The sequence below is a fragment of the Escherichia sp. HH41S genome, from assembly GCF_009820115.1.
Lineage (GTDB): Bacteria > Pseudomonadota > Gammaproteobacteria > Enterobacterales > Enterobacteriaceae > Escherichia > Escherichia coli_F.
Genome location: NZ_VNXE01000003.1, coordinates 56,060 through 113,730, shown reverse-complemented (window position 1 = coordinate 113,730; position 57,671 = coordinate 56,060). Strand labels below are relative to the sequence as shown.

Here is a 57,671-nt window from a genome sequence, read left to right as displayed (position 1 = left end):
AGCCGGAAATTGCAGGCGAGCTGCTGAAAATCAGCGGAGCGCGTCTGGAAAACAAAGGCCAATTTGATGGTAAATGGCTGGATGAAAAAGATCCGCTGCAAAACGCCTACGTGCAGGCGAACGGTCAAGTGATCAATCAGGATCCGTATCATTTTTACACCATTACCGAGAGTGCCGAACAGGAGCTGATTAAAGCCACCAACGAGCTGCACTTGATGTATCTTCACGCTACCGACAAGGTGCTAAAAGATGACAATCTGCTGGCGCTGTTCGACATTCCGAAAATCCTCTGGCCGCGTTTGCGCCTCTCCTGGCAGCGTCGCCGTCACCATATGATCACCGGTCGTATGGATTTCTGCATGGACGAACGTGGCCTGAAGGTCTACGAATACAACGCCGATTCCGCCTCCTGTCATACCGAAGCGGGCTTGATCCTCGAACGTTGGGCGGAGCAGGGCTATAAAGGCAACGGCTTCAATCCTGCGGAAGGGCTGATTAACGAACTGGCTGGTGCCTGGAAACACAGTCGTGCACGTCCGTTTGTCCATATCATGCAGGACAAAGATATCGAGGAAAACTATCACGCGCAGTTTATGGAGCAGGCGCTGCACCAGGCGGGCTTTGAAACGCGTATCTTGCGTGGGTTGGATGAACTGGGCTGGGATGCTGCCGGGCAACTGATTGATGGGGAAGGGCGACTGGTTAACTGCGTGTGGAAAACCTGGGCGTGGGAAACCGCGTTTGATCAGATTCGTGAAGTTAGCGACCGTGAGTTTGCTGCGGTGCCGATCCGTACCGGTCATCCGCAAAATGAAGTGCGTTTAATTGACGTATTGCTGCGCCCGGAAGTGCTGGTCTTTGAGCCGCTGTGGACGGTGATCCCCGGCAACAAAGCGATTCTGCCGATCCTCTGGTCGCTGTTCCCGCACCATCGTTACCTACTGGATACCGATTTCACTGTTAATGATGAACTGGTAAAAACAGGTTACGCAGTGAAACCGATCGCCGGTCGCTGTGGCAGTAACATCGACCTCGTCAGCCATCATGAAGAGGTGCTGGACAAAACCAGCGGTAAATTTGCCGAGCAGAAAAACATTTACCAGCAACTGTGGTGCTTGCCGAAAGTGGACGGTAAATACATCCAGGTATGTACTTTCACCGTTGGCGGCAACTACGGTGGGACGTGTTTGCGCGGTGATGAATCACTGGTCATCAAAAAAGAGAGTGATATTGAACCGTTAATTGTCGTGAAAGAGTAATAGATGTTGTAGCAACCCCGTACTGATTATGAAGAATAATCAGTGCGGGGATTAATCAAAATATTCAATATTTATATATTTCAATGTCTATTCATTTTATATGTGAATATATTAACCAGCAGAATACCTGTGTTCTAATTATTTTTAAATATTTTGAATGAATGCTTATTGTTTGATACCCAAGAAATAACTCTCTTTTTATCGTTAAAAGATGATATTTCACTTTGCCCGCGCCGTGAAAGTCACTGATAATGCGTTCGTTCGTAAATTCAAAATGGCGTAATCTAATATATGCTAAATTTATTTGTTGGCCTTGATATATACACAGGGCTTTTGTTATTACTTGCTCTGGCATTTGTGTTGTTCTACGAAGCAATCAATGGTTTTCATGACACGGCGAATGCGGTGGCAACCGTTATTTATACTCGTGCCATGCAGCCACAGCTTGCCGTGGTGATGGCGGCATTTTTTAACTTTTTTGGCGTATTGCTAGGCGGACTTAGCGTTGCCTATGCCATTGTCCATATGTTGCCAACCGATTTGTTGCTGAATATGGGGTCAACTCACGGCCTGGCGATGGTCTTTTCCATGCTGCTGGCGGCGATTATCTGGAACCTGGGAACGTGGTTCTTTGGTTTACCGGCCTCCAGTTCGCATACCTTGATTGGTGCGATTATCGGCATCGGTTTAACCAACGCGCTTTTAACCGGCTCATCGGTGATGGATGCGTTAAACCTGCGTGAAGTGACCAAAATTTTCTCCTCGCTGATTGTTTCCCCTATCGTCGGCCTGGTCATTGCGGGAGGCCTGATATTCCTGCTGCGCCGCTACTGGAGCGGGACGAAAAAGCGTGACCGTATTCACCGCATTCCGGAAGATCGCAAAAAGAAAAAAGGCAAACGTAAGCCACCATTCTGGACGCGTATTGCGCTGATTGTTTCCGCTGCGGGCGTGGCGTTTTCGCACGGCGCGAACGACGGACAGAAAGGGATCGGCTTGGTGATGCTGGTACTGGTGGGGATTGCTCCTGCTGGTTTCGTCGTCAATATGAATGCGTCCGGCTATGAAATTACCCGTACCCGCGATGCCGTCACCAACTTTGAACACTATCTGCAACAGCATCCTGAACTGCCGCAGAAGTTGATTGCGATGGAACCTCCATTGCCTGCGGCATCGACTGATGGCACGCAAGTAACGGAGTTTCATTGTCATCCGGCAAATACCTTTGATGCGATTGCGCGCGTTAAAACGATGTTGCCAGGTAATATGGAAAGCTACGAACCGTTAAGCGTGAGTCAGCGCAGCCAGCTGCGCCGCATTATGCTGTGCATCTCTGATACCTCTGCGAAGCTGGCGAAACTGCCAGGCGTCAGTAAAGAAGATCAGAACCTGTTGAAAAAACTGCGCAGTGATATGTTAAGCACCATTGAGTACGCTCCGGTGTGGATCATCATGGCGGTAGCACTGGCGCTCGGCATTGGCACCATGATTGGCTGGCGTCGTGTAGCGATGACCATCGGTGAGAAGATTGGTAAGCGCGGCATGACGTATGCGCAAGGCATGGCGGCACAAATGACGGCGGCAGTGTCTATCGGCCTTGCCAGTTATATTGGGATGCCCGTCTCCACAACGCACGTACTCTCATCTGCGGTAGCAGGGACGATGGTGGTGGACGGCGGTGGGTTACAGCGTAAAACGGTAACCAGCATCCTGATGGCGTGGGTGTTTACTTTACCGGCGGCGATTTTTCTGTCCGGTGGGTTGTACTGGATAGCATTGCAGTTGATTTAACCTTCCTGAAAATGCCCGGTCCTGACGATCGGGCATTTCCATTTTTGACTAGTGATAACCACACGCGGTCATAAAATCCGTAATCGCTTTTTCTGCATCAACCAGCACCTTTTCCAGTGGCTGATTGGCGTCGATATCAACCAGTTGTGCACCACCAAAGGTTAACTGTGGCGTTATGGCAATCTTTCTCGCCAGCGATTCCCGTTTATGGTCGGGTTTACGCGCGCAGGCAACTTCAAGGTCAACATTGAGTTTGATAACCAGATCAGGCTTATGGCTCGCCATCCAGTGAAATGCTTTACGTTCCTGGCTTGCCAGCCATGAGACAAACCGGCCGCCTTCAACGTTAGGTGGGAACACCGTACCATCGTAAGCGCCAGGAATTTGGTCCTGAGGATAACGATCGGTTAAGACAATCAGCCCGCGACGACGGCAGGCGAGCATATGACGAAAGCGTAACAGTCGGCGGGCGACGAAAGCGGTGATCACCAGGGCCGGAACCGGACCCGGCAATTTTTTTGCCGTTTTCACTTCATTTTTTTCAATAGTCTTGTGCAGAGACTTTCCCATCAACGGTAATTTTGTCACTGCACGACCGACATTTCCGGCCTGTTTTCCTAAATGAACTCTTTCGGCAGCACCATATTTTTCGACAACGGTAATAAGATGTTCACACACCGTTGACTTGCCTGAACCATCGCTACCAATAACGGCAATTAATGGAGGTGTTATTGACTGCATGAATATATCCTTAAATTTAAATATCCATCCAAAATATTTATTTGGTTAATATGTTTTTATGAAAGCGTAATTCAGGTCAATGTCACAATTAACCATTGTCACAATAAGGTTGAACGGATATTCTGAGCACGGACCACGTAATATTCAATACATTATTTGCTGCCGGGTTTTTCGTGAATCAACGTAATATGTCAATAATTAATTCCACGCCAGTGCGTGTTATTGCCATTGTAGGATGTGATGGTTCAGGTAAATCGACCCTCACGGCAAGCCTGGTAAATGAACTGGCAGCAACAATGCCAACAGAACACATTTATCTCGGGCAATCGTCCGGGCGAATTGGCGAATGGATTTCACAGCTCCCTGTTATTGGCGCACCTTTTGGGCGTTATCTGCGAAGTAAAGCGGCACATGTGCACGAAAAGCCCTCCACACCGCCTGGCAATATTACTGCGCTGGTTATTTATCTGCTTTCCTGCTGGCGGGCGTATAAGTTTCGCAAAATGTTGTGTAAAAGCCAGCAAGGCTATCTGCTCATCACCGACCGCTACCCACAGGTTGAAGTGCCGGGTTTTCGCTTTGATGGCCCGCAACTGGCAAAAAACACGGGCGGTAACGGCTGGATAAAAATGTTAAGACAGCGCGAGCTCAAACTTTACCAATGGATGGCGTCTTATTTGCCCGTATTGTTGATTCGTCTTGGCATTGATGAACAAACCGCGTTTGCGCGTAAACCTGACCACCAACTGGCGGCGTTACAGGAAAAAATCGCTGTTACGCCGCAACTGACATTCAATGGCGCAAAGATCCTTGAACTGGATGGTCGGCAACCAGCCGATGAAATTCTGCAAGCGTCACTACGCGCAATTCACGCCGCGCTTTCCTGATCACCAAATGGATAGGGGATGATTTAACGAATGGATGCACTACAAACACAAACTGTTAATAGTACAACCGCGCCGCAGCCCAACTACATTCCGGGGCTGATTGCGGTGGTCGGGTGTGATGGCACCGGTAAATCCACACTGACCACTGACCTGGTGAAATCGCTGCAACAACACTGGCAAACCGAGCGCCGCTATCTGGGGCTGCTCTCCGGCGAAGACGGCGACAAAATCAAACGGTTGCCGCTCGTTGGCGTCTGGCTGGAACGGCGACTGGCGGCCAAATCCTCGAAAACCCAAAGCATGAAAACCAAATCTCCGGCGCTATGGGCGGCGGTGATTATGTACTGCTTCTCGCTGCGAAGAATGGCGAATCTACGCAAGGTTCAGCGACTGGCGCAAAGTGGCGTTCTGGTGGTCAGCGATCGCTTCCCGCAGGCTGAAATTTCGGGCTTTTATTATGACGGACCGGGGATTGGCGTCGAGCGTGCGACCGGGAAAATCAGCATGTTTCTGGCACAGCGCGAACGGCGTTTATACCAAAAAATGGCGCAATACCGTCCTGAATTAATTATTCGTTTGGGGATTGATATTGATACTGCCATCTCCCGCAAGCCTGACCATGACTATGCCGAGCTGCAGGACAAAATCGGTGTCATGTCGACGATTGGCTATAACGGCACAAAAATTCTTGAGATTGATTCCAGAGCGCCCTACAGCGAAGTGCTGGAACAGGCACAGAAGGCGGTTTCTCTGGTTGCAATCGTTTCTGACCGCCGAAGTTTAACTTAAGGTTGGCGGGATACTTTTTACTATCAACGATAAGGTCAGGCTGAATTGGCGGGGTTTAACATCAAACATTGGTTTGCAGATGGCGCGTTTCGCACCATTATTCGCAATAGCGCCTGGTTAGGCTCCAGTAATGTCGTGAGCGCTTTGCTGGGTCTGTTGGCGCTCTCGTGTGCCGGTAAAGGGATGACGCCCGCCATGTTTGGCGTACTGGTGATTGTGCAATCGTACGCCAAGTCGATCAGCGATTTTATTAAGTTTCAGACATGGCAGCTGGTGGTTCAGTACGGAACGCCAGCCTTGACCAATAATAATCCGCAGCAATTTCGCAATGTCGTCTCATTTTCCTTCTCGTTGGATATCGTCAGCGGCGCGGTGGCGATTGTCGGCGGCATTGCCTTACTCCCTTTTCTTTCCCATTCATTAGGTCTGGATGACCAAAGCTTTTGGCTGGCAGCGCTGTATTGCACGCTCATTCCTTCAATGGCTTCCTCCACACCGACCGGCATTCTGCGTGCGGTAGATCGCTTCGATTTGATTGCTGTACAGCAGGCGACGAAACCTTTTCTGCGCGCAGCGGGGAGCGTCGTAGCCTGGTATTTTGATTTTGGTTTTGCGGGTTTTGTTATTGCCTGGTACGCATCGAATCTGGTTGGCGGCACCATGTACTGGTGGTTTGCCGCGCGCGAATTACGCCGCAGAAATATCCATAACGCCTTCAAATTGAATTTGTTTGAGTCTGCCCGACACATTAAAGGCGCGTGGAGTTTTGTCTGGTCAACCAACATTGCCCACTCCATCTGGTCGGCACGTAACTCGTGCAGCACAGTGTTGGTGGGGATCGTGTTAGGACCCGCTGCCGCCGGGTTATTTAAAATCGCCATGACATTCTTCGATGCCGCCGGAACGCCAGCGGGTTTACTGGGCAAAAGTTTTTACCCAGAGGTGATGCGTTTAGATCCGCGCACCACCAGACCGTGGTTGTTAGGCGTGAAGTCCGGTTTACTGGCGGGCGGAATCGGTATTCTGGTGGCGCTCGCGGTGTTGATCGTCGGCAAGCCGCTCATTTCGCTGGTGTTTGGCGTTAAGTATCTCGAAGCGTATGACCTGATTCAGGTGATGCTTGGCGCAATTGTGATTTCGATGCTGGGCTTCCCACAGGAGTCATTGCTATTGATGGCGGGAAAACAGCGCGCTTTTCTCGTGGCGCAAACCATCGCCTCAATCGGCTACATCGTATTGCTGTTCATGTTCTGTCATCTGTTTGGCGTGCTGGGGGCTGCATTTGCTTACTTCGGTGGGCAATGTCTGGATGTGGTGCTCTCGTTAATTCCAACCTTAAAGGCATTTTTTCAGCGCCATTCCTTGCTTTATAACGCAGCCGGAGAGAAATCCTGATGATGAGAAAATATTTCCCGCTTGAGGCGAGCGAGCGTCTATTTATTGCAGTTGAAGAAGATGATGTCGTTGATGCGCAGGTCAGTTTACCGCCGACTATCGCAACAGGTTGTACCACCGAAATCATTCATGATAATTACGCGTTATGCCTGCAATTCTGGCTGAATGGCGTTGATCGTCAGGAATTACTGCGTTTAATCCACAAACAAGCCAAAGGCGAGGGGCTTACGGCTGACGAGCGTAAACAGTTTAAATATATGCGGGCGCGTTATAAGCATCTACGTTTTGCCCAACGGTTGTATTTAAAAAAGCATCAGGCCGGATTTTTATTTGGCAAAACGACCGTTTTTCTTGGACGTTTTCAGGACGGCTTTCGTAACGGTAAGAAAAATATTGTGTCGTTTTACGGCAACCTTTTACGGATTTATTTAAGCTCTCCGGTCTGGTTGTTGGTGAACTATTCATTACGCCATAGCCAGTTAGAAAGCGTAAGCGGTTTTATTGCCTATCGGCAAAAGCAAATGCACCTCCTGAAAGAGATTATTGCCAAACCACGGCTAACTGGCAGGGAATTTCATGATGTACGAAAAATAATCAGCCAGCAGGTTTCTTATTACGACACCCTAAGATCGCTTGATCCTGAAAATAAAGAAGCGTTACAGATTTCCCGCTTCCTCGCCGCCATTAATGGCCTGATGGGGGATAAACACGACGACATGGTGGCGGATGATATGGAAAACCGCCAGTCGTATGATGCACCGATGGCGCTGGATAGCGATATTCGTCAGCGTTTAGAACTGCTGATTTCGCGTTTTCCGCTATAACCGGAGCAATGATGTCATCTCGTTTGATTATTGCGCTGATTATCATGCTCTTAGCCCCGGGTGTGCAGGCGCACAATTTCGTCACTGGTAAAACGGTTACCCCTGTTTATATCCAGGAAGGCGGCGAGCTGCTTCTGAATAGCGACGACGAAATTCACTACCAAAAGTGGAACAGCACACAGCTGGCGGGAAAAGTCCGCATTATTCAGTATATCGCCGGGCGTAAGTCGGCGAAGAAAAAGAACTCACTGTTAATTAAAGCGGTTGAAGCGGCAAACTTTCCGCAGGATCGTTTTCAGCCCACCACCATTGTGAACACCGATGATGCCATCTTTGGTACTGGCTATTTTGTCGTTGGCAAAATCGAAAAAAATAAACGCCGCTATCCGTGGGCGCAATTCGTTATTGACGGCAATGGACAGGGACGCGTTGTCTGGCGGTTGCCGGAGCAGAGTTCAACCATTCTGGTGCTGAATAAAGCCGGGCAAATTCAGTGGGCAAAGGACGGCAGCCTGACGCCGGAAGAGGTAGATCATGTCATTGCGCTGGCGCAGAAGCTGATCAATGAATAAAAATTCAAAGGATTGAGGGCGTTAGTGAGATGAAGCTGGTTGAACACTACATCATGCGTGGTACGCGCCGTCTGGTGCTGATTATCGTCGGTTTTCTGATCTTTATTTTCGCCAGCTACTCCGCACAGCGTTATCTGACCGAAGCGGCAAATGGGACATTAGCTCTTGATGTTGTGCTGGATATTGTTTTCTACAAGGTGCTGATTGCACTGGAGATGTTGTTACCTGTTGGACTGTATGTGTCAGTTGGCGTGACGCTAGGGCAGATGTATACCGACTCGGAAATTACCGCTATTTCTGCGGCGGGGGGGAGTCCGGGACGCTTGTACAAAGCCGTTCTTTATCTGGCGATACCGCTAAGTATTTTTGTCACCCTTCTGTCGATGTATGGTCGTCCGTGGGCTTATGCGCAGATTTATCAACTGGAGCAACAGTCGCAGTCGGAGCTGGATGTTCGCCAGTTGCGGGCAAAGAAATTTAACACTAACGATAACGGACGAATGATCCTTTCGCAGACGGTTGATCAGGATAATAATCGCCTGACTGACGTGCTGATTTATACTTCTACTGCCAATCGAACCCGTATTTTCCGCGCCCGTTCGGTTGATGTAGTTGACCCATCACCCGAGAAACCGACCGTTATGTTGCATAACGGGACCGCCTATCTTCTCGATCATCAGGGGCGTGACGACAACGAACAGATCTACCGTAATCTGCAATTGCATCTGAATCCGCTGGATCAAAGCCCTAACGTCAAACGCAAAGCAAAATCGGTCACGGAGCTGGCGCGCTCCGCCTTTCCTGCCGATCATGCCGAACTGCAATGGCGACAAAGCCGTGGCCTGACAGCATTGTTGATGGCGCTGCTGGCCATTTCATTAAGTCGGGTAAAACCGCGGCAAGGGCGATTTTCAACGTTATTGCCACTGACGTTGCTGTTTGTTGCCATTTTTTATGGCGGCGACGTCTGCCGTACGCTGGTGGCTAACGGCGCGATTCCCCTCATTCCTGGTTTGTGGTTAGTACCCGGACTCATGCTAATGGGCCTGCTGATGCTGGTAGCACGCGACTTCTCTTTGCTGCAGAAATTTTCCCGATGAATGTTTTCAGTCGCTATTTAATCCGTCATCTCTTTCTCGGTTTTGCCGCCGCCGCAGGGCTATTGCTGCCGCTCTTTACCACCTTCAACCTGATTAACGAACTGGATGATGTCAGCCCGGGTGGTTATCGCTGGACTCAGGCGGTGCTGGTGGTGCTGATGACCTTACCGCGCACACTGGTCGAACTTTCGCCGTTTATCGCCTTATTGGGAGGGATTGTCGGCCTGGGGCAGTTATCGAAAAACAGTGAGCTTACCGCCATTCGCAGCACGGGGTTTTCTATCTTCCGTATTGCACTGGTGGCGCTGGTTGCCGGGATATTGTGGACTGTTTCATTAGGCACGATAGATGAGTGGGTGGCGTCGCCATTGCAGCAACAGGCGCTGCAAATCAAATCGACTGCCACTGCGTTGGGGGAGGACGATGACATTACCGGCAATATGCTGTGGGCCAGGCGTGGTAATGAATTTGTGACGGTGAAATCGCTGAACGAGCAGGGCCAGCCGGTGGGCGTGGAGATATTTCATTACCGCGACGATCTCTCGCTCGAATCCTACATTTATGCACGCAGTGCCACCATTGAAGACGACAAAACGTGGATCCTGCATGGTGTGAATCATAAAAAATGGCTGAATGGCAAAGAAACGCTGGAAACATCTGATAATCTTGCCTGGCAATCGGCCTTCACCAGTATGAATCTTGAAGAGTTATCGATGCCGGGAAATACTTTTTCTGTCCGTCAACTTAATCATTACATCCATTATTTGCAGGAAACCGGGCAACCCAGCAGCGAATACCGCCTTGCACTGTGGGAAAAACTGGGACAACCCATCTTGACCCTGGCGATGATTTTGCTGGCTGTGCCGTTTACCTTTAGTGCCCCGCGTTCGCCTGGGATGGGTAGCCGTCTCGCTGTAGGCGTCATCGTGGGCTTACTCACCTGGATCAGCTATCAAATCATGGTCAATCTGGGATTGCTATTTGCGTTGAGCGCACCTGTTACCGCGCTCGGTTTACCGATAGCGTTTATGCTGGTGGCGTTGAGCCTGGTGTATTGGTATGACAGTCAACATTAAACCCGCCGTGGCGCAGCACCACAGCGGGCTCACATTACTGCTTCAGAGTAGCAAATGCCTGAATGATGGCATCGATTTGCTCACGAGTGTGGGCAGCGTTTACGCTACAGCGCAGCAGCGTGATGCCTGCAGGCGCGGCAGGTGGCAGGATAAGATTCACATAAACGCCCAGCGAAATAAGCTCGCGCCAGATGCGTAAACCTTCCTCTTTCGAACCGATTATTACTGGCACTACCGGGCTAATATGTGAACTTAACTCGTAACCCAGTTTTTGCAGACCGTCATACAGATGGTTGGCGTTATCCATCAGCTTTTGCCGCAACTCTGGTTGTGAGGCAATGGTTCTTAACGACGAGCGCACGGTCGCAATGCAGGACGGAGAAGGAGAGGCGGTAAAAATATACGGGCGGCTGCCGTAGCGCAGCACTTCCATCGCTTCCGAACCGACAGCAAAACCGCCAATCGAGGCCAGACTTTTACTGAAAGTACCAACGATAATATCCACATCATCTTCAACGCCAACGGCTTCAACCAGTCCGCGCCCCGTTGCGCCTAACACGCCAAACGAATGTGCTTCATCGACAATCAAATAACCACCAAGACGACGTTTGATATCAACAATTTCTGCCAGCGGCGCAACGTCACCGAGCATACTGTAGATGCCTTCAACGATGATAATCGCCTCTTTTGCCCGTTCACCGAGGCGAACCATGCGCCGTTCCAGATCTTTAGCATCGTTATGGCGGAAACGAATAATTTCCGCTCCACCGAGAGAACAGGCGTCATAAATACTGGCGTGGCTGTCGGCATCCAGTAACACTACGGCGTTATGGTCGGCAAGCGCGCTGATGACGCCTAAATTCGCGGTATAACCGGTTGAAAAAACGATAGCGGAAGGGCGCTTGAAAAACTCGGCAATCTCTTTCTCTAACGCCAGATGCGGCGCATAACTGCCGTTTGCCATACGAGAACCGGTGGTGCCGGTGCCTTGGGCCGCTAACGCTGCCTGACCTTCGGCGATGGCATCATGATTGAAGGTTAAACCGAGATAATTATTGGTCCCGGCCAGGATCACGTTTTTATCGCCGATCCGGCCTTCGGTGGCGGAATACACTTCATCAATACAGGTACCAAACGGCGTTAACCCGTTGTCACTAAATTGCAGTCGCTCGCCAGCAAGGCGAGCATATTTATCGTATAGCCCCATTATTTATTCTCCAGCCATGGAAGTAGAGTTTCCATTAATTGCGCAGGGGTTTTGACATCCAGCAGAATATTAATAGGAATGGAAATATCGAATCTGTCTTCCAGCATCATTAAGAGATCCATCACTTTGATCGACTCCAGGCCAAGATCGTTGACGAGATCGCTGTCGGGCTTAATTTCCACACCGTTTTCGACCAAATCCTGTAAACAGGAAAGGATGTAATCCATTACTATTTCACGATTTACCATAGAAACGTTAACACACCTTTAAACAAGACAATCAAAATAGCCCGTTGCGTAATGCGTGTTCCAGGCTAATCCCGGGAAACCAATTAATATCTTCAGAAATACGGTTATTACTTGCCGACCAGTCGGCGTGGGTTAATTCACGGATTTTCGAGCGGGTCAGCATAGGTTCTTTACCTGCCAGGCGACTCAACGCGGTACTGATATCCGCAAGGCAGGTGAGTACCGACAGAGGAATACCAACCATTCGAACGGAACCGCAACGGGCGTCGGCGGCAAGTTGCTGTACGCGTTGCCAGTCATAGCCGCCGGCGACGCCATCGCATAATTCATAGGTTTGCGTCTGTACAGTTTCGGCGCTTAACCACTGCCCCACGGCTTGCGCGAAATCGGTGACGTGCAGGAAAGAGAGCTGTGTATCTGGCGCACCAAGTCGTGGCAGCAGGCCGCGCAGCATCCAGTCAAACAGCGGTTTTAACTCTTTATCGCCGGGACCATACACGGCTGTCGGGCGAAAAATGCCCAGCGTAATTTCGTCAGCCATTGCGGTCAGTCGTTGTTCGGCGACGTGTTTGGAATTTGCGTACCAGGAGAGTTCGGGATGGCGCGCCGCCAGCGAAGAGATAAACAGAAAACGTTGGCAAAAGCCGCTCTCTTTTGCCGCTTGCATCAGGCGCAGGCTGCCGTCAACGTTACATCGGGTAAAAATCTCTTCTTTGTGTCCGCGCACTTGCCCGGCGCAATGGACCACCGCGCTGGCTCCGGCAACCAGTTCCCTAAGTGAATGTGTATCTTCCAGCGAACCGCGCACCCAGATGAGATTATCATTGACGTGAGCGCGGGCAGTACGCGTCAATGCGCGAACGTGAAAGCCGCGGGCGAGCAGGTTATCGATAATATATTTACCGATAAACCCGGTAGCGCCCGTCACCGCGACAGTTTGATTCATGCCATGGATTCCTGCACATGAAGGCTTGCAGCATAACGTTTTTTCGCTTCCGCACGGGCAGGCTTGCCGGAGGACGTTCGGGGAATACTGTGGGGCGGCAACAGATCGATAGCCGCTGTTACGCCAAATTCGCTTTGGATCCGTGCTGCCAGTGCGTGGATAAGCTGCCCACGACGTTCTTCGTCGCTGATCCTACACTGGATCTGCAAAATGATTTTTTCCTGGGCGGTAACAAAAGCAATCGCATCGCCAGAATGAATTTCCGGTTCCTGTTCCGCAATATATTCAATATCCTGCGGCCAGATATTACGGCCACGAATAATAATCAGATCTTTAATGCGCCCGGTGACATACAGATAACCGTCCAGCAGATAACCGAGGTCGCCGGTATCTAACCAGCCCGTCGCGGCAATCTCGTCTTGCGAAACCTGGTCGCCAAAGTAACCGCTCATCAGGCTGGGGCCGGAGATGCAAATATGGCCTACCACACGTTCCGCGACCGGCATACCTGCTTCATTGCGGATTTCAATGCCATGTTCCGGCAACGCTTTACCGCAGTTGACGAAAGTCGATACGGCGCGTGTTTCAGCACCCGGCGCGACGGCTTTGCCCTGATATTCAAGGATGTCGCGATCCACTTCGTTAACCACAACCCCGGAGGCTTCATCAGAGAAGCTGACAGCCAGCGCATTTTCTGCCAGTCCGTAGCACGGCATGAAAGTTTTATCGTCAAAGTTAACCTGACGGAAACATTCAGCGAATTGATGGAGTTGTTCTGCGGAGATCGGCTCAGCACCAATACCAGCAACGCGCCAGCAGGAAAGATCCAGTTCAGCGAGATCTTTTTCATTCACGCGGCGCTGGCACAATTCATAGCCAAACGGCGGCGCAACAGAAACGGTGCCGCGATTTTTACTGATCAATTTAAGCCATTGCAGAGGACGCATGGCAAAATCCTGAGTGCGCAAATAATCTACTGAGAGCTGCGTGGCGACGGGGGTCAGGAGAAAGCCGACCAGTCCCATATCATGGTAGAAAGGCAGCCAGGAGACGCAGCGGTCGCCAGGGCGTAATTTAATGCCATCGTGGCTTATAGCACGTAGATTAGCCATCACTTCGCGATGGGTGATAATGACGCCACGGGGAAAACGGGTGCTGCCGGAGGTGTACTGGAGGTAGGCGATATCGTTCGGAACTGGACGCTGGAGTACAACATCGGCTTCCGGTAATGCCTTAAACCAGGCGTGGCTTAAAACATGTAATTCGGGGTTGTTATGCGTAGCAGCATTGACCAGTGGCAACCACTCATCACCAGTGATAATGGCTGCGGGCTGGCAACTTGCCAGTAAACCCTGCAGTTTGGCGCTCCAGGAATCCCGCTGACCGACGCCCATTGGAATTGCCAACGGGACGGCGACTAAGCCGGCATACTGGCAGGCAAAAAAAGCCTCTACAAACCCGCTACTCGTTTCGGCAATCAGCGCCACGCGATCGCCTTTTTTCAGATTCAGTGATAACAACCGCTTCGCACCAGCTTCGGCACGCGCTTTTAACGTCTGATATTCCAGTTGATCTTCAAGTTGGCAACGTCTGTCATAAAAATTCATTCCGGCGCTACTCAGAGCGGCGTAGTCCAAAGCATCAACCAGCGTTGGAAAATCGGCATAGCGCATAGGTAGGGAATGCGTAAAGATGTTATTAGACATATACACCACGAAAAAAATTGGATATCAGAAATAAAATGACAATAATGCGGTGGATTATATAGGCATAAAAGATAAATGAGATAGTATTTTCATCGGTGCGATATTGAACATTGATTTAAATAATAGGTTTGGCTTTGTTGTTTTTATTGTGAATGATATTTAATTTATGAATATATTAAGAAGAAGCCTTGTTTGGTTGCCTTAAATCGACAAAAGGCATTGAGGCGCTTCTGTGTAGTCTCTGACCTTATCTTAATTATTAATAAATACTATTTATTCTTTGTTTGTATTCATTGGGTTGATTATTAAGATGCCGTTCGTTGCTGTTGCAATCTGTTTGTCACCGTTAATTATTTGTTATCCACAGAGATATGGAATGCGATCTGCTGATGATTAAAATTGAAAAAGTAATTAATAAAAATGACCTTAAGGCATTTATCGCTTTTCCGTCATCACTTTATCCCGATGATCCAAACTGGATACCCCCTTTGTTCATTGAACGCAGCGAGCATTTGTCGGCGAAGAATCCGGGGACGGACCATATTATCTGGCAGGCGTGGGTAGCAAAAAAAGCGGGGCAGATAGTCGGGCGGATTACCGCGCAAATCGATACCTTGCACCGCGAGCGTTACGGTGACGATACCGGTCATTTTGGCATGATTGACGCCATTGATGATCCGCAGGTTTTTGCCGCGTTGTTTGGCGCAGCGGAAGCATGGTTGAAGTTACAAGGCGCAAGTAAGATCAGCGGGCCTTTCAGCCTGAATATCAATCAGGAAAGCGGATTACTGATTGAAGGTTTCGACACTCCGCCCTGTGCGATGATGCCGCACGGTAAACCGTGGTATGCCGCGCATATTGAACAATTGGGTTATCACAAAGGTATTGATTTACTGGCGTGGTGGATGCAACGAACCGATCTCACGTTCTCTCCGGCGCTAAAAAAACTGATGGATCAGGTGCGCAAAAAGGTGACCATTCGCTGCATCAAGCGCCAGCGGTTTGCCGAAGAGATGCTGATCCTGCGTGAGATTTTCAACTCTGGCTGGCAGCACAACTGGGGATTTGTGCCGTTTACCGAACATGAATTTGCGACCATGGGCGATCAACTTAAATATCTGGTGCCGGACGATATGATCTACATCGCTGAGATTGGTTCTGCACCCTGCGCGTTTATAGTCGGCTTGCCGAACATCAACGAGGCGATTGCCGATCTGAACGGATCGCTCTTTCCCTTCGGCTGGGCAAAATTGCTGTGGCGCTTAAAAGTCAGCGGTGTGCGAACTGCGCGAGTGCCGCTGATGGGCGTGCGTGACGAGTATCAGTTCAGCCGCATCGGCCCGGTGATTGCGCTGTTATTGATTGAAGCCTTACGCGATCCGTTTGCTCGCCGGAAGATCGATGCGCTGGAGATGTCATGGATCCTCGAAACCAATACAGGCATGAATAACATGCTGGAACGCATTGGAGCGGAGCCGTACAAGCGTTACCGATTGTATGAAAAGCAGATTTGATGGCAGTCACCCCTGCTTCATCTCCAGCGGCACCGCCGAGCGAATCAAATGGTGGCCTTCCAGTTCGATATCGTGGAGATTCTTTTTCACGGTCCGCACATGATCACGTGCGGCGCGCTGGGCGACGTGCGGCAGTCGCTGCAACACCGCGTTGTAGATCCGCGCATGTTGGCGATCGATCTGCTTTTTTTGCTGTGGTCGATGGTAGAGATTATTTACGCTGGCAAACACTGAATTAAACATCAGATCGGTCAATGATTGCAGCGTAAAAACTAGCACCTGATTGTGGGAAGCCTGACAAATGGCAAGATGGAAAGCATGATCCAGCTGCGCGTGTTCGATCAGCGAAATTTCTTTGTTGTTTTCACTGGCGGCGAGCATTTTTTCATAACAGCGGGTTATCAAAACAAAATCCGCCTGGGTTCCCAGCGTAGCTGCCAACCTTGCCGATTCGCCTTCCAGCAATGCGCGAACGTCGAGTAGATCGTATAGCGTTCGCGGCTGTGTACTGAACAGATGGATCAGCGGGCTGGTGTCCTGCACGCGATTAAGGCGTGCTACACGAGAATCGCGCCCCTGTGCTGTTTCAATAATCCCGCGTCCGCGCAGCACGGTCAGCCCTTCACGCAGTGCGGAACGCGAGAAGCCGAGCTTTTCACACAGTCGACGTTCCGAGGGAAGCGGCTGACCGACCTTCAGCACGCCGTCGATAATTAACCGTTCGATACTCTCTGCAACCACTTCGCAAATAGGGCGACGTTCATCTTTCATTCCCGGACCTCGTGCACAGGTAGGACCAATTTTTCTGTTCTTGATTCGCAAAACACGCACATCACGTAAGTGATTATGTTACATCAATTTAACATTAAGTTAACCAAGGCAAGGTCACAGAGCTGGAAAAAAAATGGTCTGACCGGTAGCTAAAGAGATAGACGAAAACGAAAAGCCCGCTTAATAACTGTTCACAGAAGCAGCGCGCAAAAATCAGCTGCCACACAACACAACAAAGCGAACCCTACTCATGAGCATCTTGTACGAAGAGCGTCTTGATGGCGCTTTACCCGATGTCGACCGTACATCGGTACTGATGGCACTGCGTGAGCATGTCCCTGGACTGGAGATCCTGCATACCGATGAGGAGATCATTCCTTACGAGTGTGACGGGTTGAGCGCGTATCGTACGCGTCCATTACTGGTTGTTCTGCCTAAGCAGATGGAACAGGTGACGGCGATTCTCGCTGTCTGCCACCGTTTGCATGTACCGGTAGTGACCCGTGGCGCAGGCACCGGACTTTCTGGCGGTGCGCTGCCGCTGGAAAAAGGTGTGTTGTTGGTGATGGCGCGCTTTAAAGAAATCCTCGACATTAACCCCGTTGGTCGCCGTGCGCGTGTGCAGCCGGGCGTGCGTAACCTGGCGATCTCCCAGGCTGTTGCGTCGCATAATCTCTATTACGCGCCGGATCCTTCCTCACAAATCGCCTGTTCCATTGGCGGCAACGTGGCGGAAAACGCCGGGGGCGTCCACTGTCTGAAATATGGTCTGACCGTACATAACCTGCTGAAAATTGAAGTGCAAACGCTGGATGGCGAGACACTAACGCTGGGATCGGACGCGCTGGATTCGCCCGGTTTTGACCTGCTGGCGCTGTTCACCGGATCGGAAGGCATGCTCGGCGTGACCACCGAAGTGACGGTAAAACTGCTGCCGAAGCCCCCTGTGGCACGAGTTCTGTTAGCCAGCTTTGACTCGGTAGAAAAAGCCGGACTTGCGGTTGGCGACATCATCGCTAATGGCATTATCCCCGGCGGGCTGGAGATGATGGATAACCTGTCGATCCGCGCGGCGGAAGATTTTATTCATGCCGGTTATCCCGTCGACGCCGAAGCGATTTTGTTATGCGAGCTGGACGGCGTGGAGTCTGACGTACAGGAAGACTGCGAGCGGGTTAACGACATCTTGTTGAAAGCGGGCGCGACTGACGTCCGTCTGGCGCAGGATGAAGCGGAGCGCGTGCGTTTCTGGGCCGGTCGCAAAAATGCTTTTCCGGCGGTAGGACGTATCTCCCCGGATTACTACTGCATGGACGGCACCATCCCGCGCCGCGCGTTGCCTGGCGTACTGGAAGGCATTGCCCGTTTATCGCAGCAATATGATTTACGCGTTGCCAACGTCTTTCATGCCGGAGACGGCAATATGCACCCGTTAATCCTTTTCGATGCCAACGAACCCGGTGAATTCGCCCGTGCGGAAGAATTGGGTGGGAAGATCCTTGAACTCTGTGTTGAAGTAGGCGGCAGTATCAGTGGGGAACATGGCATCGGGCGCGAAAAAATCAATCAGATGTGCGCCCAGTTCAACAGTGATGAAATTACTACCTTTCATGCAGTCAAGGCGGCGTTTGATCCTGATGGTTTGCTGAACCCTGGGAAAAACATCCCCACACTGCACCGCTGCGCTGAATTTGGTGCCATGCACGTGCATCACGGTCATTTACCTTTCCCTGAACTGGAGCGTTTCTGATGCTACGCGAGTGTGATTACAGCCAGGTACTGCTGGAGCAGGTGAATCAGGCGATTAGCGATAAAACGCCGCTAGTGATTCAGGGCAGCAATAGCAAAGCCTTTTTAGGTCGTCCTGTCATCGGGCAAACGCTGGATGTGCGTTGCCATCGCGGCATTGTTAATTACGACCCGACCGAGCTGGTGATTACCGCGCGTGCCGGAACACCGCTGGTGGCGATTGAAGCGGCGCTGGAGAGCGCGGGGCAAATGCTCCCCTGCGAGCCGCCGCATTATGGTGAAGAAGCCACCTGGGGCGGGATGGTCGCCTGCGGGCTGGCGGGGCCGCGTCGCCCGTGGAGCGGTTCGGTCCGCGATTTTGTCCTCGGTACGCGCATTATTACCGGCACTGGAAAACATCTGCGCTTTGGTGGCGAAGTGATGAAAAACGTTGCCGGATACGATCTCTCGCGGTTAATGGCCGGAAGCTACGGCTGTCTTGGCGTGCTCACTGAAATCTCGATGAAAGTGTTGCCGCGACCGCGCGCCACACTGAGCTTGCGTCGGGAAATAAGCCTGCAAGAAGCCATGAGTGAAATCGCCCAGTGGCAACTCCAGCCATTACCCATTAGTGGCTTATGTTACTTCGACAATGCGTTGTGGATCCGCCTTGAAGGCGGTGAAGGATCGGTAAAAGCAGCACGTGAACTGCTGGGTGGCGAAGAGGTTGCGGGTCAGTTCTGGCAGCAATTGCGTGAACAACAACTGCCGTTCTTCTCATTACCGGGCACTTTATGGCGTATTTCCTTACCCACCGATGCGCCGATGATGGATTTACCCGGCGAGCAACTGATCGACTGGGGCGGCGCGTTACGTTGGCTGAAATCGACAGCCGATGACAATCAAATCCATCGCATTGCCCGCAACGCAGGCGGTCATGCGACCCGCTTTAGTGCCGGAGATGGTGGCTTTGCCCCGCTACCGGCTCCTTTATTCCGCTATCACCAGCAGCTTAAACAGCAGCTCGACCCTTGCGGCGTGTTTAACCCCGGTCGCATGTACGCGGAACTTTAAGGAGCAGGCTATGCAAACCCGGTTAACTGAAGAGATGCTTCAGAACGCGCGTGCGCTGGAAGCCGACAGCATCCTGCGCGCCTGTGTTCACTGTGGATTTTGTACCGCAACCTGCCCAACTTATCAGCTTTTAGGCGATGAACTGGACGGGCCGCGCGGGCGCATCTATCTGATTAAACAGGTGCTGGAGGGCAACGAAGTCACGCTTAAAACGCAGGAGCATCTCGATCGCTGTCTCACTTGTCGCAATTGTGAAACCACCTGTCCTTCTGGTGTGCGCTATCACAATTTGCTGGACATCGGGCGTGATATCGTCGAGCAGAAAGTGAAACGCCCACTGCCGGAGCGAATACTGCGCGAAGGGCTGCGTCAGGTGGTGCCGCGTCCGGCGGTTTTTCGCGCATTGACGCAGGTAGGGCTGGTGCTGCGCCCACTGCTGCCGGAACAGATAAAAGCAAAACTGCCCGCCGAAACGGTGAAAGCTAAACCGCGTCCACCGCTGCGACATAAGCGTCGGGTTTTAATGCTGGAAGGCTGCGCCCAGCCTACGCTTTCGCCCAATACCAACGCGGCAACTGCGCGAGTGCTGGATCGTCTGGGGATCAGCGTGACGCCAGCTAATGAAGCAGGCTGTTGTGGCGCGGTGGACTATCATCTTAATGCGCAAGAGAAAGGGCTGGCGCGGGCGCGCAATAATATTGATGCCTGGTGGCCCGCGATTGAAGCAGGTGCCGAGGCAATTTTACAAACCGCCAGCGGTTGCGGCGCGTTCGTGAAAGAGTATGGGCAGATGCTGAAAAGTGATGCGTTGTACGCCGATAAAGCGCGTCGGGTCAGTGAACTGGCGGTCGATTTAGTCGAACTTCTGCGCAAGGAACCGCTGGAAAAACTGGCAATTCGCGGCGATAAAAAACTGGCCTTCCACTGCCCGTGTACCCTACAACATGCGCAAAAGCTGAACGGCGAAGTGGAAAAAGTGTTACTTCGTCTTGGGTTTACCTTAACCGACGTTCCCGACAGCCATCTGTGCTGCGGGTCGGCGGGAACGTATGCGTTAACGCATCCCGATCTGGCGCGCCAGCTGCGGGATAACAAAATGAATGCGCTGGAAAGCGGCAAACCGGAAATGATCGTCACCGCCAACATTGGTTGCCAGACGCATCTGGCGAGTGCCGGTCGTACCTCTGTGCGTCACTGGATTGAAATTGTAGAACAAGCCCTTGAAAAGGAATAACAAAATGAAAACTAAAGTCATTCTTAGCCAGCAAATGGCGAGTGCAATTATTGCCGCAGGTCAGGAAGAGGCGCAGAAAAATAACTGGTCTGTTTCCATTGCTGTTGCCGATGACGGCGGTCATCTGCTGGCGTTAAGTCGCATGGACGATTGCGCGCCGATTGCGGCTTACATCTCCCAGGAGAAAGCGCGTACCGCCGCGCTGGGGCGTCGTGAAACTAAGGGCTATGAAGAGATGGTGAACAACGGACGTACCGCGTTCGTGACTGCGCCGTTACTGACGTCGCTGGAAGGTGGCGTACCGGTTGTTGTGGATGGGCAAATTATTGGTGCCGTGGGCGTTTCTGGTTTAACCGGAGCACAGGATGCGCAGGTCGCGAAAGCGGCAGCAGCGGTGTTGGCGAAATAAGCGAAAACGAGGAGAGAAACAATGAGTCAAACCATAACCCAGGGCCGTTTACGCATTGACGCCGACTTTAAACGTTTTGTGGATGAAGAAGTTTTGCCTGGCGTGGAACTGGATGCTGCCGCGTTCTGGCGCAATGTTGATGAGATTGTTCACGATCTGGCACCAGAAAATCGTCAGTTGCTGGCAGACCGCGATCGCATTCAGGCGGCGCTTGATGAGTGGCATCGCAGCAATCCGGGGCCGGTAAAAGACAAAGCGGCTTATAAATCTTTCCTGCGTGAACTGGGCTACCTGGTGCCACAGCCTGACCACGTTACGGTGGAAACCACGGGCATCGACAGCGAAATCACCAGTCAGGCGGGGCCACAGCTGGTGGTTCCGGCAATGAATGCTCGCTACGCGCTGAACGCGGCGAACGCTCGCTGGGGCTCACTGTACGATGCGTTATACGGCAGCGACATCATCCCGCAGGAAGGGGCGATGGTCAGCGGCTACGATCCGCAGCGTGGTGAGCAGGTTATCGCCTGGGTTCGGCGTTTCCTCGATGAATCACTACCGCTGGAAAATGGCAGCTATCAGGATGTGGTGGCGTTTAAGGTGGTCGATAAACAATTACGCATCCAGTTGAAAAATGGTCAAGAAAGCACGTTACGTACTCCAGCACAGTTTGTCGGTTACCGTGGCGATACTGCTGCGCCGACCTGCATTTTGCTGAAAAATAACGGCCTGCATATTGAGCTACAAATCGATGCCAACGGGCGGATTGGCAAAGACGATCCGGCGCACATCAACGATGTTATCGTCGAAGCGGCCATCAGTACCATTCTCGACTGTGAAGATTCGGTCGCGGCGGTTGATGCGGAAGATAAAATCCTACTGTACCGCAACCTGCTGGGCCTGATGCAGGGGACTCTGCAAGAGAAAATGGAGAAAAACGGTCGGCAAATCGTGCGTAAACTGAATGACGATCGTCAGTACACCGCCGCCGATGGCTCTGAAATTTCTCTGCACGGACGTTCGCTGCTGTTTATCCGCAACGTAGGTCATTTGATGACCATTCCTGTGATTTGGGACAGCGAAGGTAATGAAATTCCGGAAGGTATTCTTGATGGCGTCATGACTGGTGCGATTGCCCTCTACGACTTAAAAGTGCAGAAAAACTCGCGTACCGGCAGCGTTTATATTGTGAAACCGAAAATGCACGGTCCACAGGAAGTGGCTTTTGCCAACAAACTGTTTACCCGCATTGAGACAATGCTTGGTATGAAACCGAATACCCTGAAAATGGGCATTATGGATGAAGAACGCCGGACCTCGCTGAACTTGCGTAGTTGTATCGCTCAGGCGAGCAACCGCGTGGCGTTTATCAATACCGGTTTCCTTGACCGTACTGGCGATGAGATGCATTCGGTGATGGAAGCGGGTCCAATGTTGCGTAAAAACCAGATGAAATCGACGCCGTGGATCAAAGCCTACGAGCGCAACAACGTGCTTTCCGGCCTGTTCTGCGGGCTGCGCGGTAAAGCGCAAATCGGTAAAGGGATGTGGGCAATGCCGGACCTGATGGCAGACATGTACAGCCAGAAGGGCGATCAGTTACGTGCCGGGGCGAACACGGCCTGGGTTCCGTCGCCAACTGCCGCTACACTCCATGCGCTGCACTACCATCAAACCAACGTACAGAGTGTGCAAGCCAATATTGCCCAGTCCGAGTTCAATGCTGAATTTGAACCGCTGCTGGACGATCTGCTGACCATTCCGGTTGCTGAAAATGCTAACTGGTCGGCGCAAGAGATCCAACAAGAGCTGGATAACAACGTGCAGGGAATTCTGGGCTACGTGGTGCGTTGGGTGGAGCAGGGGATTGGTTGTTCAAAAGTGCCGGATATTCACAACGTGGCGCTGATGGAAGACCGCGCAACGCTGCGTATCTCCAGCCAGCATATCGCCAACTGGTTACGTCACGGTATTCTGACCAAAGATCAGGTGCATGCGTCGCTGGAGAACATGGCGAAAGTGGTGGATCAGCAAAATGCTGGCGATCCGGCATATCGTCCGATGGTCGGGAATTTCGCTAACTCGTGTGCCTTTAAAGCTGCCAGCGATTTGATCTTCCTCGGCGTGAAACAGCCAAACGGTTATACCGAACCGTTATTACACGCCTGGCGTTTACGTGAAAAAGAAAGTCATTAATAGCATCAAAAAAGCCCCGGCAAGTTTTATTGTCGGGGCTATGATAGTAACTGCGGTAGTATATTTATCCCGGAAATAACCGGAGCGATTATCAGGGTTTAACAATATTAAATACCCGTAGCGCATCACTAGCGGGACTAAAACAACATTATGGACATCTTTACGATACTCTGCGCCTGTGTGTGCGGAACAGAAACCCTTACCCGATATACTTGTTATGCCAGAGGTAGCAATTGCGTTAGCGGCGTGCTGTTGCTGTAAAGTATAACGCCTATATTTTACAGTTCAGTCCTCTTTTGCTTATTACAAACCTTAAATATATCAAGTATATAAAGATAATAAGAGACTGAACAATATGGTTACCTGGACCCAAATGTATATGCCGATGGGAGGACTGGGGCTATCCGCTCTGGTCGCCCTGATCCCGATAATATTCTTCTTCGTTGCACTCGCGGTATTACGTCTGAAAGGACATGTCGCTGGAGCAATAACTCTTATATTATCTATCCTGATTGCAATATTCGCCTTTAAAATGCCGATTGATATGGCATTTGCTGCTGCGGGCTATGGCTTTATTTATGGATTATGGCCTATTGCGTGGATTATTGTCGCGGCGGTATTCCTGTATAAATTAACCGTTGCCAGCGGCCAGTTTGATATTATCCGCAGTTCGGTTATCTCCATCACCGACGATCAGCGTTTGCAGGTGTTACTGATTGGTTTCTCCTTTGGCGCACTGCTGGAAGGAGCGGCTGGCTTTGGCGCGCCGGTGGCGATTACAGGCGCTCTGCTGGTGGGGCTGGGCTTCAAACCGTTATATGCGGCGGGGTTGTGTCTGATTGCCAACACTGCGCCGGTGGCGTTTGGTGCGTTGGGCGTGCCGATTCTGGTCGCTGGTCAGGTAACGGGAATCGATCCGTTTGATATTGGCGCAATGGCGGGACGTCAGTTACCGTTCCTGTCGGTTCTTGTGCCATTCTGGCTGGTGGCAATGATGGACGGTTGGAAAGGGGTGAAAGAGACCTGGCCAGCGGCGCTGGTTGCAGGGGGAAGCTTCGCTGTCACGCAGTTCTTTACCTCTAACTACATTGGTCCGGAACTGCCGGATATTACTTCGGCGCTGGTGAGTATTGTCTCACTCGCTTTATTCCTTAAAGTCTGGCGGCCGAAGAATACCGAAACGGCAATCAGCATGGGGCAATCCGCAGGTGCGATGGTGGTAAATAAGCCATCTTCTGGCGGTCCCGTGCCTTCAGAATATAGTCTGGGGCAAATCATTCGTGCATGGTCACCGTTTTTAATCTTAACGGTACTGGTTACCATCTGGACGATGAAACCATTTAAAGCGTTATTTGCTCCGGGCGGTGCGTTTTATTCGCTGGTGATTAATTTCCAGATCCCTCATTTGCATCAACAAGTCTTGAAAGCGGCACCCATTGTCGCTCAGCCAACGCCAATGGATGCGGTGTTTAAATTCGACCCTCTCTCTGCTGGCGGCACCGCTATTTTTATTGCGGCGATTATCTCGATCTTCATCCTCGGCGTGGGGATCAAGAAAGGTATTGGTGTCTTTGCCGAAACGCTAATTAGTCTGAAGTGGCCGATACTGTCGATTGGCATGGTGCTGGCATTTGCTTTTGTCACCAACTATTCCGGCATGTCCACCACGCTGGCGCTGGTGCTGGCGGGCACAGGCGTGATGTTCCCGTTCTTCTCACCGTTCCTTGGCTGGTTGGGTGTATTTCTCACGGGTTCGGATACGTCTTCTAACGCCCTGTTTGGTTCACTGCAATCAACGACGGCGCAGCAAATCAACGTCTCTGACACCCTGCTGGTGGCAGCAAACACCAGCGGTGGCGTGACCGGCAAGATGATCTCCCCGCAATCTATCGCCGTGGCCTGTGCCGCGACAGGTATGGTGGGCCGAGAATCTGAACTGTTCCGCTACACCGTGAAGCACAGTCTGATTTTTGCCAGCGTTATCGGCATTATCACCCTGCTGCAGGCGTATGTGTTTACCGGGATGTTAGTTTTGTAAATCAATAAAGCCGGATGATCGTTAATATCATCCGGCTTCATTTACATTATTCTGTCTTATTAATTTAAAATCATTTCCTGCTTTATTATCTATACAGTAATAATGTATTGCATTCAGATAACATACTAAATAATTAAGGGTGTGAGAACATCTGTTTTTTTATCACGCAAAACAAGTCTGTATTAATTATGTTCGCTTGATGAGCAAACACCGTTCTATCTGTTGCTTTTGCAATCTAAATCGTTAAAACTATCAACGAATTTATATGGTTACGCTGTGAAAAGTTGTTGATTTTTTGTTTGTTGAAATTTCGTAAAAATAACCTGACAGATATCGTATAGGGGATATTCTTATAGATTTCACCTGTTTTTCTATAAATGATGCCGTTTTCTTAAGAATGGAGGAAGTTATTAGAGAAAATAAAGCATAAAACTATTTTCCCAGTTACAAATTCTTTAATTTTATTTTGTCACTTGCGTTATTAATGAATAAGAAATTTAAATATAAAAAATCGCTTTTAGCGGCTATTTTAAGCGCAACCTTATTAACCGGTTGTGATGGCGGTGGTTCAGGATCGTCCTCCGATACGCCGTCTGTAGATTCTGGAGCAGGGACTTTGCCGGAAGTGAAACCCGATCCAATACCAACCCCGGAACCGACACCTGAGCCGACGCCGGACCCAGAACCTACGCCGGAACCGACACCCGATCCAGAGCCGACACCAGAACCGGAGCCAGAACCTGTTCCTACGAAAACGGGGTATCTGACCCTGGGCGGAAGCCAGCGGGTAACTGGTGCTACCTGTAATGGTGAATCCAGCGACGGCTTTACCTTTACGCCAGGCAATACCGTGAGTTGTGTGGTGGGCAGTACGACCATTGCAACATTCAACACCCAGTCAGAGACTGCGCGTAGCCTGCGTGCGGTTGACAAAGTGTCGTTTAGCCTTGAGGACGCGCAGGAGCTGGCGGATTCTGCAAATAAGAAAACCAACGCCATCTCTCTGGTGACGTCCAGCGACAGTTGCCCCGCAGATGCAGAACAGCTTTGTCTTACTTTCTCGTCAGTGGTTGATCGCGCGCGTTTTGAAAAACTGTATAAGCAAATTGATCTGGCAACAAACGATTTCAGCAAGCTGGTCAATGAAGAGGTGGAAAACAATGCTGCGACTGATAAAGCGCCGTCCACCCATACCTCAACGGTAGTGCCAGTCACGACAGAGGGAACAAAACCGGATCTGAACGCGTCCTTCGTGTCGGCTAACGCGGAACAGTTTTATCAGTATCAACCCACTGAAATCATTCTTTCCGAAGGCCGACTGGTGGATAGCATGGGCAATGGTGTGGTTGGCGTAAATTACTACACCAGCTCAGGCCGTGGCGTAACTGGCGAAAACGGCAAATTCAACTTCAGCTGGGGCGAAACCATCTCCTTTGGTATCGATACCTTTGAACTGGGCTCAGTACGCGGCAATAAGTCGACTATTGCGCTGACTGAATTGGGTGATGAAGTTCACGGCGCGAATGTTGATCAGCTTATCCATCGTTACTCCCAGGCCGGAAAAAATGATGAGCGTGAAGTGCCGGACGTAGTGCGCAAGGTCTTTGCCGAGTATCCCAACGTAATCAACGAGATTATCAATCTCTCGTTATCCAATGGCGAGGCGTTGAGCGAAGGCGATCAAACCTTTGAGCGGACAAACGAATTTCTTGAGCAGTTTGAATCCGGGCAGGCTAAAGAGATTGATACGGCGATTTGTGACTCCCTTGGGGGCTGCAACTCTCAGCGTTGGTTCTCGTTGACAGCACGCAATGTTAACGAAGGTCAGATTCAGGGCGTTATCAACAAGCTGTGGGGTGTGGATAAAGATTACAAATCAGTGACGAAATTCCACGTCTTCCATGACTCTACCAACTTCTATGGCAGTACCGGTAATGCGCGCGGTCAGGCAGTGGTGAATATCTCCAACGCGGCCTTCCCGATTCTGATGGCGCGTAATGATAAAAACTACTGGCTGGCCTTCGGCGAAAAACGCGCCTGGGATAAAAACGAGCTGGCGTACATTACGGAAGCGCCTTCTCTCGTTGAGCCGGAAAACGTTACGCGCGATACCGCCACCTTTAACCTGCCGTTTATTTCGCTGGGGCAAGTCGGTGAGGGCAAACTGATGGTTATCGGTAACCCGCACTACAACAGCATTTTGCGTTGTCCGAACGGTTACAGCTGGGAAGGCGGTGTTGATAAAAACGGTCAGTGTACGCGTAACAGTGATTCTAATGATATGAAGCACTTTATGCAGAACGTGTTGCGCTATCTGTCCGACGATAAATGGACGCCGGACGCGAAAGCCAGCATGACCGTAGGTACCAACCTGGATACTGTCTATTTCAAACGTCATGGTCAGGTTACAGGAAACAGCGCTGAGTTCGGCTTTCATCCGGATTTTGCGGGTATCTCTGTTGAGCATTTAAGTAGCTATGGCGATCTCGACCCGCAGGAAATGCCGCTGCTGATCCTCAACGGCTTTGAGTATGTGACTCAGGTTGGTAACGATCCTTATGCAATCCCGCTGCGAGCAGATACCAGCAAACCGAAGCTGACTCAGCAGGATGTGACCGATCTGATCGCCTATCTGAACAAAGGTGGATCGGTGCTGATCATGGAAAACGTGATGAGCAATCTTAAGGAAGAGAGCGCATCTGGCTTTGTACGTCTGCTTGATGCCGCAGGTCTGTCGATGGCACTGAACAAGTCGGTAGTAAATAACGATCCGCAAGGGTATCCGAACCGCGTTCGTCAGCAGCGCGCAACGGGCATTTGGGTCTATGAACGTTATCCTGCCGTAGATGGTGCGCTGCCGTACACCATCGATAGTAAGACAGGGGACGTTAAGTGGAAATATCAGGTAGAAAACAAACCTGATGACAAACCGAAGCTGGAAGTTGCCAGCTGGCTGGAAGATGTAGATGGCAAACAGGAAACGCGTTATGCCTTTATTGATGAGGCCGATCATAAAACAGAGGATTCTCTGAAGGCTGCGAAGGCAAAAATCTTTGAGAAGTTTCCTGGATTAAAGGAGTGTAAGGACCCAACTTACCACTACGAGGTCAACTGTCTGGAATATCGTCCTGGCACGGGGGTTCCGGTTACTGGTGGCATGTATGTTCCACAGTATACGCAACTAAGCCTTAACGCCGACACGGCAAAAGCGATGGTGCAGGCTGCGGATTTAGGCACCAACATTCAGCGTCTGTATCAGCATGAGCTCTACTTCCGGACCAATGGTCGCAAAGGTGAGCGTCTGAGCAGCGTCGATCTGGAACGTCTGTACCAGAACATGTCGGTCTGGCTGTGGAATAAAATTGAATATCGCTATGAAAACGACAAGGATGACGAGCTGGGCTTTAAAACGTTCACCGAGTTCCTGAACTGCTACGCCAACGATGCCTATACTGGCGGCACGCAGTGTTCTGATGAGCTGAAAAAATCGCTGGTCGATAACAACATGATCTACGGCGAGAAGAGCGTTAATAAAGCGGGCATGATGAACCCGAGCTATCCACTCAACTATATGGAAAAACCGCTGACGCGCCTGATGCTGGGCCGTTCCTGGTGGGATCTGAACATTAAGGTTGATGTGGAGAAGTATCCGGGAGCGGTATCTGTAGGGGGAGAAGAGGTTACTGAAACCATCAGCCTGTACTCGAATCCGACCAAATGGTTTGCAGGTAACATGCAGTCAACTGGCCTGTGGGCACCGGCTCAGAAAGAGGTCACCATTAAGTCCAATGCGAACGTTCCTGTGACCGTCACCGTGGCGCTGGCTGACGACCTGACCGGACGTGAGAAGCATGAAGTTGCGCTGAACCGTCCGCCAAGAGTGACTAAAACGTACTCTCTGGACGCTAGCGGTACGGTGAAGTTCAAGGTGCCTTACGGTGGCCTGATTTATATCAAGGGCAACAGCCCACAGAATGAGTCAGCCGAATTCACCTTTACTGGTGTGGTGAAAGCGCCGTTCTATAAAGATGGTGCATGGAAAAACGCTCTGAACTCCCCTGCGCCGTTGGGCGAGCTGGAGTCAGACGCTTTCGTCTACACCACGCCGAAGAAGAACCTTGAGGCCAGCAATTTCACTGGTGGCGTAGCAGAATTCGCTAAAGATCTGGATACCTTTGCCAGCTCGATGAATGACTTCTACGGTCGTAATGATGAAGACGGTAAGCACCGGATGTTTACCTATAAAAACTTGACGGGCCACAAGCATCGTTTCACCAACGATGTGCAGATCTCCATTGGTGACGCGCACTCTGGTTATCCGGTGATGAACAGCAGCTTCTCGCCGAACAGCACCACGCTGCCGACGACGCCGCTGAACGACTGGCTGATCTGGCATGAAGTAGGGCATAACGCCGCAGAAACGCCGCTGACTGTTCCAGGCGCGACCGAAGTGGCGAACAACGTGCTGGCGCTGTACATGCAGGATCGCTATCTCGGCAAGATGAACCGTGTTGCTGACGATATTACCGTTGCGCCGGAATATCTGGAGGAGAGCAACGGTCAGGCATGGGCGCGCGGCGGTGCGGGTGATCGTCTGCTGATGTACGCGCAGCTGAAGGAATGGGCTGAGAAAAACTTTGATATCACTAAGTGGTATCCAGAAGGTAACCTGCCTAAGTTCTACAGCGATCGTGAAGGGATGAAGGGCTGGAACCTGTTCCAGTTGATGCATCGTAAAGCGCGCGGTGATGAGGTTGGCGACAAAACCTTTGGCGGCAAGAATTACTGTGCTGAATCCAACGGTAACGCAGCGGACACGCTGATGCTGTGTGCCTCCTGGGTCGCCCAGACGGATCTTTCCGCATTCTTTAAGAAATGGAATCCGGGCGCGAATGCTTACCAGCTGCCGGGGGCGAGCGAGATGAACTTCGAGGGCGGTGTGAGCCCGTCGGCTTACGAGACGCTCGCGGCGCTTGGTCTGCCGAAACCGCAGCAAGGGCCGGAAACCATTAATCAGGTTACCGAGCATAAGATGTCAGCCGAGTAAGCCCGTAGGCCGGATAAGGCGCTTGCGCCGCATCCGGCATGAAATAAGGCGCACCGGGTCAACACATTTGCCCGATGCGCCAGCTTATCGGGCCTACAGACAGGGAAAGCCGTGATTATTTTCGCTGGCAGACACCCGTAGGCCGGATAAGGCGCTCGCGCCGCATCCGGCATGAAATAAGGCGCATTGGGTTAACACATTTGCCCGATGCGCAAGCTTATCGGGCCTGGAGGAAAGCCGTATGGCATACACCTGCAGGCCCGCATCCGGCAAGTTACAACAAATAACCTTTAACCATGCTTTTTGATGTTTTTCAGCAATACCCTGCGGCGATGCCCATACTGGCAACCGTCGGAGGATTGATCATCGGCAGTTTTTTGAATGTGGTGATTTGGCGTTATCCCATCATGATTCGCCAACAAATGGCGGAGTTTCACGGTGAAATGCCGAGTGCGCAGTCAAAAATAAGCCTGGCGCTGCCGCGTTCGCACTGTCCGCATTGTCAGCAGACCATCCGCGTTCGTGACAATATTCCGCTGCTCTCCTGGTTGATGCTCAAAGGGCGCTGCCGTGATTGTCAGGCGAAAATCAGCAAGCGTTATCCGCTGGTCGAGTTATTGACAGCACTCGCTTTTTTGCTGGCGAGTCTGGTCTGGCCGGAAAGTGGATGGGGGCTGGCGGTGATGATATTATCCGCCTGGCTTATTGCCGCGAGCATCATCGACCTTGATAACCAATGGCTGCCCGATGTTTTTACTCAGGGCGTATTGTGGACAGGACTGATTGCGGCATGGACGCAACAGAGTCCGTTAACGCTACAAGACTCAGTTACCGGCGTCCTGGTGGGATTTATCACTTTTTACTCCCTGCGCTGGATAGCCGGAATAGTTCTGCGTAAAGAAGCATTAGGCATGGGCGATGTATTACTCTTTGCCGCGTTAGGTGGCTGGGTGGGCGCGTTGTCGCTGCCCAATGTGGCTTTAATCGCCTCATGCTGCGGCCTGATATATGCCGTTATTACAAAAAGAGGATCAACCACACTGCCTTTTGGACCGTGTTTAAGTCTGGGCGGTATAGCAACACTTTATCTACAGGCATTGTTTTAATGATAACCCCGTCATTATCAAAGTGACATTTTAACTCTTATTAATAACCTTAGAGATTATTTACCATGTCGATAAAACAGATGCCAGGGAGGGTATTAATATCGCTATTGTTGAGCGTTACAGGATTATTAAGTGGCTGTGCCAGCCATAATGAAAATGCCAGTTTACTGGCGAAAAAACAGGCGCAAAATATCAGCCAAAACCTGCCGATTAAATCTGCGGGTTATACCTTAGTGCTGGCGCAAAGCAGCGGCACGACGGTAAAAATGACCATCATCAGCGAAGCGGGTGCTCAGACCACGCAGACGCCTGACGCCTTTTTAACCAGCTACCAACGACAAATGTGTGCAGACCCAACGGTGAAATTAATGATCACCGAGGGAATTAATTACAGCATAACGATTAATGATACACGTACAGGTAACCAGTATCAGCGGAAACTGGATCGCACTACTTGTGGAATAGTCAAAGCATAACGTCGGGTATATAAATTGGCGCGGGTTGTTTTTCGTGACGCACGAATTTATCTCATTCAATGGCTGACTAAAATTCGTCACACTCTTAACCAGAGACAATCTCTTAATACAAACAAAGAGCATCTTCGCAAAATTGTATGCGCGATGTTCTGGCTGATGCTGCTTATTATTTCTGCAAAAATGGCATATTCACTCTGGCGCTATTTCTCCTTTTCTACGGAATATACGGCGGTTTCTCAATCGGTGAATAAACCGCCCCGTGCGGATGTAAAAACGTTCGATAAAAAAGATGTGCAATTAATCAGCCAGCAAAACTGGTTTGGTAAATATCAGCGCGTCGCCACACCGGTAAAGCAACCTGAACCTGTAGCAGAAACGCGTCTTAATGTGGTGCTGCGCGGGATCGCCTTTGGTGCCAGACCCGGCGCGGTTATTGAAGAAGGTGGCAAACAGCAGGTCTATTTGCAGGGTGAACGGCTTGGCTCTCACAACGCGGTGATTGAGGAAATCAATCGCGACCATGTGATGCTGCGCTATCAGGGAAAAATGGAGCGGCTCAGTCTGGCTGAAGAGGCACGTTCCACCGTAGCCGTGACCAACAAAAAAGCCGCCAGTGACGAAGCAAAGCAAGCTGTTGCTGAACCTGCTGTCAGTGCGCCAGTTGAGATTCCGACTGCCGTGCGTCAGGCACTGGCGAAAGATCCGCAGAAAATTTTTAACTATATCCAGCTTACGCCTGTGCGTAAGGAGGGGATTGTCGGTTATGCAGTGAAGCCGGGGGCAGATCGTTCTCTGTTCGATGCCAGCGGTTTTAAGGAAGGCGATATCGCCATTGCGCTCAATCAGCAGGATTTCACTGATCAACGAGCAATGATTGCTCTGATGCGGCAGTTACCTTCAATGGATTCCATTCAACTTACGGTTTTACGCAAGGGTGCGCGCCACGACATTTCCATCGCGCTGCGCTAACCGCATTTAATCCAGGAGAATCATTCATCGTGTTTTGGCGTGATATTACGTTGTCGGTCTGGCGTAAGAAGACAACTGGCCTCAAAACAAAAAAGCGTTTACTGCCGCTGGTGTTGGCAGCGGCATTATGCAGTTCACCGGTCTGGGCGGAAGAAGCCACTTTCACCGCTAATTTTAAAGATACCGACCTGAAATCGTTCATCGAAACCGTCGGCGCTAACCTTAATAAAACCATCATTATGGGGCCGGGCGTTCAGGGGAAAGTGAGTATTCGCACTATGACTCCGCTCAATGAACGCCAGTATTACCAGTTATTCCTTAACCTGCTGGAAGCACAGGGGTATGCGGTCGTACCGATGGAAAACGACGTTCTGAAGGTGGTGAAATCCAGCGCCGCGAAAGTCGAGCCGCTGCCGCTGGTCGGTGAAGGCAGCGACAACTACGCGGGCGATGAAATGGTCACCAAAGTAGTGCCGGTACGTAATGTTTCGGTACGCGAGCTGGCGCCGATCCTGCGCCAGATGATCGATAGCGCAGGCTCAGGCAACGTTGTTAATTACGATCCCTCCAACGTAATTATGCTTACCGGACGCGCCTCCGTCGTGGAGCGCCTGACGGAAGTGATCCAGCGCGTGGATCATGCGGGAAACCGCACCGAAGAGGTGATCCCGCTGGATAACGCCTCGGCCTCGGAAATTGCCCGCGTGCTGGAAAGCCTGACTAAAAACAGCGGCGAGAACCAGCCTGCAACGCTGAAATCACAGATTGTCGCCGACGAACGCACCAACAGTGTGATTGTCAGTGGTGACCCGGCCACGCGGGACAAAATGCGCCGCCTGATCCGTCGTCTGGACTCAGAAATGGAGCGCAGCGGCAACAGCCAGGTGTTCTATCTCAAATACAGCAAAGCCGAAGATCTGGTCGATGTGTTGAAACAGGTCAGCGGCACGCTCACAGCGGCTAAAGAAGAGGCGGAAGGCACGGTTGGTAGCGGGCGTGAGGTTGTCTCCATCGCCGCCAGCAAACACAGTAATGCCCTGATTGTCACCGCGCCGCAGGACATCATGCAGTCGCTGCAAAGCGTGATTGAACAACTGGATATTCGCCGTGCTCAGGTGCACGTCGAGGCGTTGATCGTGGAAGTTGCCGAAGGTAGCAATATCAATTTCGGCGTGCAGTGGGCGTCGAAAGATGCCGGATTAATGCAGTTTGCTAACGGTACGCAGATCCCTATCGGTACGCTGGGCGCAGCCATTTCTCAGGCGAAACCGCAGAAAGGCTCCACGGTGATCAGCGAAAACGGTGCCACCACCATTAACCCGGATACTAACGGCGATCTCTCCACGCTCGCCCAGCTTCTTTCTGGCTTTAGCGGTACGGCGGTTGGCGTGGTGAAAGGCGACTGGATGGCGCTGGTACAGGCGGTTAAAAACGACTCCAGCTCGAACGTGCTCTCCACGCCGAGCATCACCACGCTGGACAACCAGGAAGCCTTCTTCATGGTGGGCCAGGACGTTCCGGTATTAACTGGATCTACCGTTGGCTCCAATAACAGCAATCCTTTCAACACGGTAGAGAGGAAAAAAGTCGGCATCATGCTGAAAGTCACGCCGCAGATTAACGAAGGTAACGCGGTACAGATGGTGATTGAGCAGGAAGTGTCGAAGGTGGAAGGACAGACCAGCCTCGACGTGGTGTTTGGTGAGCGCAAACTGAAAACCACCGTGCTGGCTAACGATGGTGAGCTAATTGTGCTTGGCGGTCTGATGGACGACCAGGCGGGAGAAAGCGTGGCGAAAGTGCCGCTGCTTGGCGATATCCCATTGATTGGTAACCTGTTTAAATCGACGGCGGATAAAAAAGAAAAACGTAACCTGATGGTGTTTATCCGTCCGACCATTCTGCGTGACGGTATGGCGGCAGACGGCGTGTCGCAGCGCAAATATAACTACATGCGCGCTGAGCAGATCTATCGCGATGAGCAAGGCTTAAGCCTGATGCCGCACACCGCGCAGCCGGTACTGCCAGCGCAAAATCAGGCCTTACCGCCGGAAGTTCGCGCGTTCCTTAATGCCGGGAGAACGCGTTAATGGTGCCTGTAGCACAGGAAACCACCGCTAACACCGTGCGTCTGCCCTACAGTTTCAGCCGTCGGTTTAGCCTGGTGGCATGGTGCGAAGCGTCGCTGGAGATCCTCCACGTTCATCCGTTGTCGCTCTCTGTTTTGCAGGAGCTGCAGCGGGGGCTGAACGCGTCTTTTACGCTGAGGCAAATCGACGAGACCGAATTTGAACAGCGGCTGAATGCGGTCTGGCAGCGGGACTCTTCCGAAGCTCGCCAGCTGATGGAAGATCTCGGTTCCGCCGAGGACTTTTTTACCCTCGCTGAAGAACTGCCGGAAACGGAAGATCTGCTGGAAAGTGACGACGATGCGCCAATCATCAAACTGATCAACGCCATGTTGGCAGAGGCGATTAAAGAAGGCGCTTCGGATATCCACATCGAGACATTTGAAAAGAGTCTGGTGATCCGTTTTCGTGTTGACGGCACATTACATGAAATGCTGCGCCCGGGGCGCAAACTGGCCTCGCTGCTGGTATCACGTATTAAGGTGATGGCGCGGCTGGATATCGCCGAAAAGCGCGTACCGCAGGATGGCCGTATTGCGCTGCTGCTGGGTGGTCGGGCGATTGACGTGCGTGTCTCCACTATGCCTTCCGCCTGGGGCGAGCGCGTGGTGCTGCGACTGCTGGACAAAAACCAGGCCCGCCTGACGCTGGAGCGTCTGGGGTTGAGCCATGAACTGACCGCGCAGTTGCGCCAGCTACTGCACAAACCGCACGGCATCTTTCTGGTGACGGGGCCGACAGGTTCCGGCAAAAGCACCACGCTGTACGCCGGATTGCAGGAGCTGAACAACCACTCGCGCAACATTCTCACGGTTGAAGACCCCATCGAATACATGATTGAAGGGATCGGTCAGACACAGGTTAACACCCGCGTCGGCATGACCTTCGCCCGTGGCCTGCGCGCGATTTTGCGTCAGGACCCGGATGTGGTGATGGTCGGTGAAATCCGCGATACCGAAACCGCAGAAATCGCCGTCCAGGCGTCATTGACCGGACACCTGGTACTTTCCACGCTGCATACCAACACGGCGGTGGGGGCGATCACGCGTTTGCAGGATATGGGCGTTGAGCCTTTCCTGCTCTCTTCCAGCCTGACGGGCGTGATGGCGCAGCGACTTGTTCGCACACTGTGCACCGACTGCCGCCAGCCCGCGCCTGTCACTGATGAAGAAAAACGCCTGCTGGGGATTACCGACGTGCGTACCGTCACGCTGTACCATCCGCAGGGCTGCTCCGCCTGTAATCACAAAGGTTTTCGCGGGCGTACTGCCATCCATGAGCTGATCGTGGTAGACGCCACATTGCGTGATTTGATCCACCGTCAGGCCGGGGAACTGGAGCTGGAACGTTATGTCCGGCAACACTCTGCGGGTATCCGCAGCAACGGCATTGAGAAAGTGCTTGCCGGAGAAACCTCTCTCGATGAAGTGCTGCGGGTAACGATGGAGGCGTAATGGCACTGTTTTACTATCAGGCGTTACAGCGTAATGGTCGCAAAACCAAAGGCATGATTGAGGCGGATTCCGCGCGTCATGCCCGTCAATTGTTACGCGGTAAAGACCTCATTCCCGTGCACATTGAAGCCCGGATGAATGCATCGGCAGGGGGAATGTTGCAGCGTCGGCGGCACGCACATCGTCGCGTGGCGGCGGCAGATCTGGCGCTGTTCACTCGCCAACTGGCAACGCTGGTGCAGGCAGCAATGCCGCTGGAAACCTGCTTACAGGCGGTCAGTGAGCAAAGTGAAAAACTGCATGTAAAAAGCCTCGGAATGGCGCTACGCAGCCGGATTCAGGAAGGTTACACCCTGTCGGACAGCCTGCGCGAACATCCCCGCGTCTTTGACTCCCTGTTTTGTTCGATGGTGGCTGCCGGAGAAAAATCCGGGCATCTCGACGTGGTACTCAATCGCCTGGCGGATTACACCGAACAGCGACAGCGCCTGAAATCACGCCTGCTGCAGGCCATGCTCTATCCGCTGGTACTGCTGGTGGTGGCAACGGGCGTGGTCACTATTTTGCTGACTGCGGTGGTGCCGAAAATTATCGAACAGTTTGATCATCTCGGACACGCGCTGCCTGCCTCCACCCGCGCTCTTATCGCCATGAGCGACGCGTTGCAGACCAGCGGCGTTTACTGGCTGGCGGGTCTTCTGGGATTTCTGGTGCTGGTACAACGGCTACTCAAAAATCCTGCTATGCGCCTGCGCTGGGATAAAACCTTGCTGCGCCTGCCCGTGACGGGGCGTGTTGCGCGCGGGCTGAATACGGCGCGTTTTTCCCGCACGTTAAGCATCCTCACCGCCAGCAGTGTTCCGCTACTGGAAGGCATTCAGACCGCTGCCGCCGTGTCGGCAAATCGCTATGTCGAACAACAACTGCTGCTGGCGGCAGATCGCGTCCGCGAAGGGAGCAGCCTGCGCGCTGCGTTGGCGGAATTGCGCCTGTTCCCACCGATGATGCTGTACATGATCGCCTCCGGCGAACAGAGCGGCGAACTGGAAACCATGCTTGAACAGGCCGCAGTCAACCAGGAACGGGAATTTGATACCCAGGTGGGGCTGGCGTTGGGGCTGTTTGAGCCTGCTCTGGTGGTGATGATGGCGGGTGTGGTGCTGTTTATCGTCATCGCCATCCTCGAGCCGATGCTGCAACTGAACAATATGGTTGGAATGTAATTTACGGAGTTATCACATGAATTCGTTATCCCGCACACAAAGACCACGGGCAGGTTTTACCCTGCTGGAAGTGATGGTGGTGATTGTTATTCTTGGCGTCCTGGCAAGTCTGGTGGTGCCTAATCTTTTGGGCAACAAAGAGAAAGCCGATCGGCAAAAAGCCATCAGCGATATCGTGGCGCTGGAGAACGCGCTGGATATGTATCGACTGGATAACGGGCGTTATCCGACCACCGAACAGGGGCTTGAGGCGCTGATCCAGCAACCGGCCAATATGGCGGACTCCCGCAACTACCGTCCTGGTGGATACATCAAACGGCTGCCAAAGGATCCGTGGGGCAATGATTATCAGTATCTCAGCCCGGGTGAAAAAGGACTGTTTGATGTTTACACCTTAGGGGCGGATGGTCAGGAAAACGGGGAAGGTGCTGGCGCAGATATCGGTAACTGGAATTTGCAGGAGTTTCAGTAATCAGTGCCCAAACGCGGATTCACACTTCTGGAAATCATGCTGGTGATTTTCCTTATCGGCCTTGCCAGTGCGGGCGTGGTACAGACTTTTGCGAGCCGTTCTGAATCGCCCGCGAAAAAAGCGGCGCAGGATTTTCTGACTCGCTTTGCGCAGTTTAAGGACAGGGCAGTGATCGAAGGGCAAACACTCGGTGTGCTAATCGACCCGCCTGGTTATCAGTTTATGCAGCGTCGTCACGGGCAGTGGTTGCCCGTTTCCGCGACCCGCTTATCGGCACAGGTTACGGTGGCGAAACAGGTGCAAATGCTGCTACAACCCGGCAGTGATATCTGGCAGAAGGAATATGCGCTGGAGCTGCAACGCCGTCGCCTGACGCTGCACGATATTGAACTGGAGCTGCAAAAAGAGGCGAAAAAGAAGACGCCGCAGATCCGTTTTTCGCCTTTTGAACCCGCCGCGCCGTTTACGCTGCGCTTCTACTCGGCGGCGCAAAACGCGTGTTGGGCGGTAAAGCTGGCGCACGATGGCGCGTTATCCCTCAATCAATGTGATGAGAGGATGCCATGAAGCGCGGATTTACCTTGCTGGAAGTGATGCTCGCGCTGGCGATTTTTGCGCTGGCTGCCACGGCGGTGTTACAGATTGCCAGCGGTGCGCTGAGTAATCAGCAAATCCTTGAGGAAAAAACGGTAGCGGGCTGGGTAGCTGAAAACCAGACCGCACTGCTCTACCTGATGACCCGCGAACAACGGGCGCTCAGGCACCAGGGCGAGAGCGATATGGCAGGAAGCCGCTGGTTCTGGCGAACCACACCGCTGAGTACAGGCAACGCGCTGCTCCAGGCGGTGGATATTGAAGTCAGCCGTCACGAAGATTTTTCGTCGGTGATTCAGTCACGACGCGCCTGGTTTAGCGCCGTGGGAGGCCAGCAATGAAAAAGATTAGCGCAGGTTTCACATTACTGGAAATGCTGGTGGCAATTGCCATTTTTGCCTCACTGGCACTGATGGCACAGCAGGTGACAAACGGCGTCACACGCGTGAATAGCTCCGTCGCCGGATACGATCAAAAACTGAACCTCATGCAGCAAACGATGAGTTTTCTGACCCACGATCTGACACAAATGATGCCGCGTCCGGTAAGAGGCGATCAGGGCCAGCGTGAACCAGCGTTACTGGCGGGCGCTGGCGTGCTGGCGTCTGAGAGTGAAGGGATGCGCTTTGTGCGTGGCGGTGTGGTTAATCCATTGATGCGTCTGCCGCGCAGTAATCTGCTCACCGTCGGTTACCGCATTCATGACGGTTATCTCGAACGGTTAGCCTGGCCGCTGACCGATGCCGCAGGCAGCGTGAAGCCAACAACGCAAAAGTTGATTCCGGCGGATTCACTTCGTTTGCAGTTTTACGACGGCACTCGCTGGCAGGAAACCTGGTCATCAGTGCAGGCGATCCCTGTGGCAGTGCGCATGACTCTGCATTCGCCGCAATGGGGCGAGATTGAACGCATCTGGTTGTTACGCGGGCCGCAATTATCATGATCACCTCACCACCAAAACGCGGAATGGCACTGGTCGTAGTGCTGGTATTGCTGGCGGTCATGATGCTGGTAACCATCACGCTTTCCGGGCGGATGCAGCAACAACTTGGGCGAACGCGCAGCCAGCAGGAGTACCAGCAGGCGCTGTGGTATAGCGCCAGTGCAGAAAGCCTCGCGCTGAGCGCACTCAGTCTGAGCCTGAAAAATGAAAAGCGCGTGCATCTGGCGCAGCCGTGGGCTTCCGGCCCTCGTTTGTTGCCACTGCCGCAGGGGCAAATTGCCGTCACTCTGCGTGACGCTCAGGCCTGCTTTAACCTGAATGCCCTTGCTCAACCAACAACGGCGTCGCGTCCGCTCGCGGTACAACAACTGATTGCCCTGATCTCGCGCCTGGATGTGCCTGCTTATCGGGCCGAACTGATAGCCGAAAGCCTGTGGGAATTTATTGACGAAGACCGCAGCGTGCAGACGCGTCTGGGCCGTGAAGACAGCGAGTATCTCGCCCGTTCGGTACCGTTCTACGCCGCCAATCAACCGCTGACCGATATCAGCGAAATGCGCGTGGTACAGGGAATGGACGCCGGCCTTTATCAAAAACTCAAACCGCTGGTCTGTGCGCTGCCGATGACCCACCAGCAAATCAACATCAACACCCTGGACGTCACGCAAAGTGTGATTCTTGAGGCGCTGTTTGACCCGTGGTTAAGCCCTGTTCAGGCGCGGGCGTTATTACAACAACGTCCGGCGAAGGGCTGGGAAGATGTCGATCAGTTTCTTGCACAGCCGCTACTTGCTGACGTCGATGAACGTACTAAAAAACAGCTAAAAACCGTCCTGAGCGTGGACAGCAATTACTTCTGGCTGCGTTCAGATATCACCGTGAATGAGATTGAACTGACGATGAATTCGTTAATTGTCCGCATGGGCCCACAACACTTTTCTGTTCTCAGGCATCAGACAGGAGAAAGTGAGTGAGTTCCATGCTTGAGATTTTTTTCCCGCTTTGCGCCGCTGATTCCATCCGTTGGCAGCGTCGTGCCGCCGACGTGGAGTGCGGCATCTGGCCTGACGTTGCTGACGAACGTCTCCAGCAATGGCTGCAAACTGATGCGATTCGACTCTACATTCCCGGCGAATGGATCAGCGTCTGGCAGGTTGAACTGCCTGATGTCCCCCGCAAGCAGATACCAACTATTCTGCCCGCCTTACTGGAAGAAGAGCTGAACCAGGATATCGACGAACTGCATTTTGCCGCGTTGAAAATCGACCAGCAACAGGCAACCGTGGCAGTGATTCACCAGCAGCATATGCGCAACATTGCGCAGTGGTTGCAGACAAACGGCATTACCCGCGCCACCGTTGCACCGGACTGGATGTCCATTCCTTGTGGCTATATGGCTGGCGATGCGCAACGGGTTATCTGCCGCATCAATGAGTGCCGGGGATGGAGCGCCGGGCGGGCGCTGACTCCGGTCATGTTCCGCGCACAGTGCAATGAGCAGGATTTACCGCTTTCGCTAACCGTGGTCGGCATTGCTCCGGAAGAACTGTCTGCATGGGCTGGTGCGGACGCCGAACGCCTGACCGTTACGGCTCTGCCCGCCATTACCATTTATGGCGAACCGGAAGGGAATCTGCTAACAGGGCCGTGGCAGCCTCGGGTCAGCTACCGAAAACAGTGGGCGCGCTGGCGGGTGATGATTCTGCCGATATTGCTGATTCTGGTTGCGCTGGCAGTGGAACGGGGCGTGACGTTATGGAGCATCAGCGAACAGGTGGCGCAAAGCCGCACCCAGGCGGAAAAAAAGTTCTTAACACTGTTCCCGGAGCAGAAGCGGATTGTGAATTTGCGTTCCCAGGTGACGATGGCGCTGAAAAAATATCGCCCGCAGGCCGATGATACCCGGCTGCTCGCCGAGTTGTCAGCGATAGCCAGCACCCTGAAATCAGCATCACTTTCCGACATCGAAATGCGTGGTTTCACCTTTGATCAAAAACGCCAGACGCTCCACCTTCAGTTGCGGGCCGCGAACTTTGCCAGTTTCGACAAACTGCGTAGCGCACTGGCGGCAGATTATGTTGTGCAACAGGACGCGTTACAGAAAGAGGGTGATGCGGTTTCCGGCGGCGTAACGTTGCGGAGGAAATAACATGTTACGCGATAAATTTATTCACTATTTTCAGCAATGGCGTGAACGCCAGTTAAGCCGTGGCGAACACTGGCTGGCACAACACCTAGCGGGGCGTTCTCCGCGCGAAAAGGGCATGTTACTGGCTGCGGTAGTGTTCCTGTTTAGTGCCGGATATTACGTCCTCATCTGGCAACCGCTGAGCGAACGGATTGAGCAACAGGAGACGATGTTGCAGCAACTGGAGGCAATGAACACCCGACTGAAGCGCGCCGCGCCGGATATTATTGCAGCGCGAAACTCCGCCACAACAACGCCTGCGCAGGTATCGCGGGTCATCAGTGATAGTGCTTCCGCGCACTCGGTGGTCATCAAACGGATAGCCGAGCGTGGGGAGAATATTCAAGTCTGGATAGAACCTGTGGTGTTTAATGACCTGCTGAATTGGTTAAACGCGCTGGATGAAAAGTATGCGCTGCGGGTGACACAAATTGATGTCAGCGCTGGTGAGAAGACTGGGATGGTGAATGTGCAGCGGCTGGAGTTTGGACGGGGATAAAGTATCAGGAGATTAATATCAATAAAATTACTCTCGTTAACGTGGCGAGAGTAATTCCCCCAGCCCTTATAAGCTAAGTTTTTTCGTGAAGGTTATTGTCAGATCCAAAAGCAAAAACCCGCCTTGTGGGCGGGTTCTTTAGAATAGTGGTGCCCGGACTCGGAATCGAACCAAGGACACGGGGATTTTCAATCCCATTGTTCTGGCTTTCACGGGTAATCCGGACTGTCAGACAGGAGTCTTCAGTGTAGTTCATTGGTTGCACATTTTAAAGAGAGAGTGTGCCAGTGAACATTCTGCCCGTTGTGTCCACCAAAGGTGGCGAAGGAAAATCAACCCAGTCTGCTAATCTTGCCGGTTTTCTGGCGGATGCCGGCCTCCGTACCCTGCTGATAGACGGAGACCATGCCCAGCCCACGGCAAGCAATATCTTTCCGCTGACGTATGAAGCGCCGGCCGGTCTTTTTGAATTACTGATGCGCACGGCTGACCTCAGTCATCCCGACAACATCATCTCCCGCACGGCTATCGACGGCCTTGACCTGATAGTCTCCAATGACCCCCATGAACAACTGAAAACGGCCATGCTTCATGCACCGGATGGTCGCCTCCGTCTGCGTAATGTGCTCCAGCATCCGCTTTTCCAGAGCTATGACGTCATTGTGGTGGATTCACAGGGCGCGCGTTCCGTCATGCTGGAAATGATTGTGCTGTCTGCCACGGAGTCTGTGGTGGGGATGGTGAATCCGGTTCTGCCGGATGTGCGTGAGTTCATTCGTGGCACAGTCAATGTCATGGAAAACCTGTTGCCCTACCGTGAACTGGGTATCCCCCTGCCGAAAGTTCGCACCCTGGTTAACTGCATGGATTATACGGCGCTGGCCAGACAAACACTGGCGGAGCTGACCGACATTATTAACTCAGGTCGCTACAGCAAAGTGCTACCAGAAGGCGCGGTCACCCTGCTTTCAACACAGATTTATGACCTGAATATTTACAAACAGGGACACGCAGCCGGCCAGCCGGTGCACCGTCTTGAAAAAGCGTCTGCCCGTCGCAGTGATTCTGCGCTGGTCACCATGCACAGCCTGGCCTGTGAGCTGTTGCCGGAGTGGAGTGAGTTTTTTGATGAATTACTGGAACACGGAGGCATACGCCAATGGTAAAGCCGTCGTTTAAATCCCTGACAAGGCGTGGACGGATAGTGTGCGTCGGATGTGGTTATTCCGGTGTGCGGTTTGGTGATGCTGCAGGTCAGGACACCCGGCAGTGGGTGAAGGTGAATCATGAGAGCGGGCTGGGGCTGTGCTCCGGCTGTGACACCTTTCTTTTGCAGGAACGCCAGCGTCGTCAGCGGCATGACCAGCTTTTTTCATGTGGTTTTACCGGCAAAAAGCGAAAAACGAAGGAGGTGGTATGAGTGTTTCTGTAACACGCACCTTTGTTCGCAGCGAAGTCATCAATGCCGGACGGCAGTTGTTGATGATTTGCATTCATCTTTTTTCCTTTTTAAGTCAATTGGTTATGAATATAAAGATGCTGTCCGTACCTTCTGTCCGGGGTCGCCAGACTTACCGGTCTGAAAATGTACAGACAGTTACCGGGATTTTATTCCCGACAGCTGTACGTCCGGCACCCTTTTTCCTTTTTTTACACAGCCAGGTTTCCGGTTATCTGCGGGGAAGTGACGCACCTGGCGGGCTGAGAGATATGGAGGTGAAAGAATGTCTTCCTCAGTGAAATATTCTCCGGTTCCGGCGGTCTTAACCCGCCCTGAATTACTGGCTGAACTGAACCTGCTGATGACCCGGATTGCCAGTGGGTGTCGTGTGGGGATTCCGGCGTCATGTCGTCCGGTCATTGCGGTGCACGGTGATTATGTTTCATACAGTTCCCCACGCACCGGACATGTTTTTCAGGACGGTTCCCGCCCGGAGACAGTGATGACCGTCAGTAACCGGGAACGGATGTGCGAATGGTTCAGTCAGGTCTGGCTTCCGCTGCATCTGGCTGCCCTTGAAGGCGATGAGAGCGCTTTTTTCAGTGCGGAGGTCAATATGGTGCGCCGGGAGCTGCAGCGCGTTCCGGGAGATTCAGTGAACTGCATGTGCTGGGCAAGCCTTGCTGCACTGGCATTTGATGCTGAAGAGCGGGTGGAACTGCAGAAAGGCAATAATGAGAACACCGCAACATATGATGAGAGCATCGCAACATATGCATTCCGTGCTGCCTGCACTGTGAGTCGCTGTCTGAGCCGGAATGCTTCCGGAGGTATTCCGCGCTCATACCCTGAATGGAAAGCGATTTTGTTTCCCCGTGATGGTGCTGACATTTTCCCCGACGGGTGGCTGGAAAATATGACCCGTCGGGCTGAACGTGTTTTTACAAGTGCGAAACGTCAGTGTGGAATGCTCTCAGCCAGTCAGGCAGCGCTTTTTTCTCAACGTGTTGAAATGGAGTGAAAGGATGAGCCGATTCAATACAGTTCGGGGGAAAGGGGTTACAGAGCCCGTCTTTTTCCGTCATGACTTTTCCGTTACTCAGCAGCCAGAACTGCAGGGTGTATTTCACTTCAGATTCAATGCCGGACGGCAGTTGTTTTTCTGTATTCATAAGATTTTTCCTTTAAATCAACTTGTTATGAATGAACGGATGCTGTCCGTACCTTCTGACCGGGGTCGGCAAACTTACCGGTCTGAAAACGTACAGACAGTTACCGGGATTTTATTCCCGACAACTGTACGTCCGGCACCCTTTTTCCTTTTTTCACATAGCCAGGTTTCCGGCAGTCAGAGGGGGAGGGTACGCCATGGCTGAAGTGTCAGTTCTTTGTGCATACGAAGCAGAGCAGGCCGTTCTGGGGGGCCTGATGCTGGAGAATGAACGCTGGGATGAAGTGGTGCTGATGCTGAGTCCTGACGATTTTTATGTGGCTCCGCACCGGGCCATCTTCCGTGCCATGTCTGAACTGGCGGTGAATGGACAGCCTCTGGACCTGATTACACTGTCAGAGCATCTGGAACATCAGGGCAGGCTGGACCTATTGGGTGGTTTTGCCTATCTGGCCGAGCTCAGCAAGAACACACCTTCTGCGGCCAACATCATGGCCTATGCGGGCATTGTGGTGGAGAAAAGCGTTCTGCGTCAGTTACAGGCCACCGGAAACACCCTGATTGCTGATGTGGCGGCACCGAACGCCACATCACGGGAGGTGCTGGATGCTGCAGAGCGGCGTCTGTTTGCACTTGCGCAGAACAGGACGCTCCGGGAGCGCACGGAAGCCTCTCTTTCATCCGCGCTCGATACGGTTCTGCAGCAACTGGAAAGTGTGCTCGGTTCCGGCGGTGTGACCGGTACCCCCACGGGATTTGACTGTCTGGATGAGATGACCTGTGGCCTGCAGCCCGGTGACCTGGTCCTGCTGGCTGCCCGTCCGTCAATGGGGAAAACGTCTCTGGCGCTGTCCATGTGTATCAGTGCCGCCCGGCGACGGACAGAAGAGAGCGTTCTGGTATTCAGCATCGAGATGCCGAAGGAGCAACTGATTCTGCGCATGCTTTCCATGCTGGGACGTGTGGAACTGAATCATCTGCGCAGTGGCAACATGGATGATGAGGACTGGGCGAGGGTGTCATCTGCGGTTGGCATGGCGCTGGGTGACGGAGGTATGGATACGCTGGGTGAGCGCCTGATAATTGATGACTGCAGCCAGCAGACACCATCATCGCTGCGTGCCAGTGCCCGCCGTTATACCCGCCTGTACGGTAAACCCGCTCTGATTATGGTGGATTACCTGCAGCTGATTCGGGCGCCGGAGCTGGAGAACCGCACACAGGAAATTGCTGAAATTTCCCGTTCCCTGAAAGCGCTGGGGAAGGAGCTGGGGTGTCCGGTGCTGGCCCTCTCCCAGCTTAACCGTCAGGTGGAACAGCGTGCAGATAAACGCCCCAATAACGGTGACCTGCGTGATTCCGGGGCACTGGAGCAGGATGCTGACCTGATTATGTTTATTTACCGCGACGAGGTTTATAACCCCGATTCACTGGCAAAGGGGGAGGCTGAAATCATTGTCAGCAAGCAGCGTCAGGGACCCACAGGCACGGTACGGGTCAGGTTCGACGGTCGTTACACACTGTTTACGCCCTCTGAAAATGACGGGCAGGGAGGATATGCGTGATGGCACACAAGCCACTGAATCTCGGGGCTGCCATTATGCAGCCCGGTCGTCAGGCCAGTGCCGCCGGTAATGTGGTGGCGCTGGGGGAAACCCCCATGATTCTGACGCTGGACCAGTTACGTCCGAATCCGGATAACCCGCGCACCACGCGCAATCCGCGTTATGACGACATCAAAAACTCCATTCACGCCCGCGGGCTGGATACGGTGCCCAAAGTCACCCGTATGCCGGACAGTGAGCCGGATGTGTATATCTTCAGTGACGGGGGAAACACCCGTTACCAGATACTGACGGAACTCTGGAAAGAAACGGGGGACCCGCGTTTTTACCGTATTCATGTGCTGTTCAAACCCTGGCCGGGACGGCTTCAGTGTGTGATTGGTCATCTGGCGGAAAATGAAGTTCGCGGTGAACTGACCTTTATTGAGAAGGCGCAGGGCATCCACAAGGCGCGCCTGATTTATGAAGAGCAGTTAAACAAAAGCGTGTCCATGCGGGAGCTGTCGTCATTACTGACGGAGCAGGGACTGCCGGTTGACGCCTCCAGTATCAGCAGGATGGAGAACGCCCTGAAATATCTGTACCCCTGGATCCCCGAACTGATGGAGTCAGGACTGGGGCGACATCAGGTTACGGCACTGCTGGCACTTCGTCAGGACGCAGAGCGTGTCTGGGGGCAGTTTGCGCTGGCGTCCGGCACGGATGCGGAATTTGACCGTGTGTTCGGGGAAAGCTGCCGGAAGTTTAATTCGCCGGAGCTGTGGTCACTGGAGATGTTCCGCGATGAGCTGATTGGAGATTTATTGCAGGCGCTGCCACATCCCTCCCTGGACTATGACCGGTGGCTGCTGGAGCTGGATCCAAAAGAGCGGAACCGTCGTCACCATTTTGGTGAGCCGGAACCGGTGGTGGTACCGCCTTCAGTCCGTGACAGTGGCACAGTGCCGTCAGGTGCACCGGTATTCCGTACCCGGTCTGAGGCACCGGAGCGTCTGCCGGATACGAACGCAGAGCCGGTACCGGAAATCTCTGCCCCTGATACTGAGCCCGGACAGCATGGTGTTGCCCGAACGGAGAACGCTGTTTCTGACACAGACCACACTGAAAAATGTGGGCTTCCTTCCCCCGAGGAGCGTGCAGACAAGGTGTCTTCTTCTGCTGAGAAAGTTCGGCGTTCAGAGATACAGCCGGATATGTACGGTGGCGAGCCGGTTTTCAGTGGTGATGCGGTGGAAACGGGTATTGCCGGGTCCGCTGTGCCATCCGTTATGACCGGCGATACAGCGCCGTCCGGAACACCTGATGTCCTTCCCGCATCGGTGACGCATTTTGCTGAAGGACGGGATGATATCGAGCATCTGCAGAATGAGGCCTTCCGGCTGGCATGGGAACTGGCTGAGTCTGCCGGCTGTGCTGAAGAAATTGCCATGGACAGGGAAAGTGACCTGTCGGCTGGTTTCGGGACTGCAGAGGAGAAATGTTCGCCGGTGACGGCATTTCTGGTGGGGCTGACCGGTGATGCACCGCTGACAGTGTCTCCCGTCAGTCTGACAGACCTGCTGACAGGTGGCAGTGCGCCGGAGGCATGGCCACTGCTGGATGATGAACATGCCGTGAAGCTGCTGCGTCTTCTGAGTGTGCTGCGCCGTCTGCGCGCCCTGCAGCGCAGTGTGTTACCCGAAGATGATGAGGAGGATGAAAGTGATGAGTGATATGTCGCATCAGGAGCGTCTGGTCAGACGGGTCAGGAAACTGCTGGAGCTGAGCCGTAATAACAGCAATGCCCATGAGGCCGGGCTGGCGCTTGCAAGGGCGCAACAGCTGATGGCGAAACACGGTATCACGGAGCAGGATGCCGGACTTTCTTCGGTACAGACGTCTTCATCACAGGGGGCACCTTCTGAGGCTGAAAAAGTTCCGGCGTGGATGTTTCGTCTGGTCATGGTGGTGTCACAGACATTTGGCTGCAGGGCGTATTACGACTGGCGGTTGATGCCCGGAGGCCGGTATCGTCGGTGTGTGACGTTTTACGGTTTCAGTGAACGTCCTCAGGTGGCGGCTTATGCGTTTGATGTTCTGTGCCGTCAGCTGAGGGACGCAACGGATGCGTATCTCCGTACACAGAGCCGGCGGCTGAAACTGAGCACCCGCCGCGCCCGGGCTGCTCAGTTCCGTGATGGCTGGGTTCAGGGCGTTCGTCAGGTGGTGAGGCCATTCAGTGTGACAGAAGAGGAAAGCCGGCTGATGCGCCTCTGGCTGGAGCTGCAGGAGATGGAGACGGTGGACCCCCGGGAGGTGAAAGCCTGTCGCGGCGGTGACCTGGCCCGCTGGCAGGGGTATGAGGCCGGGAAAAATGCCTCACTGCATCATGGTGTGGGGGGAACTGCCCGCCAGATGGTGCCGGGGCTGATGATACGGGAGGCGTCATGAATAACAGCTTATCTCAGGCAACCAACGGCCTGCTGATGCAACTGGTGATGGACCTCAAGAGTGGCTACCTGCGTCGTTGTGAATCTCTGGGACTGGCCCGGGAGGAAATGCAGATGCTGCAGGGACTGACCATTGAGGAAATCCATTACCTGTCGAACTCGGAAGTGTCGGTTATCCGGCTGGACATTAATCATGAAAATCTGCTGCGTATGCTGCAGCAGGCCCGGACGGAGCAGAAACGTCTGCAGCGCATTGACCGTGCACTGGCGCTGGGTGGCTCCATTGAGCTGATGGCGTTTTACTTTGGACTTTCCAGTGTGGATGTTGCGGCGCGCCGGCGCATTGCCGGTATTGATGTTCGTCCGGGACGTGGCGTCACGCTGAGCGATGAGGAAAGTGCAGAGCTGTGGCGGTTATGGCAGAAGGCGGGCATCACGGATGTGGAGAGTGCGGACGGACTGGATGTCATGATGCTGGCTGCGGAGCAGATGAATATCCCGCTGACGGCTATCTGGCACGCAGTAAGGGGATGGTGTACTGACCGGCAGACGGAGCCGGTAAGGAATGCGTCATGAAAATGACAGAACTGGCACCGGGCATTCTGGCCAGCCCGTGTGTGCCGCCAGCCTGCTGTCGTAAGGCAGTTCAGATGGTCAGTCTGTTCCGGCAGGGTGTGCGTAATTACCGGCAACTGAATGACCGGGGGACCCGTTATTACAAGATAAACGTCGGACGCGCCTGGCGTCTGCTGAGCCGTAACCGGGGAGAGACCTGGGAACTGCTCAGCCATGAGCGTTATAACACTGCCAGACGTAAATGAAACGTGCAGGCCGGACCGGAGTATCGGGGCCGGCCCTGTTGACGACAAGGTATTGCACAGGAAATTGATTCCCATGAATGAGCTTAGCTGGAAGGCGTTAAGTAAGGCGGTAAAAAGATATCAGGATGTGCTGTCGTGGAGTCGTTCAGACAGACACAGTCCGGGCGCTGAGCGGGAATTAGCAGCTGCAGCCGGAAACATCAGGAAGGCCATTGGTGATCAGGAAATTGACGTGATTGTGGAACTGGTGACGGAACTGGAAGATGCAGAACGGAAAATCGCAGTATACACCCTCTTATCATGGATGTGGGCATTACTCACCCTGTGCATCATGTATTTCCGGTGAACGGGTAAAACGTGAAATTGCGTGGGAACTGGATGATGGTTCTCGCAGGGTGTTAAGGGGTGAAAAACAGGAGGCAATCAATGAACAGTATTCATTATCAGGCACTGCGTGAGGCAGCGCAAAACTATCAGTCGATGCTGGCGTGGAATGAGGCTATCCCGGATAGCCCAAACGCAGAGGTTGATTGTGATGAAGCTTTGGCTGCGTTTAAGCGTCAAATTCGTCCCAGGGAAGTGGATATTATAGCCGATCTGCTGGATGAACTGGAAGCCGCAAAAAAGCGTATTGCAGAACTGGAGGAAGAGAAAGAAACGTTGCGTCCGGTTGGTGTTATGAGCAGGAGAGCATTTTGGCGGCTTGAGAATAGAGAGTCACGATTTATTGCACTTTGGCCCGGACCGGGAATATGCCTGCTGCGTAAACGTCCTGATGACGGCGTTATTGTTTACGCCAGAACCGACGCCGGCATTGGTGTGAAGCAGCAAAATGACACAGGGATTAAGGATTAATCGAAAATGTTTAGCCAGCCCCCTGCATCCAGCAGGGGGCTGTAATAAGCATTTTTGTACCGGATAAAAAGCGGCGATATTGCCGCTACTGAATGAGGTGATTATGGCGTTACCAGCGGAAAGCCTGATTGCGTATACCCTGGAAAAAATGAAGCACCGTATGGCCACCGGAGCCCGGAAGGAGGAGGGGCGAATACGCAGCGGACTGTTGTTCACCGGCAATGTGCACGATGCCATTCCGCGTCGTCTGTTGCTGGATACGCGTCTTTCACCGCTGGACAAGATGGCATGGATGATGATCCGGCTGTATGCACAGAATAATGAGGGGGCCATTTTTCCCACTTATGACGAACTGCAACTGCAGCTGGCATCCCCGGGAAAGGGAAAAGCTTCCAGAGAAACCGTCAGCCGGGTATTGCTGATGTTGCGGATCACGGGCTGGCTGAGCCTGTGTAAACGGGTACGTGATGATAAAGGCCGGGTTCGGGGAAACATTTACGCCCAGCATGACGAGCCCCTGACGTTCTGCGATGCAGAGGCGATGGATCCGCGTTATCTGGATATAGTGGCAGAAGCCTGTATGAGCCGGAACCGGACCATCAGTCAGACGGCACGGGATATTCTGGGTGAAATAAAAAATGATCCGGGAATGCGCCACTATCACAGCCATATCAGTCAGCTGGAAGCCCGGATAGGAAGTGCCCAGACACCAGGGCAGATGGCTGCCCGTCAGCGGGTGACGGAGGAAAGAATGCGGCCGGGTTCGGAAACCGAACCGGTGGTGAGAACACTGAGTTCGGCACCGGAAAAGCTGAGTTCGGAAACCGAACCGGGTAAAAAAATGGGGCAAAAAAGACAGAGTTCGGATTCCGAACCATCAGGAAAATCAGCAGGTTATCACAGAGTCCGGGAACCGAACCATTACGTACGTAATATCACACACAGTGTGATTAAAAACACGTACGTACTGCCGGCGTCGCTGACGGGGCAAATCAGGGAGGAAGATGCCATTATGCTGACCAGCCAGTTGCAGGCGTTGCCGGAAGCGCTGGCACAGGGTGTACTGGAAAGCCTGTCTGGGGTGCTGGGCAGTCAGTCACTGCAGAACCCGGTGGGCTGGCTGCTTGCGGTGCTGAAGCGTGCCCGGGAGGGAAATTTTTATCCGCCGAAACAGAAACAGCGCGTCGCTGTATCGGCTCCCATGCAGGCGGGAGCAGGAGATCGCTCCACTTCGCAACCTGTTGTCACCCGGAAACGTACAGAACCCATTTCAGCAGAACGTCTGAGTGGCATTGTGGCAGGGTTACGGGCCTCCCTGCGTAACCGTTCTGCGATAAGAGCCCGGTGATGGCGTTGTGCTCCACGTTTTCAGAGAACAAAAATCAATCAGTGTTGCCCGGGGCAAAAGAGAGCAAAAATTAAACAGTGTTGCCCGGGGCAACATAGAGCAAAAATTAAACAGTGTTGTCCGGGGCAACAGAGAGCAAAAATTAGACAGTGTTGTCCGGGGCAACATAGAGCAAAAATTAAACAGTGTTGTCCGGGGCAACAGAGAGCAAAAATTAGGCAGTGTTGCTCGGGGCAGCATAGAGCAAAAATTAACCAGTGTTGGCAGTGCCAACAGAGTGTAAAAATTATGCTGCGTCAGCAGCATGGAAGGCGGCGGCACCGAATATCCTGGAACATCTGACGGTAAACCGCCGAAGCCCGGCGTCAGCCGGAAATGCCCTGACAGGATGCTGTGTTTCCCCGGCCCTGCCAGACCCTGTTTGTTTCAGGGAAAAGCCAGTATTGCATAAAGGGACCGGAGGACAGGGGAAAACCAAATACTTGTCGCTAAGTCATGGGATGGGCTTTTTTTCACCGGGCTCACTTATCGTTTCTGATATCGGTATGATCTGATGCTCACCGGTGCTGGATCACGGGCACCGGTGTACTGAGCTTCCCTTTCTTCCCCATTTTTCTGTGGCCTGAATCTGGTTTTCTGTTGTTCCTTCTGCGCTTCGTCCTGACGATCACACTTTAATCCCTGATCGTTATAAGGAACTGATATGAGCGAAAATAAACAGGACCAGAAAGAAGTCCGGGCCGGTGCATTGCAGTCTTCGCTGTCCATTCTGTTACACACCCATTATGCCATTCGCCTGTGGGAAGGGCGCAAAGCGGAGAAGGTTTCCGGTGATGGTAAACCCCGTCCGGGTATCATCAGCATGCCTCAGGTCATTGCCCGGGCCGGGCAGGCAACCCGGGATGCGGAGCGTGATAATCCCTGGGCGGATATGCTGCTGGTCAGGCTGGAAGAGGCATTATCGCAGGCATCGGAACAGATCCGTCAGCAGGTCGCCGGGCTGGAGGCGGTGTTGAACAGTATTCCCGGTAATATCGTGATCTCTGATATTGCATCATCTTCGCCCGTGAACATTGATGTTTTCAGCAGCTCTCCGCTGGGGTATCGCTGCGTCTGGCTGCTTGTGGGGTATGACGAACTGGTCATGAAAGCGTTTCATGCCTTTCACTACGGGCTGATTTCGCGGGCGCAGCGGGACAACATACTGGATACCGGGGGGCACGCTGTCCGTAAGGTGTATGGTGTGGCGCAGTCCTACAAAACGGTTCATGCCACCCGGCAGGATATTTTATCCGGCACGGAGAAGGGCAGGGTGGCTGTCAGCCGTTTTGGTCAACCGGATCCGGATATCATGAGCGGTAAAAAACGCTCTGTTTTTTCTCCGCCCCTGAAATAATACAGCGGAGGTACCATGCAACTCTATTTGTGTGAAAAACCGTCACAGGCGCGGGATATTGCCCGGGTGCTGGGGCTCAGCGGGCGGGGAGAGGGCTGTATTGAAGGTGATACTGTCACGGTCACCTGGGCTGTGGGGCATCTGCTGGAGCTGGCGGCTCCGGAAGCGTACGGGGAGCAGTTCGGGGTTCCCTGGCGTATGGAGTCACTTCCCGTTCTGCCGGAAAACTGGCAGATGACGGTTAAACCGCAGACGAAATCCCAGTTTACGGTGATCAGCCGCCTGCTGAAGCGTGCGTCTGAAGTGGTGATCGCCACGGATGCGGACAGGGAAGGAGAAGTCATCGCCCGGGAACTGCTGGCGTACTGCCGGTACCGGGGGCCAGTCCGCCGGCTGTGGCTGTCAGCCCTGGATGAGGCCAGCGTCCGGGAGGCGCTGGCAAATATTCTGCCCGGTGAGCAGACGGCCCGTCTGTATGATGCCGGCCTGGCCCGTGGTCAGGCTGACTGGCTGATCGGGATGAACCTGACGCGCCTGTATACCCTTAAAGCCCGGGCGTCGGGGATCCCGGATGTGTTATCCGTCGGAAGGGTACAGACGCCGACACTTGCCATGGTGGTCAGACGGGATCAGGAGATTGCCGGTTTTGTACCACGCCCCTGGTGGCAGGTGTTTGTTGGGCTGGAGAAAGACGGGATCCGGTTCCGGGCCGTCTGGGTGGCGGCAGATCAGTACTGCGATGAAGAGAAACGGTGTGTGAACGTTCAGGCGGCCCGGGCCGTTCTTCAGTTGTGTCAGCAGACACCGTCAGCGGTGGTGCATGAGGTGACCCGGAAGCGTGAAAAAACACCGGCTCCGCTCTGTTTTTCGCTGGGTACACTGCAGGAGGCCTGCTCCCGGAAATTTGGTATGGGGGCGCAGACTGTGCTGAATATCGCGCAGTCCCTGTATGAGACGCACAAAGCCACGACGTATCCCCGGACGGACTGTGGCTATCTGCCTGAATCCATGCAACAGGAAAGCCGGGAGGTACTGGCGGCAATGGCGCGCTCAGATCCCGCCCTGACGCCGGTTCTGGCGCAGCTCGATCCCGGTTTTGTTTCACGTATCTGGAATGACAAAAAGATTACGGCACACCATGCCATTATTCCGACCCGGCAGGTCTTTGATATCAGGGCACTGAGTGAGGATGAACTGAAGGTGTATCAGCTCATCCGTCAGCATTATCTGGCCCAGTTCCTGCCCCTGCAGGAATCTGATATTACCGATGCAACACTGACGCTCGGCGGGCAACTGTTCAGAGTCCGTGGGAAAGTGAATGTGGTGACGGGCTGGCGAGGCCTGTTTTCCGGGGAGGCCGCAGAAGCTGCTGAAGGCGAAGATGAACAGACGACGGAAATGGCGTTGCCGGCGCTTGAACGGGGTGAACACTGTCGGATTAGTGGTTCAGAACTCAAGGATCGGATGACGTCACCTCCGGCTCCTTTTACGGAAGGAACCCTGATTGCCGCCATGAAAAATGCTGCCAGTCAGGTCAGCGACCCGAAGCTGAAAAAAGTGCTGAGGGAGAATGCAGGTCTGGGGACGGAGGCCACGCGGGCCGGTGTGCTGGAGGTGTTATTTGCCCGGCAGTATCTGGAGAAGAGCGGGAAGCATATCCGGTCAACGCAACGGGGCAGGGAGCTGACGGCAGCCCTGCCGGAAGCCCTGACCAGCCCGGGAATGACGGCGTTGTGGGAGCAGGCTCTGGATGATATTGCACAGGGCAGAATGTCGCTGGATACCTTTATGGACAGGCAGCAGCAGTGGGTGCGTCATCTGGTCTCATCCGGACGGGAACAGCCCTTCAGTATGACGGTTCCGGTGACGCCGCCGTGCCCGCTTTGTCAGGGGCCAACCCGGCAGCGAAAGGGAAAGCATGGGCTGTTCCGGAGCTGTCAGCGGTATCCTGAGTGTAAGGGGGTGGTGAACACGCAGAAAAAGGCCGGGCGGCGAAAAAAAACGGGAAAAACTAAAACGGAGTAATCTTAATTTCTCCCTGTTCAGGATCGGGTAGTGTGGTTAAGCTTTGATGCAATACCCTGCTGACCACAGTGGAGCGGGCAGCTCCAGGGTCCGGTAACCCGTAATGCACACTCGCGGGGTTACAAGGCGCATCCCCTCCGTGAAAACCGCGCCGGGATTTATCCCCGGAGATGATGAGAGTTAACCCCGGGGGCTGGTATCCCCCTCAGGCACCGGAAATCCCGGTGCCTTTTTTATTTGTTTTAGCGTTGACATTTGTCTGTGGTGATTTAAAGATGACCGGGCTTGACTGTCGTTTTTACGACCACCAATGTTCCGGCAGCCTGTGAGGAACGCCTTCGGGTGGCTGCATTCAACACCCCCTGAGCCTGAAAGGGTGGTGCATTCCACGTGAATGGGGTAAATCTGCGCGCTCTTGAGAGCAGAATGTCGTCACAAAAAGCGCATTATGACGCGACGATGAGGGCTTTTTTATCTGTTCAGACAGCCGGAATTCAGCTGATCCGGCATCCCCGACGGGAACATTCACTCCCGTCAGGGGCGGTGATGTTCTCCGTCATCACATTTTTTAACTCCATGGAGAAATCATCATGTCTGTAAATACTGCCAAAACTGAATACTTTAATCTGACCCTCAAAGGTCTGGGGTATCTCAGTAATGTACGTCAGGTGAATCACCAGAACGGCTCGTTTCTCAGCTGTGTGGTGAATGCGCTGAGCGGACCCACGGACAGCCCGTCCTACGTCCGTTTTGATGTCACGGTTGCCGGTAAGGAGGCAACCTCCCTGATTGCCCGCTGCCAGAAAGCGGTGGATGAAGATCGCAAGGTGCTGCTTGGCTTCACGCTGAGCAACCTGTCCACTGACATCTTCACCCTGAACAAGGGGGAGCATGCCGGTGAACAACGCGTCAGCCTGAAGGCCCGCCTGATCAAGGTGGACTGGATCAAGATAGGCCAGGAGATGGTTTACAAGGCTGAAAAATCAGACTCCCTGCCGCCGCAAAACGGCACCATGCAACAGCAATACGCAGAAAACTCTTTCTGATCGTACTTTTCTCAACCGTCCTGATGAAAACAGACTGCCTCATCAGGGCGGTCTGTTTTCTTATTGTCTTTATCTTTAAGGAAACTTCCCATGCAACAGCCAAATGGCATTCTGGCCGCACAGGCCGGTTATACGTTACCCCTTCAGGTTCTCCGCAGCGTACGTGGTTATTATATTGGTACTCAGTGTGATGAGGGACCGGTGTCCCGCGAATCCGTGGAGTATTACAGAGACCATGAGCAGGCGGTACAGGCGCTGGAAAACGGCACCTGGACGCAGCGGACGTGTGCGTGAGGATGAGGAGGGCATATGGCGTCACGCGGTATTAATAAGGTGATACTGATAGGACATCTTGGACAGGACCCGGAACTCCGTTACTTCCCTAATGGCGGCGGAGCTGTGGCGAACCTGACCCTGGCCACCAGTGAATCCTGGCGTGATAAACAGAGCGGTGAAATGAAGGAGCAGACCGAGTGGCACCGCGTGGTGATTTTCGGAAAACTGGCGGAGATTGCCGGTGAATACCTGCGCAAGGGTTCACAGGTGTACATCGAAGGTCAGTTAAGGACCCGGAAGTGGTTCGATCAGCAGAATGGTGTTGATCGCTACGTAACGGAGGTGGTGGTGAGTGTCAACGGCACCCTGCAGATGCTGGGCTCTCCGCGCCAGCAGGGCAGTGGCGCCGCGTCCGCACACAGCGGTCAGGGAACTGCCGGTGCGCCGGCGGGTAACTCACCGTCACCGGCTTCCGGGAACGGCGGGGGAATGCCGATGGATTTTGACGACGACATTCCCTTCAGTGGACCGGGATATGGCGCTGAACGGCGGATTATCCATGCCATGTAATGTTAACCCCGGGGGCATCACCGCCCCCATTTTTATCAAGGAGGTATCGTGAGTGAAAAAAATCATACCACGCCCACGCCACACGATGCGGCGTTCAGGGCGATGATGGAAACCCCTTCGGTTGCA

At 53.0% G+C, this 57,671-nt stretch carries 55 protein-coding genes and 1 tRNA gene (2 of these 56 running past the window's edge); 49 read left to right on the top strand and 7 right to left on the bottom strand.

All coding sequences use genetic code 11. The features are described 5' to 3' along the window. A protein-coding gene (gss, locus tag FQZ95_RS00570; protein ID WP_105287686.1) for a bifunctional glutathionylspermidine amidase/synthase crosses the window boundary here: on the top strand, nucleotides 1-1,259 show its 3' portion. Its footprint begins 601 nt before the window's first position; 1,259 of the gene's 1,860 nt are visible here — the last part of the coding sequence; its start codon lies off the left edge, out of view; its stop codon occupies nucleotides 1,257-1,259. Between the two features lie 291 nt (nucleotides 1,260-1,550). Continuing rightward, a complete protein-coding gene (gene pitB / locus FQZ95_RS00565; protein WP_000933296.1) occupies nucleotides 1,551-3,050 on the top strand; it encodes an inorganic phosphate transporter PitB in 1,500 nt (499 codons plus the stop codon). 48 nt (nucleotides 3,051-3,098) lie between these two features. Here the strand turns inward: pitB and FQZ95_RS00560 are convergent, their stop codons facing one another. Next, nucleotides 3,099-3,791, bottom strand: a complete 693-nt coding sequence (locus tag FQZ95_RS00560; protein ID WP_001190762.1) for a dTMP kinase — start codon at nucleotides 3,789-3,791, stop codon at nucleotides 3,099-3,101. A gap of 173 nt (nucleotides 3,792-3,964) precedes the next feature. Here FQZ95_RS00560 and FQZ95_RS00555 point away from each other — a divergent pair, with 173 nt between their 5' ends. The 7 genes from FQZ95_RS00555 to lptG are packed head-to-tail and all read left to right on the top strand — an operon-like array spanning nucleotide 3,965 to nucleotide 10,434. Continuing rightward, a complete protein-coding gene (locus FQZ95_RS00555; protein ID WP_001076266.1) occupies nucleotides 3,965-4,678 on the top strand; it encodes a dTMP kinase in 714 nt (237 codons plus the stop codon). A gap of 30 nt (nucleotides 4,679-4,708) precedes the next feature. Further along, complete coding sequence (locus FQZ95_RS00550; RefSeq protein WP_000339526.1) at nucleotides 4,709-5,467, top strand: hypothetical protein; 759 nt, start codon at nucleotides 4,709-4,711, stop codon at nucleotides 5,465-5,467. 45 nt (nucleotides 5,468-5,512) lie between these two features. Then, entirely contained in the window at nucleotides 5,513-6,862 is a 1,350-nt protein-coding gene (locus FQZ95_RS00545; RefSeq protein ID WP_000896872.1) for a lipopolysaccharide biosynthesis protein, read from the top strand. Next, nucleotides 6,862-7,686 (top strand): hypothetical protein, encoded by an 825-nt coding sequence (locus FQZ95_RS00540; RefSeq protein WP_000984956.1) that lies wholly within the window; start codon nucleotides 6,862-6,864, stop codon nucleotides 7,684-7,686. The genes FQZ95_RS00545 and FQZ95_RS00540 overlap by 1 nt, the downstream gene beginning before the upstream one ends. Nucleotides 7,687-7,697: 11 nt before the next feature. Continuing rightward, the gene (locus FQZ95_RS00535) at nucleotides 7,698-8,258 is read left to right on the top strand and encodes a YtfJ family protein (RefSeq protein ID WP_001354968.1); all 561 of its coding nucleotides are present in this window, start codon (nucleotides 7,698-7,700) and stop codon (nucleotides 8,256-8,258) included. Nucleotides 8,259-8,287: 29 nt separating this feature from the next. Beyond that, complete coding sequence (gene lptF, locus FQZ95_RS00530; protein ID WP_000779656.1) at nucleotides 8,288-9,358, top strand: LPS export ABC transporter permease LptF; 1,071 nt, start codon at nucleotides 8,288-8,290, stop codon at nucleotides 9,356-9,358. Beyond that, a complete protein-coding gene (lptG, locus tag FQZ95_RS00525; RefSeq protein ID WP_039021389.1) occupies nucleotides 9,355-10,434 on the top strand; it encodes an LPS export ABC transporter permease LptG in 1,080 nt (359 codons plus the stop codon). Before lptF ends, lptG begins: the two co-directional genes overlap by 4 nt. A gap of 34 nt (nucleotides 10,435-10,468) precedes the next feature. Here lptG and spt read toward each other — a convergent pair whose 3' ends face one another. Genes spt through FQZ95_RS00505 form a run of 4 tightly spaced genes read right to left on the bottom strand, consistent with a single transcriptional unit; the run spans nucleotide 10,469 to nucleotide 14,541 of the window. Then, nucleotides 10,469-11,641: a serine palmitoyltransferase gene (gene spt, locus FQZ95_RS00520; RefSeq protein WP_160529764.1), complete on the bottom strand. Its 1,173-nt coding sequence runs from the start codon at nucleotides 11,639-11,641 to the stop codon at nucleotides 10,469-10,471. After that, the gene (locus tag FQZ95_RS00515; RefSeq protein ID WP_000248097.1) at nucleotides 11,641-11,889 is read right to left on the bottom strand and encodes an acyl carrier protein; all 249 of its coding nucleotides are present in this window, start codon (nucleotides 11,887-11,889) and stop codon (nucleotides 11,641-11,643) included. The genes spt and FQZ95_RS00515 overlap by 1 nt, the downstream gene beginning before the upstream one ends. 31 nt (nucleotides 11,890-11,920) lie before the next feature. Then, nucleotides 11,921-12,835 (bottom strand): NAD-dependent epimerase/dehydratase family protein, encoded by a 915-nt coding sequence (locus FQZ95_RS00510; protein WP_105287683.1) that lies wholly within the window; start codon nucleotides 12,833-12,835, stop codon nucleotides 11,921-11,923. Continuing rightward, entirely contained in the window at nucleotides 12,832-14,541 is a 1,710-nt protein-coding gene (locus FQZ95_RS00505; protein ID WP_105276749.1) for a fatty acyl-AMP ligase, read from the bottom strand. The genes FQZ95_RS00510 and FQZ95_RS00505 overlap by 4 nt, the downstream gene beginning before the upstream one ends. Nucleotides 14,542-14,912: 371 nt before the next feature. Between FQZ95_RS00505 and yghO the strand changes: the two genes are divergently transcribed. Beyond that, nucleotides 14,913-16,055, top strand: a complete 1,143-nt coding sequence (gene yghO, locus FQZ95_RS00500) for a protein YghO (RefSeq protein WP_105287743.1) — start codon at nucleotides 14,913-14,915, stop codon at nucleotides 16,053-16,055. 6 nt (nucleotides 16,056-16,061) lie between these two features. On the opposite strand, the gene glcC is transcribed toward yghO, so the two are convergent. Further along, complete coding sequence (gene glcC / locus FQZ95_RS00495) at nucleotides 16,062-16,826, bottom strand: transcriptional regulator GlcC (RefSeq protein WP_001332920.1); 765 nt, start codon at nucleotides 16,824-16,826, stop codon at nucleotides 16,062-16,064. Between the two features lie 250 nt (nucleotides 16,827-17,076). On the opposite strand from glcC, the gene glcD reads away from it, so the two are divergent. The 20 genes from glcD to yghD all read left to right on the top strand — a co-directional run bounded on the left by glcD (nucleotide 17,077) and on the right by yghD (nucleotide 42,602). After that, nucleotides 17,077-18,576, top strand: a complete 1,500-nt coding sequence (gene glcD / locus FQZ95_RS00490; protein ID WP_000026098.1) for a glycolate oxidase subunit GlcD — start codon at nucleotides 17,077-17,079, stop codon at nucleotides 18,574-18,576. Next, entirely contained in the window at nucleotides 18,576-19,628 is a 1,053-nt protein-coding gene (glcE, locus tag FQZ95_RS00485; protein ID WP_105287682.1) for a glycolate oxidase subunit GlcE, read from the top strand. The genes glcD and glcE overlap by 1 nt, the downstream gene beginning before the upstream one ends. Before the next feature lie 10 nt (nucleotides 19,629-19,638). Continuing rightward, the gene (gene glcF / locus FQZ95_RS00480) at nucleotides 19,639-20,862 is read left to right on the top strand and encodes a glycolate oxidase subunit GlcF (RefSeq protein WP_105287681.1); all 1,224 of its coding nucleotides are present in this window, start codon (nucleotides 19,639-19,641) and stop codon (nucleotides 20,860-20,862) included. A gap of 4 nt (nucleotides 20,863-20,866) precedes the next feature. Continuing rightward, on the top strand, nucleotides 20,867-21,271 hold the full coding sequence (locus FQZ95_RS00475; RefSeq protein WP_000853256.1) for a GlcG family protein: 405 nt from the start codon (nucleotides 20,867-20,869) through the stop codon (nucleotides 21,269-21,271). Between the two features lie 21 nt (nucleotides 21,272-21,292). Continuing rightward, on the top strand, nucleotides 21,293-23,464 hold the full coding sequence (gene glcB / locus FQZ95_RS00470; protein ID WP_105287680.1) for a malate synthase G: 2,172 nt from the start codon (nucleotides 21,293-21,295) through the stop codon (nucleotides 23,462-23,464). A gap of 355 nt (nucleotides 23,465-23,819) precedes the next feature. After that, the gene (gene glcA / locus FQZ95_RS00465) at nucleotides 23,820-25,502 is read left to right on the top strand and encodes a glycolate permease GlcA (RefSeq protein WP_160529763.1); all 1,683 of its coding nucleotides are present in this window, start codon (nucleotides 23,820-23,822) and stop codon (nucleotides 25,500-25,502) included. A gap of 484 nt (nucleotides 25,503-25,986) precedes the next feature. Next, entirely contained in the window at nucleotides 25,987-30,549 is a 4,563-nt protein-coding gene (gene sslE, locus FQZ95_RS00460; RefSeq protein ID WP_105287679.1) for a lipoprotein metalloprotease SslE, read from the top strand. A gap of 296 nt (nucleotides 30,550-30,845) precedes the next feature. Next, nucleotides 30,846-31,655 (top strand): prepilin peptidase PppA, encoded by an 810-nt coding sequence (gene pppA / locus FQZ95_RS00455; RefSeq protein WP_105287678.1) that lies wholly within the window; start codon nucleotides 30,846-30,848, stop codon nucleotides 31,653-31,655. A 65-nt stretch (nucleotides 31,656-31,720) separates the two neighbouring features. Continuing rightward, the gene (gene gspS2 / locus FQZ95_RS00450) at nucleotides 31,721-32,131 is read left to right on the top strand and encodes a type II secretion system pilot lipoprotein GspS-beta (RefSeq protein WP_001309757.1); all 411 of its coding nucleotides are present in this window, start codon (nucleotides 31,721-31,723) and stop codon (nucleotides 32,129-32,131) included. Nucleotides 32,132-32,146: 15 nt separating this feature from the next. Further along, nucleotides 32,147-33,100, top strand: a complete 954-nt coding sequence (gene gspC / locus FQZ95_RS00445; protein WP_105287677.1) for a type II secretion system protein GspC — start codon at nucleotides 32,147-32,149, stop codon at nucleotides 33,098-33,100. Between the two features lie 29 nt (nucleotides 33,101-33,129). Continuing rightward, nucleotides 33,130-35,190, top strand: coding sequence for a type II secretion system secretin GspD (gene gspD, locus FQZ95_RS00440; RefSeq protein ID WP_000498829.1), 2,061 nt, complete (start codon nucleotides 33,130-33,132; stop codon nucleotides 35,188-35,190). Further along, entirely contained in the window at nucleotides 35,190-36,683 is a 1,494-nt protein-coding gene (gspE, locus tag FQZ95_RS00435; RefSeq protein WP_160529762.1) for a type II secretion system ATPase GspE, read from the top strand. Before gspD ends, gspE begins: the two co-directional genes overlap by 1 nt. Continuing rightward, the gene (gene gspF, locus FQZ95_RS00430; protein WP_105287675.1) at nucleotides 36,683-37,906 is read left to right on the top strand and encodes a type II secretion system inner membrane protein GspF; all 1,224 of its coding nucleotides are present in this window, start codon (nucleotides 36,683-36,685) and stop codon (nucleotides 37,904-37,906) included. The genes gspE and gspF overlap by 1 nt, the downstream gene beginning before the upstream one ends. Before the next feature lie 16 nt (nucleotides 37,907-37,922). Beyond that, nucleotides 37,923-38,378: a type II secretion system major pseudopilin GspG gene (gene gspG / locus FQZ95_RS00425; protein ID WP_001087303.1), complete on the top strand. Its 456-nt coding sequence runs from the start codon at nucleotides 37,923-37,925 to the stop codon at nucleotides 38,376-38,378. Nucleotides 38,379-38,381: 3 nt separating this feature from the next. Next, nucleotides 38,382-38,945: a type II secretion system minor pseudopilin GspH gene (gene gspH / locus FQZ95_RS00420; RefSeq protein ID WP_160529761.1), complete on the top strand. Its 564-nt coding sequence runs from the start codon at nucleotides 38,382-38,384 to the stop codon at nucleotides 38,943-38,945. Then, complete coding sequence (gspI, locus tag FQZ95_RS00415) at nucleotides 38,942-39,313, top strand: type II secretion system minor pseudopilin GspI (protein WP_105287673.1); 372 nt, start codon at nucleotides 38,942-38,944, stop codon at nucleotides 39,311-39,313. The genes gspH and gspI overlap by 4 nt, the downstream gene beginning before the upstream one ends. Beyond that, nucleotides 39,310-39,915 (top strand): type II secretion system minor pseudopilin GspJ, encoded by a 606-nt coding sequence (gspJ, locus tag FQZ95_RS00410; protein WP_105287672.1) that lies wholly within the window; start codon nucleotides 39,310-39,312, stop codon nucleotides 39,913-39,915. Before gspI ends, gspJ begins: the two co-directional genes overlap by 4 nt. Beyond that, the gene (gene gspK / locus FQZ95_RS00405) at nucleotides 39,912-40,889 is read left to right on the top strand and encodes a type II secretion system minor pseudopilin GspK (protein ID WP_105287671.1); all 978 of its coding nucleotides are present in this window, start codon (nucleotides 39,912-39,914) and stop codon (nucleotides 40,887-40,889) included. The genes gspJ and gspK overlap by 4 nt, the downstream gene beginning before the upstream one ends. Then, nucleotides 40,886-42,064 carry a type II secretion system protein GspL gene (gene gspL, locus FQZ95_RS00400; RefSeq protein ID WP_160529760.1) on the top strand — a complete coding sequence of 393 codons (1,179 nt, stop codon included), beginning with the start codon at nucleotides 40,886-40,888 and terminating at the stop codon, nucleotides 42,062-42,064. The genes gspK and gspL overlap by 4 nt, the downstream gene beginning before the upstream one ends. A gap of 1 nt (nucleotide 42,065) precedes the next feature. Next, nucleotides 42,066-42,602, top strand: coding sequence for a GspM family type II secretion system protein YghD (gene yghD / locus FQZ95_RS00395; RefSeq protein WP_105287669.1), 537 nt, complete (start codon nucleotides 42,066-42,068; stop codon nucleotides 42,600-42,602). 147 nt (nucleotides 42,603-42,749) lie between these two features. Here yghD and FQZ95_RS00390 read toward each other — a convergent pair. Beyond that, nucleotides 42,750-42,828: transfer RNA gene (locus FQZ95_RS00390), tRNA-OTHER, on the bottom strand. 61 nt (nucleotides 42,829-42,889) lie between these two features. Between FQZ95_RS00390 and FQZ95_RS00385 the strand changes: the two genes are divergently transcribed. From FQZ95_RS00385 to FQZ95_RS00295, 19 genes are all read left to right on the top strand, one after another. Further along, nucleotides 42,890-43,768 carry a ParA family protein gene (locus FQZ95_RS00385; RefSeq protein ID WP_001023817.1) on the top strand — a complete coding sequence of 293 codons (879 nt, stop codon included), beginning with the start codon at nucleotides 42,890-42,892 and terminating at the stop codon, nucleotides 43,766-43,768. Then, on the top strand, nucleotides 43,762-44,022 hold the full coding sequence (locus tag FQZ95_RS00380) for a hypothetical protein (RefSeq protein ID WP_069723027.1): 261 nt from the start codon (nucleotides 43,762-43,764) through the stop codon (nucleotides 44,020-44,022). The genes FQZ95_RS00385 and FQZ95_RS00380 overlap by 7 nt, the downstream gene beginning before the upstream one ends. Beyond that, on the top strand, nucleotides 44,019-44,342 hold the full coding sequence (locus tag FQZ95_RS00375; RefSeq protein ID WP_237427942.1) for a hypothetical protein: 324 nt from the start codon (nucleotides 44,019-44,021) through the stop codon (nucleotides 44,340-44,342). The genes FQZ95_RS00380 and FQZ95_RS00375 overlap by 4 nt, the downstream gene beginning before the upstream one ends. Then, nucleotides 44,327-45,064 carry a hypothetical protein gene (locus FQZ95_RS00370; RefSeq protein WP_069723026.1) on the top strand — a complete coding sequence of 246 codons (738 nt, stop codon included), beginning with the start codon at nucleotides 44,327-44,329 and terminating at the stop codon, nucleotides 45,062-45,064. The genes FQZ95_RS00375 and FQZ95_RS00370 overlap by 16 nt, the downstream gene beginning before the upstream one ends. 347 nt (nucleotides 45,065-45,411) lie before the next feature. Continuing rightward, nucleotides 45,412-46,779, top strand: coding sequence for an SPI-7-type island replicative DNA helicase (dnaB-PI, locus tag FQZ95_RS00365; RefSeq protein ID WP_160529759.1), 1,368 nt, complete (start codon nucleotides 45,412-45,414; stop codon nucleotides 46,777-46,779). Beyond that, entirely contained in the window at nucleotides 46,779-48,491 is a 1,713-nt protein-coding gene (locus FQZ95_RS00360; protein ID WP_160529758.1) for a ParB family protein, read from the top strand. Before dnaB-PI ends, FQZ95_RS00360 begins: the two co-directional genes overlap by 1 nt. Next, entirely contained in the window at nucleotides 48,484-49,209 is a 726-nt protein-coding gene (locus FQZ95_RS00355; protein WP_069723022.1) for a DUF2786 domain-containing protein, read from the top strand. The genes FQZ95_RS00360 and FQZ95_RS00355 overlap by 8 nt, the downstream gene beginning before the upstream one ends. Beyond that, the gene (locus tag FQZ95_RS00350; RefSeq protein ID WP_047656184.1) at nucleotides 49,206-49,784 is read left to right on the top strand and encodes a DUF2857 domain-containing protein; all 579 of its coding nucleotides are present in this window, start codon (nucleotides 49,206-49,208) and stop codon (nucleotides 49,782-49,784) included. Before FQZ95_RS00355 ends, FQZ95_RS00350 begins: the two co-directional genes overlap by 4 nt. Then, nucleotides 49,781-50,029: a ParE family toxin-like protein gene (locus FQZ95_RS00345; protein ID WP_000784282.1), complete on the top strand. Its 249-nt coding sequence runs from the start codon at nucleotides 49,781-49,783 to the stop codon at nucleotides 50,027-50,029. The genes FQZ95_RS00350 and FQZ95_RS00345 overlap by 4 nt, the downstream gene beginning before the upstream one ends. A 73-nt stretch (nucleotides 50,030-50,102) precedes the next feature. Then, nucleotides 50,103-50,375, top strand: a complete 273-nt coding sequence (locus FQZ95_RS00340) for a hypothetical protein (protein ID WP_069723021.1) — start codon at nucleotides 50,103-50,105, stop codon at nucleotides 50,373-50,375. An 80-nt stretch (nucleotides 50,376-50,455) separates the two neighbouring features. Beyond that, nucleotides 50,456-50,884: an ead/Ea22-like family protein gene (locus FQZ95_RS00335; protein ID WP_069723020.1), complete on the top strand. Its 429-nt coding sequence runs from the start codon at nucleotides 50,456-50,458 to the stop codon at nucleotides 50,882-50,884. A 103-nt stretch (nucleotides 50,885-50,987) separates the two neighbouring features. Beyond that, a complete protein-coding gene (locus FQZ95_RS00330; RefSeq protein WP_069723019.1) occupies nucleotides 50,988-52,232 on the top strand; it encodes an STY4528 family pathogenicity island replication protein in 1,245 nt (414 codons plus the stop codon). Nucleotides 52,233-52,239: 7 nt separating this feature from the next. Continuing rightward, nucleotides 52,240-52,515, top strand: coding sequence for a hypothetical protein (locus FQZ95_RS00325; protein ID WP_160529757.1), 276 nt, complete (start codon nucleotides 52,240-52,242; stop codon nucleotides 52,513-52,515). Nucleotides 52,516-52,935: 420 nt separating this feature from the next. Then, nucleotides 52,936-53,628, top strand: a complete 693-nt coding sequence (locus FQZ95_RS00320) for a PFL_4669 family integrating conjugative element protein (protein ID WP_160529756.1) — start codon at nucleotides 52,936-52,938, stop codon at nucleotides 53,626-53,628. Between the two features lie 15 nt (nucleotides 53,629-53,643). Beyond that, nucleotides 53,644-55,653 carry a DNA topoisomerase III gene (locus FQZ95_RS00315; RefSeq protein ID WP_160529755.1) on the top strand — a complete coding sequence of 670 codons (2,010 nt, stop codon included), beginning with the start codon at nucleotides 53,644-53,646 and terminating at the stop codon, nucleotides 55,651-55,653. 590 nt (nucleotides 55,654-56,243) lie between these two features. After that, nucleotides 56,244-56,699, top strand: a complete 456-nt coding sequence (locus FQZ95_RS00310; RefSeq protein ID WP_000115787.1) for an STY4534 family ICE replication protein — start codon at nucleotides 56,244-56,246, stop codon at nucleotides 56,697-56,699. 90 nt (nucleotides 56,700-56,789) lie between these two features. Further along, complete coding sequence (locus FQZ95_RS00305) at nucleotides 56,790-56,993, top strand: hypothetical protein (protein WP_160529754.1); 204 nt, start codon at nucleotides 56,790-56,792, stop codon at nucleotides 56,991-56,993. A 15-nt stretch (nucleotides 56,994-57,008) separates the two neighbouring features. Then, nucleotides 57,009-57,545, top strand: a complete 537-nt coding sequence (gene ssb / locus FQZ95_RS00300) for a single-stranded DNA-binding protein (protein WP_069723015.1) — start codon at nucleotides 57,009-57,011, stop codon at nucleotides 57,543-57,545. Nucleotides 57,546-57,593: 48 nt separating this feature from the next. Next, nucleotides 57,594-57,671, top strand: partial view of an Rpn family recombination-promoting nuclease/putative transposase gene (locus tag FQZ95_RS00295; protein WP_069723014.1) — the start only. It continues 846 nt past the right edge of the window; 78 of the gene's 924 nt are visible here — the first part of the coding sequence; its start codon is at nucleotides 57,594-57,596; the stop codon falls past the right edge of the window.

Bases quoted from the DNA above. Each gene is read 5' to 3' on its own strand.
- pitB (WP_000933296.1), top strand. From the start codon at position 1,551: ATGCTAAATTTATTTGTTGGCCTTGATATATACACAGGGCTTTTGTTA.
- FQZ95_RS00560 (WP_001190762.1), bottom strand. From the start codon at position 3,791: ATGCAGTCAATAACACCTCCATTAATTGCCGTTATTGGTAGCGATGGT.
- FQZ95_RS00550 (WP_000339526.1), top strand. From the start codon at position 4,709: ATGGATGCACTACAAACACAAACTGTTAATAGTACAACCGCGCCGCAG.
- FQZ95_RS00540 (WP_000984956.1), top strand. From the start codon at position 6,862: ATGATGAGAAAATATTTCCCGCTTGAGGCGAGCGAGCGTCTATTTATT.
- FQZ95_RS00535 (WP_001354968.1), top strand. From the start codon at position 7,698: ATGTCATCTCGTTTGATTATTGCGCTGATTATCATGCTCTTAGCCCCG.
- lptF (WP_000779656.1), top strand. From the start codon at position 8,288: ATGAAGCTGGTTGAACACTACATCATGCGTGGTACGCGCCGTCTGGTG.
- lptG (WP_039021389.1), top strand. From the start codon at position 9,355: ATGAATGTTTTCAGTCGCTATTTAATCCGTCATCTCTTTCTCGGTTTT.
- spt (WP_160529764.1), bottom strand. From the start codon at position 11,641: ATGGGGCTATACGATAAATATGCTCGCCTTGCTGGCGAGCGACTGCAA.
- FQZ95_RS00515 (WP_000248097.1), bottom strand. From the start codon at position 11,889: ATGGTAAATCGTGAAATAGTAATGGATTACATCCTTTCCTGTTTACAG.
- FQZ95_RS00510 (WP_105287683.1), bottom strand. From the start codon at position 12,835: ATGAATCAAACTGTCGCGGTGACGGGCGCTACCGGGTTTATCGGTAAA.
- FQZ95_RS00505 (WP_105276749.1), bottom strand. From the start codon at position 14,541: ATGTCTAATAACATCTTTACGCATTCCCTACCTATGCGCTATGCCGAT.
- yghO (WP_105287743.1), top strand. From the start codon at position 14,913: ATGGAATGCGATCTGCTGATGATTAAAATTGAAAAAGTAATTAATAAA.
- glcC (WP_001332920.1), bottom strand. From the start codon at position 16,826: ATGAAAGATGAACGTCGCCCTATTTGCGAAGTGGTTGCAGAGAGTATC.
- glcD (WP_000026098.1), top strand. From the start codon at position 17,077: ATGAGCATCTTGTACGAAGAGCGTCTTGATGGCGCTTTACCCGATGTC.
- glcE (WP_105287682.1), top strand. From the start codon at position 18,576: ATGCTACGCGAGTGTGATTACAGCCAGGTACTGCTGGAGCAGGTGAAT.
- glcF (WP_105287681.1), top strand. From the start codon at position 19,639: ATGCAAACCCGGTTAACTGAAGAGATGCTTCAGAACGCGCGTGCGCTG.
- FQZ95_RS00475 (WP_000853256.1), top strand. From the start codon at position 20,867: ATGAAAACTAAAGTCATTCTTAGCCAGCAAATGGCGAGTGCAATTATT.
- glcB (WP_105287680.1), top strand. From the start codon at position 21,293: ATGAGTCAAACCATAACCCAGGGCCGTTTACGCATTGACGCCGACTTT.
- glcA (WP_160529763.1), top strand. From the start codon at position 23,820: ATGGTTACCTGGACCCAAATGTATATGCCGATGGGAGGACTGGGGCTA.
- sslE (WP_105287679.1), top strand. From the start codon at position 25,987: ATGAATAAGAAATTTAAATATAAAAAATCGCTTTTAGCGGCTATTTTA.
- pppA (WP_105287678.1), top strand. From the start codon at position 30,846: ATGCTTTTTGATGTTTTTCAGCAATACCCTGCGGCGATGCCCATACTG.
- gspS2 (WP_001309757.1), top strand. From the start codon at position 31,721: ATGTCGATAAAACAGATGCCAGGGAGGGTATTAATATCGCTATTGTTG.
- gspE (WP_160529762.1), top strand. From the start codon at position 35,190: ATGGTGCCTGTAGCACAGGAAACCACCGCTAACACCGTGCGTCTGCCC.
- gspF (WP_105287675.1), top strand. From the start codon at position 36,683: ATGGCACTGTTTTACTATCAGGCGTTACAGCGTAATGGTCGCAAAACC.
- gspG (WP_001087303.1), top strand. From the start codon at position 37,923: ATGAATTCGTTATCCCGCACACAAAGACCACGGGCAGGTTTTACCCTG.
- gspI (WP_105287673.1), top strand. From the start codon at position 38,942: ATGAAGCGCGGATTTACCTTGCTGGAAGTGATGCTCGCGCTGGCGATT.
- gspJ (WP_105287672.1), top strand. From the start codon at position 39,310: ATGAAAAAGATTAGCGCAGGTTTCACATTACTGGAAATGCTGGTGGCA.
- gspK (WP_105287671.1), top strand. From the start codon at position 39,912: ATGATCACCTCACCACCAAAACGCGGAATGGCACTGGTCGTAGTGCTG.
- yghD (WP_105287669.1), top strand. From the start codon at position 42,066: ATGTTACGCGATAAATTTATTCACTATTTTCAGCAATGGCGTGAACGC.
- FQZ95_RS00380 (WP_069723027.1), top strand. From the start codon at position 43,762: ATGGTAAAGCCGTCGTTTAAATCCCTGACAAGGCGTGGACGGATAGTG.
- FQZ95_RS00375 (WP_237427942.1), top strand. From the start codon at position 44,019: ATGAGTGTTTCTGTAACACGCACCTTTGTTCGCAGCGAAGTCATCAAT.
- FQZ95_RS00370 (WP_069723026.1), top strand. From the start codon at position 44,327: ATGTCTTCCTCAGTGAAATATTCTCCGGTTCCGGCGGTCTTAACCCGC.
- dnaB-PI (WP_160529759.1), top strand. From the start codon at position 45,412: ATGGCTGAAGTGTCAGTTCTTTGTGCATACGAAGCAGAGCAGGCCGTT.
- FQZ95_RS00360 (WP_160529758.1), top strand. From the start codon at position 46,779: ATGGCACACAAGCCACTGAATCTCGGGGCTGCCATTATGCAGCCCGGT.
- FQZ95_RS00355 (WP_069723022.1), top strand. From the start codon at position 48,484: ATGAGTGATATGTCGCATCAGGAGCGTCTGGTCAGACGGGTCAGGAAA.
- FQZ95_RS00350 (WP_047656184.1), top strand. From the start codon at position 49,206: ATGAATAACAGCTTATCTCAGGCAACCAACGGCCTGCTGATGCAACTG.
- FQZ95_RS00345 (WP_000784282.1), top strand. From the start codon at position 49,781: ATGAAAATGACAGAACTGGCACCGGGCATTCTGGCCAGCCCGTGTGTG.
- FQZ95_RS00340 (WP_069723021.1), top strand. From the start codon at position 50,103: ATGAATGAGCTTAGCTGGAAGGCGTTAAGTAAGGCGGTAAAAAGATAT.
- FQZ95_RS00335 (WP_069723020.1), top strand. From the start codon at position 50,456: ATGAACAGTATTCATTATCAGGCACTGCGTGAGGCAGCGCAAAACTAT.
- FQZ95_RS00330 (WP_069723019.1), top strand. From the start codon at position 50,988: ATGGCGTTACCAGCGGAAAGCCTGATTGCGTATACCCTGGAAAAAATG.
- FQZ95_RS00320 (WP_160529756.1), top strand. From the start codon at position 52,936: ATGAGCGAAAATAAACAGGACCAGAAAGAAGTCCGGGCCGGTGCATTG.
- FQZ95_RS00315 (WP_160529755.1), top strand. From the start codon at position 53,644: ATGCAACTCTATTTGTGTGAAAAACCGTCACAGGCGCGGGATATTGCC.
- FQZ95_RS00310 (WP_000115787.1), top strand. From the start codon at position 56,244: ATGTCTGTAAATACTGCCAAAACTGAATACTTTAATCTGACCCTCAAA.
- FQZ95_RS00305 (WP_160529754.1), top strand. From the start codon at position 56,790: ATGCAACAGCCAAATGGCATTCTGGCCGCACAGGCCGGTTATACGTTA.
- ssb (WP_069723015.1), top strand. From the start codon at position 57,009: ATGGCGTCACGCGGTATTAATAAGGTGATACTGATAGGACATCTTGGA.